Source organism: Sulfitobacter sp. EhC04 (assembly GCF_001650875.1).
Classification (GTDB): domain Bacteria; phylum Pseudomonadota; class Alphaproteobacteria; order Rhodobacterales; family Rhodobacteraceae; genus Sulfitobacter.
Genome location: NZ_LXYI01000042.1, coordinates 1 through 55,121 on the forward strand (window position 1 = coordinate 1; position 55,121 = coordinate 55,121).

General features: G+C 62.1%; 55 protein-coding genes, 1 tRNA gene and 1 other RNA gene (1 of these 57 running past the window's edge). 23 read left to right on the forward strand and 34 right to left on the reverse strand.

Annotated features, from left to right (window positions below; genetic code table 11):
• Positions 1–209 (forward strand): hypothetical protein (locus tag A8B82_RS24590; protein WP_235604720.1); only part of this gene is annotated, 209 nt, incomplete at its 5' end.
• 31 nt (positions 210–240) lie between these two features.
• Here the strand turns inward: A8B82_RS24590 and A8B82_RS16750 are convergent.
• On the reverse strand, positions 241–1,704 hold the full coding sequence (locus A8B82_RS16750) for an MORN repeat-containing protein (RefSeq protein ID WP_067295205.1): 1,464 nt from the start codon (positions 1,702–1,704) through the stop codon (positions 241–243).
• A 256-nt stretch (positions 1,705–1,960) separates the two neighbouring features.
• On the opposite strand from A8B82_RS16750, the gene A8B82_RS16755 reads away from it, so the two are divergent.
• A complete protein-coding gene (locus tag A8B82_RS16755) occupies positions 1,961–3,619 on the forward strand; it encodes an NAD+ synthase (RefSeq protein WP_067294923.1) in 1,659 nt (552 codons plus the stop codon).
• A 15-nt stretch (positions 3,620–3,634) separates the two neighbouring features.
• Here A8B82_RS16755 and A8B82_RS16760 read toward each other — a convergent pair whose 3' ends face one another.
• Complete coding sequence (locus tag A8B82_RS16760) at positions 3,635–4,030, reverse strand: metallopeptidase family protein (protein WP_067294926.1); 396 nt, start codon at positions 4,028–4,030, stop codon at positions 3,635–3,637.
• Positions 4,031–4,172: 142 nt separating this feature from the next.
• Here A8B82_RS16760 and A8B82_RS16765 point away from each other — a divergent pair, with 142 nt between their 5' ends.
• Together A8B82_RS16765 and A8B82_RS16770 are read left to right on the forward strand one after the other, a co-directional pair.
• Entirely contained in the window at positions 4,173–4,763 is a 591-nt protein-coding gene (locus tag A8B82_RS16765) for an NAD(P)H-dependent oxidoreductase (protein ID WP_067294927.1), read from the forward strand.
• 94 nt (positions 4,764–4,857) lie between these two features.
• Positions 4,858–5,661: an alpha/beta hydrolase family esterase gene (locus tag A8B82_RS16770; RefSeq protein WP_067294930.1), complete on the forward strand. Its 804-nt coding sequence runs from the start codon at positions 4,858–4,860 to the stop codon at positions 5,659–5,661.
• A 15-nt stretch (positions 5,662–5,676) separates the two neighbouring features.
• On the opposite strand, the gene A8B82_RS16775 is transcribed toward A8B82_RS16770, so the two are convergent.
• Positions 5,677–6,375, reverse strand: coding sequence for an ArsR/SmtB family transcription factor (locus A8B82_RS16775; protein WP_067294932.1), 699 nt, complete (start codon positions 6,373–6,375; stop codon positions 5,677–5,679).
• Between the two features lie 72 nt (positions 6,376–6,447).
• Here A8B82_RS16775 and A8B82_RS16780 point away from each other — a divergent pair, with 72 nt between their 5' ends.
• From A8B82_RS16780 to A8B82_RS16795, 4 genes are all read left to right on the forward strand, one after another.
• Positions 6,448–6,771 (forward strand): NIPSNAP family protein, encoded by a 324-nt coding sequence (locus tag A8B82_RS16780; protein ID WP_067294935.1) that lies wholly within the window; start codon positions 6,448–6,450, stop codon positions 6,769–6,771.
• Positions 6,768–7,112, forward strand: a complete 345-nt coding sequence (locus A8B82_RS16785; RefSeq protein WP_067294937.1) for an antibiotic biosynthesis monooxygenase family protein — start codon at positions 6,768–6,770, stop codon at positions 7,110–7,112. Before A8B82_RS16780 ends, A8B82_RS16785 begins: the two co-directional genes overlap by 4 nt.
• Positions 7,113–7,424: 312 nt before the next feature.
• The gene (locus tag A8B82_RS16790) at positions 7,425–8,990 is read left to right on the forward strand and encodes a 2-isopropylmalate synthase (protein ID WP_067294940.1); all 1,566 of its coding nucleotides are present in this window, start codon (positions 7,425–7,427) and stop codon (positions 8,988–8,990) included.
• Between the two features lie 39 nt (positions 8,991–9,029).
• Positions 9,030–10,157, forward strand: a complete 1,128-nt coding sequence (locus A8B82_RS16795) for a CaiB/BaiF CoA transferase family protein (RefSeq protein ID WP_067294942.1) — start codon at positions 9,030–9,032, stop codon at positions 10,155–10,157.
• 13 nt (positions 10,158–10,170) lie between these two features.
• Here A8B82_RS16795 and A8B82_RS16800 read toward each other — a convergent pair whose 3' ends face one another.
• From A8B82_RS16800 to A8B82_RS16865, 14 genes are all read right to left on the reverse strand, one after another.
• A complete protein-coding gene (locus tag A8B82_RS16800) occupies positions 10,171–10,683 on the reverse strand; it encodes a 3-hydroxyacyl-CoA dehydrogenase family protein (protein WP_067294944.1) in 513 nt (170 codons plus the stop codon).
• Positions 10,680–11,567, reverse strand: coding sequence for a helix-turn-helix transcriptional regulator (locus tag A8B82_RS16805; protein ID WP_082899350.1), 888 nt, complete (start codon positions 11,565–11,567; stop codon positions 10,680–10,682). Before A8B82_RS16805 ends, A8B82_RS16800 begins: the two co-directional genes overlap by 4 nt.
• Before the next feature lie 77 nt (positions 11,568–11,644).
• Positions 11,645–12,067, reverse strand: coding sequence for an acyl-CoA thioesterase (locus A8B82_RS16810; protein ID WP_067294947.1), 423 nt, complete (start codon positions 12,065–12,067; stop codon positions 11,645–11,647).
• Positions 12,067–13,245, reverse strand: a complete 1,179-nt coding sequence (gene boxA / locus A8B82_RS16815) for a benzoyl-CoA 2,3-epoxidase subunit BoxA (RefSeq protein WP_067294948.1) — start codon at positions 13,243–13,245, stop codon at positions 12,067–12,069. Before boxA ends, A8B82_RS16810 begins: the two co-directional genes overlap by 1 nt.
• A 118-nt stretch (positions 13,246–13,363) precedes the next feature.
• Positions 13,364–14,815, reverse strand: a complete 1,452-nt coding sequence (gene boxB, locus A8B82_RS16820; RefSeq protein WP_067294951.1) for a benzoyl-CoA 2,3-epoxidase subunit BoxB — start codon at positions 14,813–14,815, stop codon at positions 13,364–13,366.
• 69 nt (positions 14,816–14,884) lie between these two features.
• A complete protein-coding gene (gene boxC, locus A8B82_RS16825) occupies positions 14,885–16,543 on the reverse strand; it encodes a 2,3-epoxybenzoyl-CoA dihydrolase (RefSeq protein WP_067294954.1) in 1,659 nt (552 codons plus the stop codon).
• Positions 16,544–16,658: 115 nt separating this feature from the next.
• The gene (locus tag A8B82_RS16830; RefSeq protein ID WP_067294956.1) at positions 16,659–17,108 is read right to left on the reverse strand and encodes a DUF309 domain-containing protein; all 450 of its coding nucleotides are present in this window, start codon (positions 17,106–17,108) and stop codon (positions 16,659–16,661) included.
• Entirely contained in the window at positions 17,101–17,925 is an 825-nt protein-coding gene (locus tag A8B82_RS16835) for an alpha/beta fold hydrolase (RefSeq protein WP_067294958.1), read from the reverse strand. The genes A8B82_RS16830 and A8B82_RS16835 overlap by 8 nt, the downstream gene beginning before the upstream one ends.
• Positions 17,925–19,463 carry a benzoate-CoA ligase family protein gene (locus tag A8B82_RS16840; protein ID WP_067294961.1) on the reverse strand — a complete coding sequence of 513 codons (1,539 nt, stop codon included), beginning with the start codon at positions 19,461–19,463 and terminating at the stop codon, positions 17,925–17,927. Before A8B82_RS16840 ends, A8B82_RS16835 begins: the two co-directional genes overlap by 1 nt.
• Before the next feature lie 73 nt (positions 19,464–19,536).
• Entirely contained in the window at positions 19,537–21,354 is a 1,818-nt protein-coding gene (locus tag A8B82_RS16845) for a feruloyl-CoA synthase (RefSeq protein WP_067294963.1), read from the reverse strand.
• Positions 21,355–21,378: 24 nt separating this feature from the next.
• On the reverse strand, positions 21,379–22,695 hold the full coding sequence (locus A8B82_RS16850; protein WP_067294966.1) for a TRAP transporter large permease: 1,317 nt from the start codon (positions 22,693–22,695) through the stop codon (positions 21,379–21,381).
• Position 22,696: 1 nt separating this feature from the next.
• Positions 22,697–23,278 carry a TRAP transporter small permease gene (locus A8B82_RS16855; RefSeq protein WP_067294967.1) on the reverse strand — a complete coding sequence of 194 codons (582 nt, stop codon included), beginning with the start codon at positions 23,276–23,278 and terminating at the stop codon, positions 22,697–22,699.
• Positions 23,279–23,359: 81 nt separating this feature from the next.
• Positions 23,360–24,391 carry a TRAP transporter substrate-binding protein gene (locus tag A8B82_RS16860; protein WP_067294970.1) on the reverse strand — a complete coding sequence of 344 codons (1,032 nt, stop codon included), beginning with the start codon at positions 24,389–24,391 and terminating at the stop codon, positions 23,360–23,362.
• 272 nt (positions 24,392–24,663) lie between these two features.
• Positions 24,664–24,740, reverse strand: a tRNA-Met gene (locus A8B82_RS16865).
• Positions 24,741–24,909: 169 nt separating this feature from the next.
• Here A8B82_RS16865 and A8B82_RS16870 point away from each other — a divergent pair.
• From A8B82_RS16870 to A8B82_RS16880, 3 genes are all read left to right on the forward strand, one after another.
• The gene (locus A8B82_RS16870; RefSeq protein ID WP_067294973.1) at positions 24,910–25,467 is read left to right on the forward strand and encodes a fasciclin domain-containing protein; all 558 of its coding nucleotides are present in this window, start codon (positions 24,910–24,912) and stop codon (positions 25,465–25,467) included.
• Positions 25,468–25,591: 124 nt separating this feature from the next.
• Positions 25,592–26,527 (forward strand): fatty acid desaturase family protein, encoded by a 936-nt coding sequence (locus A8B82_RS16875; protein WP_067295211.1) that lies wholly within the window; start codon positions 25,592–25,594, stop codon positions 26,525–26,527.
• Between the two features lie 165 nt (positions 26,528–26,692).
• The gene (locus A8B82_RS16880; RefSeq protein ID WP_067294975.1) at positions 26,693–27,082 is read left to right on the forward strand and encodes a DUF1304 domain-containing protein; all 390 of its coding nucleotides are present in this window, start codon (positions 26,693–26,695) and stop codon (positions 27,080–27,082) included.
• Positions 27,083–27,095: 13 nt separating this feature from the next.
• Here A8B82_RS16880 and A8B82_RS16885 read toward each other — a convergent pair whose 3' ends face one another.
• The 3 genes from A8B82_RS16885 to clpS are packed head-to-tail and all read right to left on the reverse strand — an operon-like array spanning position 27,096 to position 29,253.
• On the reverse strand, positions 27,096–27,896 hold the full coding sequence (locus A8B82_RS16885; RefSeq protein WP_067294978.1) for an SDR family NAD(P)-dependent oxidoreductase: 801 nt from the start codon (positions 27,894–27,896) through the stop codon (positions 27,096–27,098).
• Positions 27,897–27,918: 22 nt separating this feature from the next.
• Positions 27,919–28,908 (reverse strand): class I SAM-dependent methyltransferase, encoded by a 990-nt coding sequence (locus A8B82_RS16890; protein ID WP_067294980.1) that lies wholly within the window; start codon positions 28,906–28,908, stop codon positions 27,919–27,921.
• 3 nt (positions 28,909–28,911) lie between these two features.
• Complete coding sequence (gene clpS / locus A8B82_RS16895) at positions 28,912–29,253, reverse strand: ATP-dependent Clp protease adapter ClpS (RefSeq protein WP_067294983.1); 342 nt, start codon at positions 29,251–29,253, stop codon at positions 28,912–28,914.
• Between the two features lie 88 nt (positions 29,254–29,341).
• Between clpS and A8B82_RS16900 the strand changes: the two genes are divergently transcribed.
• Together A8B82_RS16900 and A8B82_RS16905 are read left to right on the forward strand one after the other, a co-directional pair.
• Complete coding sequence (locus A8B82_RS16900) at positions 29,342–30,052, forward strand: HAD family hydrolase (protein WP_067295214.1); 711 nt, start codon at positions 29,342–29,344, stop codon at positions 30,050–30,052.
• A gap of 250 nt (positions 30,053–30,302) precedes the next feature.
• Positions 30,303–31,766, forward strand: coding sequence for a D-alanyl-D-alanine carboxypeptidase family protein (locus tag A8B82_RS16905; protein ID WP_067294986.1), 1,464 nt, complete (start codon positions 30,303–30,305; stop codon positions 31,764–31,766).
• On the opposite strand, the gene A8B82_RS16910 is transcribed toward A8B82_RS16905, so the two are convergent.
• Positions 31,747–32,649: a LysR family transcriptional regulator gene (locus A8B82_RS16910; RefSeq protein WP_067294989.1), complete on the reverse strand. Its 903-nt coding sequence runs from the start codon at positions 32,647–32,649 to the stop codon at positions 31,747–31,749. The genes A8B82_RS16905 and A8B82_RS16910 overlap by 20 nt on opposite strands.
• A gap of 100 nt (positions 32,650–32,749) precedes the next feature.
• Here A8B82_RS16910 and A8B82_RS24220 point away from each other — a divergent pair, with 100 nt between their 5' ends.
• On the forward strand, positions 32,750–32,896 hold the full coding sequence (locus A8B82_RS24220; RefSeq protein WP_161489467.1) for a hypothetical protein: 147 nt from the start codon (positions 32,750–32,752) through the stop codon (positions 32,894–32,896).
• Positions 32,897–32,998: 102 nt separating this feature from the next.
• Here the strand turns inward: A8B82_RS24220 and A8B82_RS16915 are convergent, their stop codons facing one another.
• The 5 genes from A8B82_RS16915 to A8B82_RS16935 all read right to left on the reverse strand — a co-directional run bounded on the left by A8B82_RS16915 (position 32,999) and on the right by A8B82_RS16935 (position 39,524).
• The gene (locus A8B82_RS16915) at positions 32,999–34,582 is read right to left on the reverse strand and encodes an ABC transporter ATP-binding protein (RefSeq protein WP_067294992.1); all 1,584 of its coding nucleotides are present in this window, start codon (positions 34,580–34,582) and stop codon (positions 32,999–33,001) included.
• Between the two features lie 67 nt (positions 34,583–34,649).
• The gene (locus A8B82_RS16920; RefSeq protein WP_235604721.1) at positions 34,650–35,831 is read right to left on the reverse strand and encodes an ABC transporter permease; all 1,182 of its coding nucleotides are present in this window, start codon (positions 35,829–35,831) and stop codon (positions 34,650–34,652) included.
• The gene (locus tag A8B82_RS16925) at positions 35,831–36,919 is read right to left on the reverse strand and encodes a microcin C ABC transporter permease YejB (RefSeq protein WP_067294995.1); all 1,089 of its coding nucleotides are present in this window, start codon (positions 36,917–36,919) and stop codon (positions 35,831–35,833) included. Before A8B82_RS16925 ends, A8B82_RS16920 begins: the two co-directional genes overlap by 1 nt.
• 6 nt (positions 36,920–36,925) lie before the next feature.
• Entirely contained in the window at positions 36,926–38,857 is a 1,932-nt protein-coding gene (locus A8B82_RS16930) for an extracellular solute-binding protein (RefSeq protein WP_067294998.1), read from the reverse strand.
• A gap of 166 nt (positions 38,858–39,023) precedes the next feature.
• Complete coding sequence (locus tag A8B82_RS16935; protein ID WP_067295000.1) at positions 39,024–39,524, reverse strand: c-type cytochrome; 501 nt, start codon at positions 39,522–39,524, stop codon at positions 39,024–39,026.
• Positions 39,525–39,652: 128 nt separating this feature from the next.
• On the opposite strand from A8B82_RS16935, the gene A8B82_RS16940 reads away from it, so the two are divergent.
• Positions 39,653–40,492, forward strand: a complete 840-nt coding sequence (locus tag A8B82_RS16940) for a prephenate dehydratase (protein ID WP_235604722.1) — start codon at positions 39,653–39,655, stop codon at positions 40,490–40,492.
• Here the strand turns inward: A8B82_RS16940 and A8B82_RS16945 are convergent.
• Entirely contained in the window at positions 40,465–41,364 is a 900-nt protein-coding gene (locus A8B82_RS16945) for an EamA family transporter (protein WP_067295006.1), read from the reverse strand. The two genes, A8B82_RS16940 and A8B82_RS16945, sit on opposite strands and share 28 nt — an antisense overlap.
• Before the next feature lie 79 nt (positions 41,365–41,443).
• Between A8B82_RS16945 and A8B82_RS16950 the strand changes: the two genes are divergently transcribed.
• Positions 41,444–42,007, forward strand: a complete 564-nt coding sequence (locus tag A8B82_RS16950; protein ID WP_067295010.1) for a MarR family winged helix-turn-helix transcriptional regulator — start codon at positions 41,444–41,446, stop codon at positions 42,005–42,007.
• A gap of 110 nt (positions 42,008–42,117) precedes the next feature.
• Here the strand turns inward: A8B82_RS16950 and A8B82_RS16955 are convergent, their stop codons facing one another.
• Both A8B82_RS16955 and nudC read right to left on the reverse strand, forming a co-directional pair.
• Positions 42,118–42,585 carry an SRPBCC family protein gene (locus tag A8B82_RS16955; RefSeq protein ID WP_067295014.1) on the reverse strand — a complete coding sequence of 156 codons (468 nt, stop codon included), beginning with the start codon at positions 42,583–42,585 and terminating at the stop codon, positions 42,118–42,120.
• Between the two features lie 77 nt (positions 42,586–42,662).
• Positions 42,663–43,631 (reverse strand): NAD(+) diphosphatase, encoded by a 969-nt coding sequence (nudC, locus tag A8B82_RS16960; RefSeq protein ID WP_067295220.1) that lies wholly within the window; start codon positions 43,629–43,631, stop codon positions 42,663–42,665.
• Between the two features lie 132 nt (positions 43,632–43,763).
• Between nudC and ffs the strand changes: the two genes are divergently transcribed.
• An RNA gene (ffs, locus tag A8B82_RS16965) (signal recognition particle sRNA small type) lies at positions 43,764–43,861 on the forward strand.
• Between the two features lie 119 nt (positions 43,862–43,980).
• Here the strand turns inward: ffs and ypfJ are convergent.
• Complete coding sequence (gene ypfJ, locus A8B82_RS16970) at positions 43,981–44,841, reverse strand: KPN_02809 family neutral zinc metallopeptidase (protein ID WP_067295017.1); 861 nt, start codon at positions 44,839–44,841, stop codon at positions 43,981–43,983.
• 64 nt (positions 44,842–44,905) lie between these two features.
• Between ypfJ and A8B82_RS16975 the strand changes: the two genes are divergently transcribed.
• The 4 genes from A8B82_RS16975 (at position 44,906) to recR (ending at position 48,121) form a co-directional block, all read left to right on the forward strand.
• On the forward strand, positions 44,906–45,268 hold the full coding sequence (locus A8B82_RS16975) for a YidH family protein (protein ID WP_067295020.1): 363 nt from the start codon (positions 44,906–44,908) through the stop codon (positions 45,266–45,268).
• 64 nt (positions 45,269–45,332) lie between these two features.
• Positions 45,333–47,072 (forward strand): DNA polymerase III subunit gamma/tau, encoded by a 1,740-nt coding sequence (locus A8B82_RS16980; protein ID WP_067295024.1) that lies wholly within the window; start codon positions 45,333–45,335, stop codon positions 47,070–47,072.
• 53 nt (positions 47,073–47,125) lie between these two features.
• The gene (locus A8B82_RS16985; protein WP_067295027.1) at positions 47,126–47,470 is read left to right on the forward strand and encodes a YbaB/EbfC family nucleoid-associated protein; all 345 of its coding nucleotides are present in this window, start codon (positions 47,126–47,128) and stop codon (positions 47,468–47,470) included.
• 57 nt (positions 47,471–47,527) lie between these two features.
• On the forward strand, positions 47,528–48,121 hold the full coding sequence (gene recR / locus A8B82_RS16990; RefSeq protein WP_067295030.1) for a recombination mediator RecR: 594 nt from the start codon (positions 47,528–47,530) through the stop codon (positions 48,119–48,121).
• Positions 48,122–48,323: 202 nt separating this feature from the next.
• Here recR and A8B82_RS16995 read toward each other — a convergent pair whose 3' ends face one another.
• The 3 genes from A8B82_RS16995 to A8B82_RS17005 form a co-directional block, all read right to left on the reverse strand.
• Entirely contained in the window at positions 48,324–49,502 is a 1,179-nt protein-coding gene (locus A8B82_RS16995; RefSeq protein ID WP_067295222.1) for a type III PLP-dependent enzyme, read from the reverse strand.
• 244 nt (positions 49,503–49,746) lie between these two features.
• Positions 49,747–50,859 carry an endonuclease/exonuclease/phosphatase family protein gene (locus tag A8B82_RS17000; RefSeq protein WP_067295031.1) on the reverse strand — a complete coding sequence of 371 codons (1,113 nt, stop codon included), beginning with the start codon at positions 50,857–50,859 and terminating at the stop codon, positions 49,747–49,749.
• 86 nt (positions 50,860–50,945) lie between these two features.
• Positions 50,946–51,716, reverse strand: coding sequence for a DUF1013 domain-containing protein (locus A8B82_RS17005; RefSeq protein ID WP_067295034.1), 771 nt, complete (start codon positions 51,714–51,716; stop codon positions 50,946–50,948).
• Positions 51,717–51,843: 127 nt separating this feature from the next.
• Between A8B82_RS17005 and A8B82_RS17010 the strand changes: the two genes are divergently transcribed.
• The gene (locus A8B82_RS17010; RefSeq protein ID WP_067295036.1) at positions 51,844–52,491 is read left to right on the forward strand and encodes a ribonuclease T2 family protein; all 648 of its coding nucleotides are present in this window, start codon (positions 51,844–51,846) and stop codon (positions 52,489–52,491) included.
• Between the two features lie 305 nt (positions 52,492–52,796).
• Here the strand turns inward: A8B82_RS17010 and A8B82_RS17015 are convergent, their stop codons facing one another.
• A complete protein-coding gene (locus A8B82_RS17015) occupies positions 52,797–53,783 on the reverse strand; it encodes an NAD(P)H-quinone oxidoreductase (RefSeq protein ID WP_067295039.1) in 987 nt (328 codons plus the stop codon).
• A 108-nt stretch (positions 53,784–53,891) separates the two neighbouring features.
• Here A8B82_RS17015 and A8B82_RS17020 point away from each other — a divergent pair, with 108 nt between their 5' ends.
• Positions 53,892–55,121: the 5' portion of an AMP-binding protein gene (locus A8B82_RS17020; protein ID WP_067295042.1), read on the forward strand. The gene runs 6 nt beyond the window's last position; only the first 1,230 of its 1,236 coding nucleotides appear in the window; the start codon lies at positions 53,892–53,894; its stop codon lies beyond the right edge, outside the window.

A 55,121-nucleotide genomic window follows, 5' to 3' on the forward strand; every position in this document is an offset into this window, starting at 1 on the left:
GTGGTCAGTTCGCAAAATCCATGCCGTTCACATCAGCACGCAACACCCACCACAAGCACCAATACCGCGAGAGCGGTTTCGTCCAAGTCCGCTCAGCGGACATTACCCCGTCCCGCGGCAAATGTCCGGTTTGGATCGGAAATGCTGGAGAGTTGGGCCCCGCAACCTGGGAGGTGACGTTCGACCAGGACAAGGCGGTGGGCCCGTAACACGGCAAGCGGGGTGCCCCCTGAGCGCGTCTTAGCCGCCGTTGGTCGATGCACCCTCGGTCGTCGCGCCCTCGGCCGGTGCATCCCCGGTTGCGGCATTGCCATCCTGCGCAGGATCGGTCAGCGCGCCGTTATCCCAGTCGCCAGAGGCCTCTTCGCCCGTGGCATAGCGCATGGTGCCGGTGCCCTGGCGCTTGCCTGCCTTGAAGGTGCCTTCGTAGATATCGCCATTGGCGTAGGTCGCCATGCCCTGGCCCTCGATCTCGCCCCGCGTCCATTCTCCGTCATAGACAAAGCCGTTGGCCATGCTGATCTTGCCGCGCCCGTGGCGCTTGCCGTCTTCGAAGTTGCCCTCATAGACCGTCCCGTCGGGATAGGTGGCCGTGCCCATGCCGTGGCGCTGGCCGTCTTTCCACATGCCCTCATAGCGATAGCCGTCGGCATAGGTCATCACGCCCTGCCCCTCGTTGCGGGCATTGGAAAAGCCCCCCTCGTAGACAACCCCGTTGGGATAGGTGGCGCGGCCCTCGCCCTCGATCACGCCCGCCTCCCATGATCCTTCGTAGGTCGACCCGTCGGGATAGGTGATCTTGCCCTGTCCATCGGCCAGATCGTCGCGGAACGACCCCACATAGACCGACCCGTCGGGATAGGTCACCTGGCCTTCGCCCTCGATCTGTCCGGCAACCCAGGACCCGGTGTAGATATATCCATCCGCGCCGGTAAAGGTGCCCTGCCCGTCGCGCCGGTCATCCTTGAACGACCCGACATAGGTGTCGCCATTGGCATAGGTCACCTTGCCCTCGCCTTCGCGGCGACCGGCAATGAGGTTGCCCTCGTAGACATCGCCATTGGGCTGGGTCAGCGTGCCGGTGCCCTCGATCTGGCCATCCTGCCAGAGCCCGACATAGACCAGACCGTCGGGCATGGTCAGCGTGCCCTCGCCGTTGCGCTTGCCCGCCTCGATCGCACCCTCGTAGACCGCACCGTCAGGATAGGTGATGGTGCCGGTGCCCTGTTTGACGCCCTCGATCCAGTCGCCCTTGTATTCATAGCCGCCGGGGCTTTGCATCACGCCCTTGCCGTGGTGCTTGGCATTGCGGAAACCGCCTTCGTAGCGCACGCCGTTGGCATAAAGCGCGACACCCTGGCCCATGATCGCCCCTGCCACCCAGTCGCCTTCATAGGTGCCGCCGTCGGCAAAGGTGATCTTGCCGAAACCGTCCGGTTTCCCTTTTGAGAAATTGCCCTCGTAAATTGACCCGTTGGGAAAGCGCGCAACGCCCTCGCCCTTGATCTCGCCATCTTCCCAGTTGCCGGAATATTCATAGCCGTTGGGCAGCTTGTAGGTGCCCTGTCCATGTTGCAGCCCACCACGGAACGCCCCTTCATAGACGCCGCCATCGTCATATTGCTTGGTCAATACCTGCCCCTCCTGCGCCAGGGCTGGCACAGCAAGCAGGGAAAGGCACAGGATCATCGAACGAAAGGACATCGGCATACCCGTATTGTTTGCACCACGCATCACGCGGGGTCGCCGATAAGCCTAAGCAATGGGGCATAGAGGGGCAATCGTCTTTTGCGCCACACCGGCTGATCCCGCGCCAAACCGCCACAATGGTGTTCTTCGCCCATGGGGCTGCCCGCTTTCTCCATTCATCCGACCGCGCCGGTGGTCCGGCACCCTTTGGGCTTTTCCCCCGTGCCTGATCTGCTACATCCGGGGCAGACCAAACCGCAAAGGCGTATTCATGGCAGACCGTTTCCGCATCACCCTTGGACAATTGAACCCAACCGTGGGCGATCTTGCGGGCAACGCCGCGCTGGCGGCCAAGGCCTGGGCGGAGGGCAAGGCGGCCGATGCGGATCTGGTCGCACTGCCGGAAATGTTCATCACCGGCTACAACGCTCAGGACCTGGTGATGAAGCGCGCGTTTCAGCTCGATGTCATGGCCCATATCGAACAACTGGCCAGGGACTGCGCCGACGGTCCCGCGCTGGCCATTGGCGCGCCCTGGGCCGAGGGGGCAGAGCTGTTCAATGCCTACCTGATCCTCAAGAACGGCAAGATCGCCAACCGCACGCTCAAGCACAACCTGCCCAATGAGACGGTATTCGACGAGGTGCGCATCTTTGATTCCGGCCCGCTGGGCGGCCCCTATGCTGTGGGCAATACCCGTGTCGGCAGCCCGATCTGCGAAGACGCCTGGCACCCGGAGGTGTCGGAGACACTGGCCGAAACCGGCGCTGAGTTCCTGCTGGTCCCTAACGGATCGCCCTATTACCGGGGCAAGCTGGACACCCGTCTGAACATGATGGTGGCCCGCGTGGTGGAAACCGGGCTGCCGCTGATCTACCTCAACATGGTGGGCGGACAGGACGACCAGGTCTTTGACGGTGCCTCCTTTGCGCTGAACCCCGGCGGCAAGCTGGCGATGCAGATGCCCGCCTTCGATGCGCAGGTGCATCACGTCGACTTGGAACGCGGTGAAAACGGCTGGCGGGTGGTGGACCAGCCGCTTGCCTCTCTGCCCGACGCCTGGGAACAGGATTACCGCGTGATGGTGCAGGCTCTGCGCGACTACATGGGCAAGACCGGCTTCAAAAAGGTCCTGCTGGGCCTGTCCGGCGGCATTGATTCGGCCATCGTGGCGACCATTGCGGTCGACGCATTGGGCGCGGAGAACGTGCGCTGCGTGATGCTGCCGTCGGAATATACCTCGCAATCTTCCCTCGATGATGCCGAGGCATTGGCAAAGGCGCTGGGCTGCCGCTACGACTATGTGCCCATCAAGGAAGGGCGTCAGGCGATCACCAACACGCTGGCCCCCCTGTTCGACGGGCATGCCCCCGACCTGACCGAGGAAAACATCCAGTCCCGCCTGCGGGGTCTGCTGCTGATGGCGATGTCCAACAAGTTCGGGGAGATGCTGCTGACCACCGGCAACAAGTCAGAGGTCGCGGTGGGCTATGCGACGATCTATGGCGACATGGCGGGCGGCTATAACCCGATCAAGGATCTCTACAAGACCCGCGTGTTCGAAACCTGCCGCTGGCGCAATGAAAACCATCGCGACTGGATGAAGGGGCCCGCAGGCGCGGTGATCCCCGACAACATCATCACCAAGCCACCCAGCGCCGAGCTGCGCGAGGATCAAAAGGACAGCGACAGCCTGCCCGATTATCCGGAACTGGACGCGATCCTGAATATTCTCGTGGATCAGGACGGGTCGGTCGCCGATTGCGTCGCCGCCGGGTTTGAACGCGATGTGGCGAAAAAGGTCGAGCACCTGATCTACATCAGCGAATACAAGCGCTTTCAGTCCGCGCCCGGCCCGCGCCTGACCAAAGGGGCGTTCTGGCTGGACCGGCGATATCCCATCGTGAACCGCTGGCGCGATCCGTCCTGAAATGCGCGCGGCGCCTCAGGTCTCCCACGGGGCGACGCGGGCGATTTCCGCGTCAGACCAGCCGAAATGATGCGCGAATTCGTGGATCGTGACATGGGCGATCAGTTCCTCGATCTCCACGTTCCCGCGCGCGCGCCACTCATGCAGGATGGGTTCGCGGAACAGCCAGACCGTGTCGGGCTGCGGTGCCATGTCGAGCACGGATTTACGGGTCATCGGGATGCCTTCGTAAAGCCCTGTGAGCCCGACAGGCTTGTTGATCCCCAGTGATGCCAGCATGTCATCGGTTGGCCAATCGGTGACGCGCAGCAGCACCTCGCGCGCGGCGTTACGGAAGGGCTGCGGAAAGCCATCGACCGTGCGCAGGGCGATATCTTCGAACATGTCGAGGTCAGGGGTAACCGGGATCATGCCCTCGATATGGTCAGACGCGGGGCAAAGTAAAAGAGCAGCGGGCCGTTTCGCATAATTTCACACCCCCTGTGCACCCCTGAGCGGAACGAAACCGCGCGCCCGAGAATTTCCTCCGTGAACGACAGCCAAGGAGGCACATATGAGCACCCCCAAGATCGCCATTATCTTCTATACCACTTACGGCACAAACCATCAGATTGCGCTTGCCGCACAAGAAGCAGCGGAAGCTGCCGGGGCCGAGGTGCGGTTGCGCCGCGCCGCCGAGACCGCGCCCCAATCCGTCATCGACGCCCAGGAACCCTGGAAGGCCCAGCTGGAAAAGATGCAGGACATTCCCGAAGTGTCCCATGATGACATGACATGGGCGGACGGTTATTTCTTTTCCGTGCCGACGCGCTACGGCAACCTGCCCAGCCAGATGGCGGCCTTTATCGACACGCTTGGCCCGCTTTGGCAGAAAGGCAAGCTGGTGAACAAGACCATCACCGCGACGACCTCGGCACAGACGGCCCATGGCGGGCGCGAAGGCACGATCCAGAACCTTTACAAATCGGCCATGCACTGGGGCAACATCATTGTCGCGCCGGGCTATGCGGACGAGATAAAGTTCGAGGACGGGAACCCCTATGGCTATTCCGGCACGGCGGCCAAGTTCGACGACCTTGGCAAGAAGGCGGTCAGTTTTCAGGCCAGGCGTCTGGTAGAGATAACGGCAAGGCTCAATAGCTGACGCAGTGGCATTCGGGTCGCGTCGTGTTTGGCGCGGCTCCATGCAAACGATCATGTGATTTGTACCGCCAACGCCGGTATGCCAAAGGATGCCCATGCGTATTTCAGCCCTGTTGCTCGCCCTGATCTCTGCCTCGCCCGCCTTTGCCTGTGGTGCCGACACGGATTGCGTGCTGGGCGACAGGACCTACCGCATCGCGATGCCCGACGGCCATGACGGCAAGACCCCGGTGGGGGCGCTGGTCTGGTCGCATGGCTATCGCGGCACCGCCGCCGGGGCGATGCGCAACGGCAGTCTGCGCCGCATGGTATCGGACGCAGGATTGGCCCTGATTGCCGCGCAGGGCGTGGACGGATCGTGGGATCTGCCCAAGGGGCCGGGCACTTTCGACAGCACTGGCGCAGCGGAGTTTGCCTATTTCGACGCTATGCTTGCCGACGCACAGGCGCGTTTCGACATCGACCCGACCCGCATCATCGCCGCCGGATTCTCGGCAGGCGGGATGATGGTCTGGAACCTTGCCTGCACCCATCCCGACCCCTTCGCGGGCTTCATCCCGATGTCCGGCACCTTCTGGATGGAGCCGCCCGAGACCTGCGCGCAGCCTGTATCCTCCATCGTCCATATTCACGGGGATGCGGACAGAACGGTGCCCCTGAAAGGCCGCGCCATCGGAGAGACCAAGCAGGGCAAGGTATCGGATGCACTTGCCCTTTACACCGACTTTGGCGGCTTCGGCCCCGCCCGGCCTGTCAGCGCAGGAGACCTCGCCTGCGAGGACCGGAGCAATAAGGCTGGCGACATTCTGGATTTTTGCCTGTTTTCCGGCGGCCATTCATTCCGTACCGAACATCTGCGTTACGGGATCGAACAGTTAAAGGATGCCGGGCAGCTTTGATTTGCGGCGGGCCAGTCAGGGGGCGGTTGCGCCCGACACCCCGAACTGGCGATCGAATGCCGCGCGCCCTTTGGCGCTGAAGTCGATCACGCGGGTGCCCTCGACCCTTTTGCACCAGCCCAGAACCTGCATCCGCGCCAGCATCGCACGCCCGACGGCCCCTGCCAGATGATTGCGCCGCGCGCTCCAGTCCAGGCAGGGCCGGCATAGCGGCGCACGGCCCTTTTCCAATGTCGCGACATCGACGCCGAAATCCGCCAGGAATGCATTGCCCTGATTGGTAAGGGCCACAGCCGACCCATGTTCGGCAATCGCGCCACGGGCCAGCAGCCCCTGATAGAGCGCAATGCCCCGTTCCCCCGCCAGATGGTTATAGCAGACGCGCGCCTCGCGCAGGGCCAGATCGCGCGGCCCGGTCCGGGTGCGCAGGTGTCCGGCCCCCGCCGCGAGGCCCATCAACGCCTCCAGCGCATGGCCGACCTCGGCACCGGCAAGGGTGAAATACTTGTGCCGCCCGGATTTGCGGTGGATGATCAACCCGCCACTCTCCAGCTTGGCCAGATGGGTGCTGGCGGTCTGCACCGTCACCCCCGCCTCTGCCGCCAGTTCGGTGGCGGTCAGGGCCTTGCCGCTCATCAGCGCGCTGAGGATATTGGCGCGTGCCGGATCGCCAATCAGGGCCGCAATGCGGGATATGTCAGGACCGTCTTTCATACTTCGATCCTAGTCGAAGCATTAGTTGCAATCAATGGGCTAGACAGGCATGGCAAACATGAAGGACAGCCCATGCTCACCTGCATCATCAAATACGAAATCGACCCGACCAAACACGACCAATTTCGCCAATACGCCCGCAATTGGGGTCAGGCGATCCCGCGTTGCGGTGCCGACCTGATCGGCTATTTCGCCCCGCATGAGGGGTCATCGACCCTTGCCTATGGCATCTACAACATTCCCAGCCTGGCCGCCTATGAGGAATACCGCGCCCGGCTGGCCGAGGACCCGCTGGGCCGGGAAAACTATGCTTTCGCCCAGTCCGGGAAATTTCTCTTGCGCGAGGAACGCACGTTTCTGAAACTGGCCTCCACCCCGCATGGAGCCGCCACATGATCGCTGTCATCTTCGAAGTCATGCCGCATCCGGATCGCCGCGACGATTATCTCGACATTGCCGCCGCGATGCGCCCGCTGGTGGATGAGGTCGAAGGGTTCATTTCTGTCGAGCGGTTCCAGAGCCTGACCAACCCGGACAAGCTGCTGTCGCTCTCGTTCTTCGAGGATGAGGCAGCCGTCGAACGCTGGCGCAAGCTGACGGCGCATCGCGGGGCACAGGCGAAGGGGCGCGGCGGCATCTTTGCCGATTATCACCTGCGCATCGCCCATGTGATCCGTGACTACGGCATGTTTGACCGCGCAGAAGCCCCGCAAGACAGCCGCGCGGCGCATGATTGAGACTTGATTGGTGGCACGGCCATGGACAGGCCATCGTGGGTCAATGCTTCTTTATGCCAAAAATACTCAAACCCGCCCACACCGCAGCCACAACGACAAAGGTGACAATGCCCCCTTTCCATTTGAAAAACGGGGCGTATAAATAGCGGCATGACACACGCCGCCCATATCACAACCCTGCCGCGCCCCTGCGCGGCGCTGCTGCGTGCCAACCTGCTGCTGCTAATCCGCCTCTGAGCGTGCCATCCGGCGCGTCCGCTCAGAGGGATGGTCACGCGCCACGGATTTACAGCAGAACAGAGAGAACCCAACATGAATACCCAACCCCAAGACCGCGTCTTGATCTTTGACACAACCTTGCGCGACGGCGAACAAAGCCCCGGTGCCACCATGACCCATGCCGAAAAGCTGGAGATCGCCAGCCTTCTGGATGAAATGGGTGTCGATATCATCGAGGCCGGATTCCCCATCGCCTCGGACGGCGACTTTGCCGCCGTCTCCGAAATCGCGCGTCAGTCGCAGAACGCGGTGATCTGCGGGCTTGCCCGCGCGCAACTGCCCGACATCGACCGCTGCTGGGAGGCCGTGAAACACGCACGTCAGCCGCGCATCCATACGTTCATCGGCACCTCGCCCCTGCACCGGGCGATCCCGAACCTGACAATGGACGAAATGGCCGACCGCATCCACGACACGGTCACCCATGCCCGCAACCTGTGCGACAACGTGCAATGGTCCCCGATGGACGCTACGCGGACAGAATTGGACTACCTGTACCGGGTCGTCGAGATCGCGATCAAGGCCGGGGCAACAACCATCAATATCCCCGATACCGTCGGCTATACCGCACCGCGCGAAAGCGCCGATCTGATCCGCAAACTGCTTGAGAATGTTCCCGGCGCGGACGAGATCGTCTTTGCCACCCATTGCCACAACGACCTTGGCATGGCGACGGCCAACAGCCTTGCCGCCGTCGAGGCGGGCGCGCGTCAGGTCGAGTGCACGATCAACGGATTGGGCGAACGGGCGGGCAATACCGCGCTGGAAGAAGTTGTGATGGCCCTGCGCGTGCGCAACGACATCATGCCCTATGAAACCCGGATCGACTCCACCAAGATCATGAACATCTCCCGCCGGGTGGCGACTGTCAGCGGCTTTGCCGTGCAGTTCAACAAGGCGATCGTGGGCAAGAACGCCTTTGCCCATGAATCCGGCATCCACCAGGACGGCATGCTCAAGAACGCCGAGACGTTCGAAATCATGCGCCCCGCCGACGTGGGCCTGGCCGAGACCAATATCGTCATGGGCAAACATTCGGGCCGGGCCGCGTTGCGTTCCAAGCTTGAGGATCTGGGGTTCGAACTGGGCGACAACCAGCTCAAGGATGTCTTTGTCCGGTTCAAGGAACTGGCCGACCGGAAAAAGGAAATCTATGAGGATGACCTTATCGCGCTGATGCGCACGGCAACCGACCCCGAGGAGGACCGCGTCACGCTGGTGTCGATGCATGTCGTCTGCGGGACCGAAGGGCCGAACCAGGCGCGGATGACGCTGAACGTGGACGGTGCCGAGCAGACCACCGAACAGACCGGTGACGGTCCGGTCGATGCGGCCTTCAACTGCGTCAAGGCATTGGTGCCGCATGAGGCGCGGTTGCAGCTCTACCAGGTGCATGCCGTCACCGAAGGGACCGATGCGCAGGCCACCGTCTCTGTCCGAATCGAAGAGGACGGGCGGATCGTGACCGGCCAATCGGCGGATACCGACACGGTTGTCGCCTCCACCCGCGCCTATATCCACGCGCTGAACCGACTGCTGGTGCGCCGCGAAAAGGGCGGCACCGACAAGCGCGAGGTCAGCTACAAGGACGTGTCCTGAGCGCGGACGGTACAGGTTTCCACAAGACCGGAGGACGGCATGAGCGGACCACTCAAAGGGCTGAAGGTCGTGGAAATGCAAGGGCTTGGCCCCGCCCCGCTGGCGGGCCAACTCCTGGCCGACCTCGGGGCGGAGGTCACGCTGATCACCCGCGCATCCGGCCCCGCCGATCCGACGGACATCAACAACCGCGGCAAACGATCAGTTGCGCTGAACCTCAAATCCGACGCGGGGCGCGCCGTGGCGATGGCCATGATCGCCCGCGCCGATGTGCTGATCGAGGGGTTCCGCCCCGGCGTGATGGAGCGGATGGGGCTGGGGCCGGCGGACTGCCACGCGCAGAATCCGGGCCTTGTCTTTGGCCGGATGACCGGCTGGGGCCAGGACGGGCCATTGGCGCAGACGGCGGGGCATGACATCAACTATCTGGGTCTGACCGGATTTCTGCAGGCCACCGGCGCGGCGGACAGCGTGCCAATGCCGCCGCTGAATATCGGGGCCGATTATGGCGGCGGCACGATGTTCCTGCTGTTTGGCATCATGGCCGCCCTGTTCGAGCGTCAGACATCCGGCAAGGGTCAGGTTATTGACGCCGCGATGGTCGATGGCGCATCCGCGATGATGGCGCTGGTGCACGCCTTTATCGCACGCGGTCAGTGGTCCGAAACCCGCGAGACCAACCTGCTGGATGGTGGCGCGCCCTTTTACCGGACCTATGAATGTGCGGACGGGAAATTCCTGGCGGTCGGCCCGCTGGAGCCGCAATTCTTTGCGGAACTGGTGCGCCTTGCCGACCTGCCGCAGGATCATATGGCCAGCCAGATGGACAGCGCCGCCTGGCCCGAAAGGCGCGCGGCCTATGCCGAGGTGTTCAAGCGCAAGACCCGCGACGCATGGGCTGCCATTTTCGACGGCAGCGACGCCTGTGCAACACCCGTCCTGGCCTGGTCCGAAGCGCCCGCCCATCCGCAGATGGCCGCGCGCGGCACCTTCACCGAAGTGGCCGGTATCGCACAAGCGGCCCCTGCACCCCGCTTCTCGCGCAGCACGCCGGGCGACCTGCAAAGCCCCCCGGCACCGGGCTCGGACACCGAAGCGGCCCTGCGCGACCTCGGTTATGACGATGCTGCCATTGCCCGGTTGCGCGACGGTGGTGTCCTGACCTGAAACAGTGCCGCCGTCAGGCAGGGTCCAGGATTTCAGACACGCGGCCCTCTGGCAGATGCAGCCCTTTTGTCAGCGCCATGGCAAGCGCAGCCCGCGTCACCCCCTGCGACAGCAACAACCGGCACTCCGCCAACAGCGCCGCATGCATGCGCTCAACCAGGTCCGCATCGCTCACTTCAGATCGTGTGACGCTGGCAAACCAGGCTTCCTCCAGGATCAGATCCTCGATCAGCGGGTCGATCACGGCACCGCCGCCACCGGGATAGCGGTAATAGCCCACGCCGCCCGGCTTGCCCATGCGCCCCTCCGCCACCATCCGGGGCAGGATCGGCACCTGACGCTCCGGCCCGCGCGCCAGCACCTTGTCCAGCCCCAGCAGATCCTGCGCTTCGCAGGGGCCCATGTCATACCCCCAGCCGGTCAGCGCCTCGTCCAGTTCCCAGGGGTTGGTATGATGAAACAGCAGCACCTCGCCCCGCCGCCAGAACACATCCTGAAGCCATGCGGTCAGCACCGCCTGCTTCATGTCACCGGATCGAGAAAGCTGTGTTTGGCAATGGTGGTCAGCAGATCGTTCAGCGACGAACTGATTGTCCGGTTCGATGTGTTCACCTGCGCCTCGGCCAGTTCGTAGAGCGGGCTGCGCGCATTCAGCAATTCCTTGAGATGCGCCATCGCCGCTGGGTTGCCCTGCATCGGGCGCACATCGCCCTGGGCGCGCACGCGCTGCATGTGTTCGGGGGGGCTGGTCCGTATCCAGACCGTGTGGAACCGCTCACGCAGCCGGTCATAGGTGTTTTTCTGCGCGACGATGCCGCCCGCAGCAGCCAATATGACGCGGTCATGCACAGTTGAAATGCGGTCCAGCGCCTCGGATTCCAATCGGCGGTATCCGTCCTCGCCGTAAAACGCCATCACCTCTGCCAATGGCATATCGACCGCGTTCTCGATGTCTTCGTTCAACTCAACAAAAGGTATCTTCAGCGCTTCGCTTGCCATCCGTCCAAGGGTGGATTTGCCCGCACCGCGCAGACCGATCAGGCTGATGCGCCCCGCGCGCAGCAAACCGGGGTCACGCGGGGCCAGCATCGCGCTGACCTTGTGCTGCATCTCTGCCGGAGCGCTCCGATAGAGGGTCGCAAAACGCTGCGCGTCATGGTCCATCGGGATTTCATCCGCCAAAAGCGCCTCAACCTTGAGGTCAAGCGCCGCCGCAACCCGCGACAGCAGAAGAATGGAAATATTGCCCTCGCCCGATTCAAGCTGCGCAAGGTATCGCGGCGATACGCCCGACAATTCGGACAGCACACGGCGCGGCAGGCCGCGCTTCTTGCGGGCGGCAGCGACCCGTTCGGCCATGCGCGCGATCAGCGCAGCACCGGGGTCCTGGGTATCCGGCATGTCAGCCATGAGGTGCTATCAGAGACATTAATGCACTATTCCGCAAAGCTGCTGCCCGATCAAGACCTCAACCACGCCAAACTGCATTATTTCGCACGAATGTGCGGCTCTACGATGGCGCGGAAGTCCGGCGGCACCGGTTGGCTCTTGAACTGGTCCGCGATGGTGAAAACACAGGTGAAACGGCCCTCGAAACACAGCACATCGTTTTGTGATCCGTTCACCGCAAAGCTGATGGATTTTTCGCCCAAGCGGGTCGGGAAAGTATCGCACATCAGGGTATGGCGCGGGGTGACCGGGCTGCGGAACTCCATCCCCAGGCTGACGAAAGGCGTGCCGACATTGCGGTCGATCGCCATCTGGAACCAACCGTCGCCGCCCAGATGGGCCTCCCACCAGGCATTGATCGCATCCAGCGCGAAATAGGGCAGACGCGCCGTATAGGCGATCCGTGCGGGATCGCAGTCCGCCCATGTGACGTTGACAGGATGGATAAAGGGATCAGACATCAATAGGTCTCCACGTGATACCGCCCGTCCTCGCGCATGGCATCGCGCAACGCGGTCCACTGCTGGCCCAGGCTTTCCGCGATGGAGGTCATGGCGCGCTCGACCCCTTCTTCCATCCCGCGCAAGCCGCAGATGTAGATATGCGTGCGGTCATCCTCAAGCAGTTCCGCCACGCTGTCCTGTTCGGCCAGAATACGATCCTGCACGTACTCCTTGTCCTGTTCGGGCTGGCGCGAGAACACCAGATGCTGTTTCAACAGGGTTTCCGGCACCTTCTTGAGCGGGCCGAAATAGGGCAGGCTGTCGGGCGTGCGCGCGCCAAAGAACATGGTCATGCCGCCTGTCGCACCGCTGCGCTGGCGCTGCATGGTAAAGGCGCGCATCGGCGCGGAGCCGGTGCCGGTACAGATCAGCAGCAGATGCGCCTCGGGGGTGGAGGGCATCAGGAAGGTGGCCCCGAACGGGCCGGTCACCTCGACCTCCGCCCCCTGTTCCAGATCGCACAGGTAATTGGAGGCAAGCCCCCCTTCCTCCCGTTTCACCGTCAGGGAGATGTTGTGATACCCCGCCCGCTCGCCATCGCGGGGCGAGGAGATGGAGTAAAGCCGCGGCAGATGCGCGTTGCCTTCCGCATCCGTGCCGGGCGGGATGATGCCGACCGATTGCCCTTCGAGCACCGGAAACGGCAGCGCGCCGGGGTCCAGGATGATGTGGCGCACGTCATGGTCGGGGTCCTTGGTCAGTGGGTAATTGCCCTGCACCTTCATCCTGGCCGGTTTGCCGAGATTATACATGTTCACGGTTGGCTTGCCCGCGCTGACTGGCGCCTTGGCCTTGCCGCCCGCACCCTTGTGCGCCTCTGCCAGCAGAGCCGCAATCGGGTCGACCGCTTCCTCGTCATCGCTCGCAGGGGCGGCCTCGATGTCTTCCTGCTCGGGCAGTTCGTCCATCTCGTACTGCTGTTCCAGCGTGTATGGCGTGTTCACAACCCGCCATTCGTCGATGGAGCCTGTGGGGCAGACGGGGATGCAATCCATACAGAAATTGCAGATGTCGGCGTTGACCACGACGTTGTTGTCGTCATGCTCGATTGCGTTGATCGGGCAAGTCATCTCGCAGGTATAGCAGCGGATGCAGATCTCGGGGTCGATCAGATGCTGTTTGACGGGTTTGTTCATGGTCGCTCTCCCCTCCGTGCCCGCTGGACGGGCGGCATGTCCTTTGTATGCGAAAGGTGCGTGACAGGCACGCACCTCTCAAGATTGCCGTAAGGTGGGTTCGAAACCCACCCCACTTTCATGCCATATGCAGCTTCACATATTCGAAATCGCCCGGCTTGTTGTCGATCCCGACCTTGGGCGCGGCGATCCAGGAGGCGTATTTGCCCGGCTCATAGCAGGGCACCATCAGCGACTGGATGAAATCACCATCGGCCTTGGTCGGCAGCCATTCATCGCGGCGCTTGTGCCATTCGTCAGCCGAAATGATCTTGCCATCCGGGTCCACGGCCACGGTGCTGAAGACACCGATCTGGCGGTGAAAGCCCTCATGCGGCAGCTTCAGCTCAAAATCCACACCCGCCTTGGCGATCTGCTTGTTCCAGCGGCCCACGCCCCCGGCAGCATCGCGCACATAATCGTCGCGCAGGCGCATGTTGATGGCGGTCAGGGCGGGGGCGTCCTCTGTCACGATTTTGCCGTCCTTGATGGAGGTCACCGGATAGGTGTCATCGGTCAGCTTGTGATCGTCGTCGATCCGCTGCTCCATGTACCGCCCCTTGATGCCGGAATTGAAGGCATTTGCGGCATTGGTCGACACCTCCTGCCCGAACAGGTCCAGCGACAGCGTGTAGTGCAGGTTCAGCTTTTTCTGCATCGTGGGCAGGTCGATCACACCCAGATCGCGGATCTTGTTGATGTCATAGGGGTCGGTGATGCCATGTTTTGCCATCGCCTCAAGCGTTGCCTGAATGGTGCGGCCCACGCCGGTTTCGCCCACAAACATGTGGTGCGCTTCCTCGGTCAGCATGAAGCGGCAAGTGCGTGACAGAGGGTCAAAGCCGGATTGCGCCAGACTCTCCAGCTGCATCTTGCCGTCACGGTCGGTGAAATAGGTGAACATGAAGAAAGACAGCCAATCCGGCGTTTCCTCGTTGAAGGCGCCCAGCATCCGCGGGCTGTCGTCGGAACCGGAGGACCGCACCAGCAGGTCATCCGCCTCTTCCCGGCCATCGCGGCCGAAGTACTTTTGCAGCAGATAGACCATCGCCCAGAGGTGGCGGCCTTCCTCCACATTGACCTGGAACAGGTTGCGCATGTCGTAAAGCGATGGTGCCGTGAGGCCAAGGAAACGCTGCTGCTCGACTGACCCCGGCTCTGTGTCGCCCTGGATCACGATCAGGCGCTTGAGCATGTTGCGGTATTCGCCGGGCACTTCCTGCCACGCCGGTTCGCCGTAATGTTCACCCATGGGGATCTTGCGGTCCTCGACGGCAGGGGCCAGCAACACGCCCCAGCGGTATTCCGGCATCTTCACATAGTCGAACTTGGCCCAGCCTTTGGGGTCCACCGAAACGGCGGTGCGCAGATAGACCATGCTTTCCTGAAAGTTCTGCGGGATCAGGTCGTTCCACCAGTTGATGTAACCGGGGTGCCATTTTTCCAGCGCCTTGAGAACCTTTTTGTCCTCACTCAGGCCGACGTTGTTCGGGATTTGCGTATCATAACTTACGTTGATCAGATCGAGCATTGGTTTCCTCCTTCGGGGGCCAAAATCTTTGAAGATTTTGGGCCGGATTTTTCGAAAAATCCGAGCCCGTTACACACGTTCCATGTCATATTCGCCGCGCTGTCCGCTGCCATAGCGTTGCAGCGCACCCTCCTTGCCCACCGCGTTGGGGCGCTGGAAAATCCAGTTCTGCCAGGCGGTCAGACGGCCAAAGATGCGGGTTTCCATCGTCTCCGGCCCGGCAAAGCGCAGGTTCGCCTCCATCCCCGTCATCGCATCGGGGCTGAAGCTGGCGCGTTCTTCCATGAACAGGCGCACCTCGTCTTCCCAGTCGATGTCGTCATAGGCATAGGTGACCAGCCCCAGTTCCTCTGCACCATCCGCTTCCAGTGCCTCGCCGATGCACCCTTTCAGGCTTTCCACCTGCTCCGGCGTGCCCAGGAACCGCGTTTCCAGCCGCGTCAGGTCATTGCCCATCGGATAGGTGCCAAAGTTGCCATCCGACAGCGTGACAGTCGCCATGTGCCGGTTATCGCCGTCGAATTCCTCAAGCATCATATAGCTGCGGTCCACCGCCCAAAGCAGTTCGGCCAGCGGCCCGGCAAAGCACGATCCGTGCTCCACGATCGCCACCAGCGACCGCGAGGTCATGTCGATCCGCTTCAGCACGCGTTTCCAGTATTGCAGGGTTTCATTGGCCAGCCAGTGGTCCTTGTTGCCCAGCAGCAGCGCCTCATGCGCGATGACCTTTTCGGGGTCGCCCTGGGTCTGGAATTCGATCAGGCCCAGTTCCTTTTCGTTGTTGCGCAGATGCAGGATCGCGTCGTCCAACTCGCGCGCGCAGCGCAGGATCCAGGCTTCGGCTCCCTCGGCGACCAAAGCCTCCATATCGGCGGGCGCGTCCGCATCCGGCCCCTTGATGGTCACCGTGGCGCGTGCGCCCTTGCGGTTCAGAGCAACCTCGACGGTGGAATAAGTGACGCCATCATCGGCGAACGTACGGCTGATCGGGGTCAGTTCGATGCCCTGCGCCACATCCGCCTTGTCAGAGGAGGCCGCCATCTCGTGCGCGCGTTCCAGCACCGCCTCGTCGAACTTGGAATTCGGGAACACTTCGTCCACCAGCCGCCATTCGACTGCGCGCTTGCCCTTTACCCCTTCCTCGATGGAGCAGAAGACATCCGCAAGATCCCGGCGCACCTTGCGCTTGTCGGTCACGCGGGTCAGCCCCCCGGTGCCCGGCAGCACGGCCAGCAGCGGCACTTCGGGCAGGGCAACCGAGGATGTGCTGTCATCGGTCAGCATGATGTGATTGCACGCCAGCGCCAGTTCGTAGCCGCCACCCGCGCAGGCCCCTTTCACCGCGCAGATGTAGTTCTGCCCGCTGTCGGCCAGCGCCGCCTCGTAGGTATTGCGGGTCTCATTGGTGAACTTGCAGAAGTTGACCTTGTGACTGTGCGCCGCGCCGCCCAGCATCCGGATGTTGGCACCGGCGCAGAACACCTTGTCCTTGGCCGATTGCATCATCACGACCTTGACCTCGGGATGTTCGAACCGCATCCGCTGCACCACATCGGCCAGTTCGATGTCCACGCCCAGATCGTAGCTGTTCAGCTTCAGCTCATAGCCGTCGAAAAGCCCGCCCTTTTCATCCACATCCATGAACAGATGCGCCACGGGACCGTCATAGGTCACTTTCCAGTGCCGATATTTCGACGGGTCGGTCTGAAAGTCGATGATCTTGGTCATGGGTAATCCTTTCACAGCCTGCCTGAACCTTTAGGTGTATTATAATTCCATCTCCCTGCGGGTAAACCAGTGATCTTGCCTGAATTCATCGCTATTTTTGCAGTATCATGCACATCTATCCTTTTTCCAGCGCCTTCCGGGTCTGCGCCACCCATTGCCGGACCTCGGAAACCTCCAACCCCAGAATCCTGCGGGTTGCATCGCAGCGGGCCAGGTGCCCCGACACCATATTGCACAAACGCCATGCCGCGCGGGGCCGCTGCATCGTGATCTTCAGCCGCGCGTTGGCCAGCTGGATCAGCGCCTGTGTCATGTCGCGTTCCTGCGACCCTTCGGGCGTGCGCATCCAGACCGCTTCCAGCACCTCGTGACACTCCCAATAGTAACCCGCATCGAAATAGGCCCGCCCCGCCTGCCATGCCGCTGTCTTGTGCAGGTCCGGGACCGCCATATCGTCGGTCACACTGGCCTTTACCCTGTCGAACCAACCTTCCGGGTGGCGTGGTGTCACGCCGGGGACATAGGCGTGCGGTGGTAGTTCAAAACCTTCCGGCGCGTCAGGCAATACGGACCTCTTCCCGCTCAAGCCGGTCCAGCCTTGCGCAGAATTCCACAATGGCTATCTCTGTCTGCTCGGGATGCTCAAGATGGGGCGCATGGCCGCAGCCTTCCAGAATCAGCGTCTCCAGCGGGGAATAGATGCGCTCTTCGATCTCGCTGATCTGGGCGAGGGTGCCATAAGGGTCCTCACGGCCCTGAATCGCCAATACCGGAATACGCAGATGGTCGATGCAATCCGCCACGTTCCAGCTTGCAAACGCAGGGTCCGTCCAGGCATCGTGCCACCCGTTGAAAGCAACATCCACATTGCGGTGATACTTTGACAGACGCGCCCGCAGGTCGCCGTCACGGAACGCCTTGCCGGCCGCATGGATTGCCAACAACCCATCAGCTTCGACAAAGAAATGCGGCGCGATCAGCACCAGACCCCGCACCCGCATGTCGGACACGGAACCGCCATAGATGGCGGCGATCGTGGCACCGTCCGAATGGCCCAGCAGCACCGCCTGAGAAATCCCGGCAGCATCCAGCAGCGGCCCCAAGGTATCCTCCGCCTCTCGCGTCATGTAGTTCAGCGGACGTGGCAACGTCACCGGGTCTGACCCGCCATAGCCCGCCCGCGCAAAGGCCAGCACACCAAACCCCGTGGTCGCCGCCAGACGCGCGGGCAGGTCACGCCACTGCGCGATGGACCCCAGACCTTCATGGAGCATGACCAGCGTCGGGGCCTGATCGGGTGCGGGGCCCCAACAGGCGTATTCCAGCGCGTGTCCCGCCAGTTTGATCCGGTCACCCGGCTTCTCGCGCCATTCGAATGCCATCAACAGTCCTCTCTCAGCTTGAAACGCTGGATCTTGCCCGTTGCCGTTTTAGGTAGTTCTTCGACCACCTCGATCCAGCGCGGATATTTCCACTTTCCGATCTTCTCTTTCACGTAGTCTTTCAGCGCATCCCGTATCGCTTCCGGGTCTTCTCCTGATTGCAACACGACAAAGGCCAGCGGTTTTTCCAGCCCATCCTCATCACGCCTGGCCACCACTGCCGCCTCCAGCACAGCCGGGTGGCTGACCAGCGCGCCCTCGACCTCGAACGGGGACAGCCAGATGCCCGACACCTTGAACATGTCATCGGTCCGCCCGCAGTAGACCAGCCGCCCGTCGGCGCGTTTTTCGTATTTGTCGCCGGTCCGCGTCCAGACACCCTCGAAGGTGCTGCGCGACTTGTCGCGCTGGTTCCAATAGCAATTGGCCGCCGACGCGCCATTGACCAGCAATTCACCGATGCCGCCTGCCGCAACCTCCTCGCCATTCTCGTCGACCAGCCGCAGGGCATAGCCCGGCACGGCACGGCCAGAGGTGCCATAAACAATGTCCCCCGGCGCATTGGACAGGAAAATATGCAGCATTTCGGTAGAGCCTACGCCATCAAGAATGCCCACCCCGGTGTGCTTTTCCCAGCGGGTGCCGACGTCCTCCGGCAGCGCCTCTCCTGCCGAGATGCAAACCCGCAGCGGGGCGTCCGGCGCGCCGTCACGGTTCATCTGGGCAACCATCGCGGCATATAGGGTCGGCACGCCGCAAAAGACCGTGGGTCTATGGGTGTTGATCGTCTCGATCATGCCCGGTGGCGTGGGCCTGCCCGTGAACAGGATCGTGCTGGCCCCTACCGACAGCGGAAAGGTCATCGCATTGCCCAGCCCATAGGCGAAAAAGAACTTTGCCGCCGACAGCACCACGTCATCCTCGCGGATGCCCAGCACCTCGGCACCATAGGTGTCAGCGGTGGCGCGCAGGGCGGAATGGACATGGGCCACACCCTTTGGCTGACCGGTTGAGCCTGATGAATAAAGCCAGAATGCAACCTCGTCGCTGCTGACCGGCAGAGTGTCCTGCCTTGGCGCATCCGCCGTGAAAGCCGCATAATCCTGCGTACCTTCCGGCGCATCGCCAATCACCACCACCTGGCGCAGATAGGGGTTATCGGCGACGGCGGGGGCCACCACCTCCCACAGGGGGGCCGACACAAAAAGGATCGCGGCGCGGGAATCGCGCAGGATCACGTCATAGACAGAAGTCGCCAGCAGGGTGTTAAGCGGGACAGGCACGACACCCGCCTTGATCGCGCCCCAGAAAATCTGCGGGAATTCGATCTGGTCCAGCACCAGAATTGCCGCCCGTTCCTCGGGACGGATGCCCGCCTGGGTCAGCGCCCCGGCAACCGTGCCTGCCCCGGCTGCCATCTGCGCATAGCTCAGGGTGCGTCCGGTTTCAGCCTCGGTATAGGCAATCTTCTCCCCCCGCCCCTCGTTGATATGGCGGTCCACAAAATAGGTGACGGCATTCGCTTGTGTTGACTGCATCTCTTCCTCCCACGGTAGAGGCAGTGTGCACTTGAGTGCCGCAGCCGCAAGCGATGCGGACATGAATTGCACTTTAGTGCAAGATGTGGATCACATCGGGGCTTTCCGGGGCGAACAGCCGTGCCACCAGCGCGGCCCGGCGGGACAGAAAGCGGGGAAAATTCAGGTTGCCTTTCGCCGTTGCCTCGCCTTCAGCTATCGACGCAGGCTCCGCCAGGACAATGGCCGCACAGACCCGCCCGGCGCTGCCCGCGGCAGAGCCGGCAAGCGTGGTCAGGCGTTGTGCCAGTTCGGCCTCCAGCCCGGCGCACCTGAGGATGCCTGCGGTCTCGGAGATCTCCCAGCCCTGTGCGGCGATGGCGGCACGGTTCGGCAGGATCATCGCGCGCACGTCGTCACGCCCTTCGCCGGCAATCACGACGTCCTGTGCAAAGGGCGCCAGGGCCGACAGCACATCAAGCCGCAGGTTCGCCGCGCGCACCCATGTGCCGGAGGTCAATTTGAAATCTTCCGACAGGCGTCCGTCGAACCGCAAACCCCGGTTCGCATCATTCGGGTCCACCAGCCGCATCGCATCACCGGTGATAAAGAACCCTTCTTCGTCAAAGGCATCGGCGGTCTTTTCGGGGTTGTCGAGATAGCCGCCTGTAATGCTGGCACCGCGCACGCGCACGTCGCAGCGCATGTCGGCATCCGGCACCAGCTTGACCTCGATGCCGGGCATGGGGACACCGACGATACCGGCCCCCTTGGCGGGCTGATGGCTGATCAGGCAACCGGGCGCGGTTTCGGTCAGGCCCCATGACGTGGTGATCAGCGGCAGCTTTCCGCCCGCCTCCATCGCCAGACGCTCAAGCGCCGCCCATGTGTCCTGCGGCAGGGACGCACCGGCATAAAAGATCATGTCGAGATCGGCAAAATAGGTATCGCGTAGGGCGGTGTCTTTCTCCAGGGCGCGTACCAACTGGGCAAAGCCCACCGGCACGTTGAAGCTGATCGTGCCCGACATCAGCCCCAGATTCTCGACCGTGCGGTCGAACAGCCCCGGCGCGGGTTTGCCATCGTCGACATAAAGACTGCCGCCATTGGCCAGCATGAGGTTGAAATTGTAGGAGCCGCCAAAGGTATGGTTCCACGGCAGCCAGTCCACGATGCGCGGCGCGCGGCTCGACAGGAACGGCAGGCAGGCCGCGATCTGCGCCTGATTGGTGGTCAGCATCCCATGGGTTGTCAGCACCCCCTTCGGCTCTGAAGTCGAGCCTGAGGTCAGCAATATCTTGGCCAGCGTTTCCGGCCCCACCGCTGCGGCGGCGGCGGTGATGTCTGCCCCTGAGGGCACCAGCAGATCGGCCAGGTCCGTGGCCCCGCTGTCACCGGGCGCGGCTGACAGCGTTTCGATCCCGGCAAAATCGTCCAGCGCGAGGGCCGCCGCGTATGGCGTGGCGTCGGCGGCAAAGACCAGACCGGGCCGCGCCAGCGCCGCCGCATGGGACAGGCGCGGATGGGCTGCCGGGATCAGGCTGTATTGTTCGGCCACCGGGATCGTGGGGATGCCGACGTATTGGGCCGCCAGTGTCAGCAACCCGTGATCCACGCCATTGCCGGACAGGATCATGATGGGACAGGACGGGCCCAGGTCACGTTCCAGCAGATGGCTGGCAATCGCGCGGACATGGGTAAGCGCCTGCGCATAGGTCACCTCGCGCCAGCCCTGCCCCTGACGTTCTGCCAGAAAAACCGCGTCTGGCGTTTCCGCCGCCCAATGATCCAGCCAGTCACCGGTACGGCGCGCCACCGACCCCAGCGGCAGGTTCGACCGCATCAGGACAGTGCCATCCGCCCGTTCCTGCAAGGTCACGTCATGCGGTTTCAGGTTCAGATGGGCCGTCATGGCGCTGGCTCCTTTCGGAAGTCCCTAAGACAACAGGAACAGGGTGATGCCGGGGAAAGCGACCAGCAGGATCACCCGGACAATGTCGGAACCCACAAAATAAATCACCGCCTTGTAGGTTTCCGTCATCGGGGTTTCGCGGTCCATCGTGTTGATGATGAACAGGTTCATGCCCACCGGCGGCGTGATCAGGCCCACTTCGACCACGATCAGCACAAGGATGCCGAACCAGATCGCGACATGTTCCGCGCTCATTCCGAAATCCATGGCAGAGATTACCGGGAAAAAGATCGGCACCGTGAGCAGGATCATCGACAGGCTGTCCATCAGGCAACCAAAGATCAGGTAGAACAACAGGATGATGCTGAGCACCAGAAGCGGGCTGAAGCCCTGCGTCACCACCCAGTCAGCCATGAACTGCGGCACGCCCGACAGGGCCAGGAACCCGTTGTAGAACCCTGCTCCCAGCACGATGAAAAAGATCATCGCGGTGGTCTTTGCCGTCCCCAGCAGGCTGTCGCGCAGCACCGCCCAGTTCAGGCTGCCCGACACAAGGGCGACAAGCCCGGTCCCGGCGGCACCGATGGCCGAGCCTTCGGTCGGGGTGAACCACCCCAGATAAATACCACCGACCACGACAAAGAAGATCACCAGCACCGGCCAGGTATCTGCCAGCGCGCGGAACCGTTCGGCCATGGGCACAGCGGGGCGCGTGCCTGCCGCCTTGGGGTTCAGGCGCACATAGATCGAAATGGTGATGATATAGCCAAGGGCGGCAAGGATGCCGGGGATAAAGGCGGCCAGAAACAGCTTGGCAATGTTCTGTTCGGTCAGGATCGCATAGATCACCAGGATCACCGAGGGTGGGATCAGGATGCCCAGTGTCCCGCCCGCTGCCAGCGTGGCCGTCGAAAAGCCGCCCGAATATCCATAGCGCCGCAGCTCCGGCAGGGCGACCTTGGACATGGTTGCCGCCGTGGCCAGCGACGAACCGCAGATGGCACCAAAGCCCGCGCAGGCCCCGACCGCCGCCATGGCGACCCCGCCCCGGCGGTGACCCAGAAAGGATTCCGCCGCCTTGAACAGTGCGCTCGACATCCCCGACAGGGTGGCGAACTGGCCCATCAGCAGAAACATCGGGATGATGCTCAGCGAATAGCTGGAAAAGGTTGTGTAGGTTTCGGATTTCAGCTTCGCCAGAAGCGGCGTCGGGTTGCCGCCCATGAAGAAATACCAGCCGCCAAAACCGCAGAGCATCATCGCAAGCCCGATGGGCGCGCGCAGGAAGACCATGATCAGCAGAACGGGAAAGGACCAAAAGCCCAGCTCAAGACCGCTCATGTCAGTGCCCTTCCGATTGATTTGGCAGTGTGTCGCGCCCGGTCAGCGCCCCCGACAGGCGCGCGATGGCGCAATAGACCGCCACGATACAGGCCACCACCCCGGCGGCAAAACTACAGGCATAGGCCCACCAAACCGGAAATTGCAGGAACAGCGTTGTCTCGCCATTGCCATAATAGCGCTCCAATCCGCCGAAAAGCCGCCAGATCAGCAGGATCACCACGGCGGTCAGAACGACCTCCCAGAACGCCGCAAGCCAGCGATTGAACCCGCCCGGCAGGGCAGCGGTGAAGATATCGACAGTCGCATGCGACCCGTGAAGCTGGCAGATCGGCAGAAAGGAAAAGATCGCAAAGGCGACCCCGGCCTCCAACAGTTCGTAGCTGCCGTTGATCTCGCCCACCCCGAGATCGAGCAGGAATTGCGAAAACCCGGTCAGCGCCGTGTCAAAGAAATCCGCATGCAGGACCTTGTTCACGGAGCGCCCGATGATCGACAGCGTGGTCAGCAGAATCAGCGCCAACAGAACAAAGCCCCCCAAAAGCGCCGTAACGCGTGCAAGGGCGTGGACAATACTGCGCATCCGCGACAACCTTTCGGTAAAATAGTGCTAAAAAACCGACCCGCAGCATGATGGCTGCGGGTCGGTCAAACGCCGGGCGTTTTATTTCTGGTAGGCGTCCATCAACGACTTCGCCTCGTCGATCAGGGCCTGACCGTCGATGCCCTTGCCCTGCATGTCCGCGATCCATTCTTCATAGATCGGCTGGGCCGCATCGCGCCACACCTGAGTCTCTTCGTCGTTCAATGTGACGATGTTGTTACCCAGATCAACGGCAAGCTGACGGGCGGGGCCATCGGCATCCGCCTGCGCGCCGCCCGCGAAGATCGAGAATTCCAGACCAGAGTTATCGTCGATCACCTTTTTCAGGTCATCGGGCAGGCTGTCATAGCGATCCTTGTTCATCGCCAGCACGAAGGTCAGCGTATAAAGCGCACCATCGAATTCGGTGTGGTTCTTGACCAGTTCCGCAACCTTGAGCGCCGAGGTGACCTCCCACGGGATGGTGGTGCCGTCGATAACACCCTTGGACAGGCCTTCCGGGATCGCGGGGACCGGCATGCCGACCGGTGTCGCACCGGTGAGTTCCAGCAGACGGTTGACCAGACGAGAGCCGCCGCGGATCTTCAGCCCCTCCATGTCGTCGGGCGTGCGGACTTCCTTGTTGGCATGGATCAGGCCGGGGCCGTGGACCCATGTACCCAGAATGTGCAGGTCCTTGAATTCGCCGTCCTTCATGTGCTTTTCGAACATCTGCCAATAGGCGGAAGACGCCGCGCGCGCATCGTCCACCATGAAGGGCAGTTCGAATACTTCGGTCGACGGATAGCGACCCGGCGTATAGCCGACCACGGTCCAGACAATATCTGCAACCCCGTCAATGGCCTGGTCCATCAGCTCGGGCGGGGTGCCGCCCAGTTGCATGGACGGATAGCGCTCTACCTTGATGCGGCCTGCGCTGTCCTCTTCGACCTTGTCGGCCCAGACATCCAGAACCAGCCTGGGTACGTTGGCCTGCGGCGGCAGGAACTGGTGCATGCGCAGGGTGACATCCTGCGCCATGGCGGTGGTTGCTGTGAGCGCGGTTGCCAGTGCGGCACCCGCTGCCCCCAGAAGCGTTCTGCGAAACATCATGTGGTCTTCTCCCTTTAAGATTCCCGACCTCGCCCTTATCACCGGACAATGGCCTTTTGTGAATGCATCCGGATCAGACAATACCAGCGTATCGGCGTCAACAAAGGCTTGGCCCCAATCCGGGCAATTCAACGAAATCGCCAATTGCGCGCCGATTTCGGCACTATAGTTCCTGACTGCCTGCAGCTTATACGGGAAAATTCGGGCACCGCAACACGGCAGCCTGCGGACCGCTGATGCGGGGCAGGTCACCTGGCGGGTAAAATGGGATATGGTGGCGTTAGGTGGACTCGAACCACCGACCTAACGATTATGAGTCGTTCGCTCTAACCAACTGAGCTATAACGCCATGAGCGCGTGGACTATGCCAGCCCACCGCGCCCGTCAAGCATAAAACCGCGTTGTTTTTTCCTGAACGCAGCCGCAGCGGGACGTTTCGACGAAAGGTCCTGAAACTAATTCCCCACAGCCGTCGTTGTTAACCCATACGTACCGTTATTTTATGTTGGGAGACAGAAATGAACACGATCAAGATGACTATTGCCGCCTCTGCCATCGCTCTGGGGACAACCGCCGCTTTCGCTGCAGAGAACCCGATGGTTGGCGGCGCGGAAATGTTCGCTGACAAGACCATCGTCGAAAATGCCGTGAATTCGGCGGATCACACAACCCTGATTGCCGCGGTAAAGGCAGCAGGTCTGGTTGAAACCCTGTCGGGTGAAGGCCCCTTCACCGTCTTTGCGCCAACCAATGAAGGTTTCGAACGCCTTGAAGACGGCGCCGTCACCACTTTGCTGGAACCAGCCAACCGCGATCTGCTGACCAAGACCCTGACCTGCCACGTCGTTGCCGGCAAGGTCACAGCCGAAGCGCTGACAGGCATGATCGCGGCGGACGGCGGCACGCATATGATCCCCACGGTCGGTGGCTGCATGCTGTCCGCGTCGATTGCAGATGATGGCCGCGTGCTGATCACCGATGAAAACGACAATGGTGCCTTTGTGTCCATCGCAGATGTGAACCAGTCGAACGGCGTGATTCACGTTATCGACGGCGTGATGCTGCCCAAGCAGTAAGCTCCACATCTGACATGATAAAATGCCTGACCCCCAAGGTGCAAACCTTGGGGGTTTTGTGTTGGTTGATGCCGCTGGCCCCGGTGCGCTTGACCTGTCGATGCCTTTGGAACAACATGGGAACATGACACCAGGCAAAGCATATCTGGATGCTGAAACCATCCATCGGCTGGCAGGCCGATCCAACGCCATGGGCGCTTGGCTGGTGATCCATTGCTGGAGCGTGATTTTTGGCGCTGTCGCAGTCTTTGCCATCTGGCCCAACCCGCTGACCTTCCTGCTGGCGGTTGTGCTGATCGGGTCGCGTCAACTGGGCCTTGCCATCCTGATGCACGACGCCGCGCATAACGCGCTGTTCAAGTCCCGCCGGATCAACGAATTCGCGGGCGAATGGCTCTGCGGTCGCCCGATCCTGGCGGAGCTCTCCAGCTATCGCCATTACCACCTGACCCACCACCGCTATACCCAGACCGACAAGGACCCCGATCTGATCCTGTCCGCCAAGTTTCCGACAAGCCACGCCAGCCTGCGGCGCAAGTTCCTGCGCGACCTGACGGGGCAGACTGGCCTGCGGCAATTGATCGGGCAGATCGTCATGTCGTTTCGCCTGGCCGGTGATGACGACGCGATCGAGGCGGCCAACCAGGACGCCGCGCAGGCGTTCAAGGCGCGGGACCTGTGGAAATCGCTGCCGGTCTTTCTGGGGGTTGCCCTGCTGATGAGCGTCGTTGGAGAATGGTGGTACGGTCTGGCCTTTTGGCTGCTGCCGTACCTGACGTGGTTCCAGCTGGTCCTGCGCATCCGCAACATCGCGGAACACGGCGCGACGGAGCAGTCAGAGGACCCGCTGCAGAACGTCCGGACCACCCGCGCAGGCCCCATCGCCCGCGCGCTGGTCGCGCCCTATTGGGTCAACTACCACCTTGAACATCACATGGTCATGCATGTCCCCTGCTGGCGTCTGCCCGACATGCACCGCGCGCTATGCGATGCGGGCATCGGGGACCGCATGCGCGTCTCGCCCAACTATGGTCACGCGCTGGCGGAGGCCGGTTGGTAGAGCAGTCGCTGGTCCAAACTGTTTCCTGAGTGTCGGCTACCACCTCAAGGCATGCTCAACTCAGAGAAAGAAGCCTTTCGACGTATAGTTGTGGTAAATGGTCTCATTCAACCAACTTGCTTTCCCGTCCCGGGTCATAAGCGCTGCAACAGCAGGGAAACGACTATGAAAAACATTGCATTGGTTCTTGTGGCCCTTATCGCCGCGCTCCACTTCTATATCGCCTGGTTTGAAATCTTCGCCTGGACCACACGTGGTCCGGAAGTGTTTACCTCGATGCCGCGCGAGCTTTTTGAACCGACCATCCAGATGGCCGCCAACCAGGGCTTCTATAACGCTTTTCTCGCGGCCGGGCTGGTCTGGTCTCTGCTGATCAAAGAGGAGAGATGGCAGTTCAGAATTGCCGCCTGTTTCCTGACCTTCGTTGCCCTTGCAGGGGTCGGGGCCGCGGTGACTGTTGCGGTGAAATCCGGCCTTCCGCAATTCGTGCCCGCGAGCATTGCCCTGGCGTTGCTCGTGCTCTCAAGGAAGCAAGTCCCGTCTTCCCGGTCGTGACCTGACGGCCGGATCAATGCGCCGGGGCGGAGACCGCATCCAGCAGGGTGCGCCCGCCGTCGATCACCATGATCTCTCCGGTCATGAAGCCGGAACTGTCCGCAGCCAGGAACTGCACCGCCTCGCACAGCTCGTTCGGTGACGCGATGCGCCCCAGCGGCGTGTTGTTGCGGATGTCGTCGCGCCATTCGCGGTTTTCAGCGACGGCGGCGCGCAGCGACGCGCTCATCACGCTGCCAAAGGAGATCGCATTGACCCTGATCCGGTGCTGGGCCAGCGACAGCGCCATCGACCGGGTCATCTGCTGCACCGCCGAGGCCGCGATGGCATAGCCCATCAGCTCCGGCCGGGTCTGTTTGCAGGCGGTGGAGCTTAGGTTGATGATTGAACCGACCTGCGCCTTGGATTCCGGATCCGCCTGTTTGATCATCCGCCGCGACACGGCCCGTGTCAGATGCAGGGCTGTCATCAGGTTGTGATCCAGCAAGGTCTCGACAGAGGTGTCCTCCACATCAAGCGCATCGGTGGTCATCACCTGGCGCGAGGCGTTGACCAGAATATCCACCTGATCGAAGGCATCTATGGTAGCTGAAATCAGGTTTGCGATGGTCAGGCGCTGGCGCAGGTCGCCCGCAAAGGTGCGGATGTTGCCGTCGTCCGGCTCATCGCCCAGTTCCTCCATCAGCATCTTTTCGTCCGCATCGGCACACATGACATTGGCACCCGCATTCGCTAGGTGCCGCGCAATCGACAGGCCGATGCCATTGGCCGCGCCGGTGACAATCGCGGTCTTGCCGGAAATCGAAAAAGACATCGCTATCCCTTCTCAGATGTGGTCAGCGCCGCTGGCGCGTCGGTTTGGCTGCATGGAACAGCTTGAACCTTGCATCGCCACCCAGTTCATCGACATGGGCAAAGTTCTTCTTCAACTCGGCCTCATAAGGCAGGTGACGGTTGGCTACCATCCACAGATTGCCATTCGGCTGCAACAGTCTTGAGGCGGCGGCGACAAAGGCCTGGCCGATCTGCGGCTCGGCGGCGCGCCCCTGATGGAACGGCGGGTTCATCACGATTGTGTCCATCCGGTGCGGCGGAGCCCATTTGGTCGCGTCCTCCCAATGGAACTTGGCGCGGTCGTCGGTCACGTTATGCCGCGCGCATTCCAGCGCGCTGTGCCCGGCCTCGACCAGATGTACTGTCTGAACGCTCTCGCGTGTCAGCACATGGGCCGCCAGAAAACCCCAGCCCGCGCCCAGATCAGCCACTTCCGCACCCAACTTGTCGGGCAGCGCATCGACCAGAAGCGCAGATGCCAGATCGACCGCATCGGCGGAGAACACGCCCGGCGCGGTCCAGAAACCATCCTCCGTCTGCGCGGGCATTTGCATCCAGTCGGCAAAGAAATCCTTGGCGGCGGGGTCGATCCAGAACAGCTTGCCATGCGCCTTGGAAATCGGGCCATTCACGGTAACGCGCTGTTTCATCTCGCGGAAAATGGAATCGATGCCATCGGTCTTCTGACCGTCGATCACCACGATCCCGTCGCAGGTCTCGCAGGCCTGGGCGATCAGCGCACGCGCCTCTGCCTTGGCGCGGGGCAGGCAGACGATCGCGGCGGCATAGCGGTCGCTGATCATATGGACCGCGTTGTAACCGCGCGCCTCCCAGCTGTCGTAAAGCGGTTTGAAGTCCTGAATGATATGACAGCGCTCGGTGTCCAGCCCCGGCAGTTGCGCTTCGGCCTTGGGGCGGAATACAGCGATCAGGCCTTTCTCAGGCAGGTCGAGCCCGCCTTGAAGCGCCAGATCCAAGCGTGCGTCAATCACACGCTATTCTTCTTTTTCCATGGTGCATTGCAGCGGATGCTGATGCCGGCGTGCAAAATCCATTACCTGCGCGACCTTGGTCTCTGCAATCTCGTGACTGAACACACCGACCACGGCCAGACCCTTCTTGTGAACGGTCAGCATGATCTCGAACGCCTGCGCATGGTTTAGACCGAAAAACCGCTCCAACACATGTACGACAAACTCCATCGGGGTAAAGTCATCGTTCAGCAGCAACACCTTGTACAACGGGGGCCGCTTTGTCTTGGGCTTGGTCTTGGTCAGCAGATCGGTCTGACCGTCATCGTCAGACTTGTCCGCCATCATGTGTTCTTCAAGGCGCATTGCTGCTCCGACAGGTTGCTGTGCGTTGGTGAGTCGTATGTGCGTCTATATAACCTGTTCCTGTATTGAGAAAAGAGGCAGCATGGAAATGTCAGTAGCATTAACCACAATCGGCTTTGATGCCGACGATACGCTTTGGCAAAACGAACAGTTTTTTGCCCTGACCCAGGACCGTTTTGCCGATCTGCTGGCCGATCACGTGGAAAAACCCGACCTGATGGCGCGGCTGATGCAGGCGGAACGCCGCAACATTTCCCACTACGGTTTCGGGATCAAGGGTTTCACCCTGTCGATGATCGAAACTGCGATCGAGATCACGGATGGCAAAGTCCCTGCGGCCGTGATTGCCGAAATCCTGGATGCAGGGCGCGATATGTTGTCCCACCCGATCGAGCTGTTGCCGGGGGTGCAGGACACGCTGGCCGCACTCCGGCCCGATCACAAGCTGCTGCTGATTACCAAGGGCGACCTGCTGGACCAGATGCGCAAGGTGGAACAATCCGGGCTGCGCGACCATTTCGACGCCATCGAGGTCGTGTCACACAAGACACCCGTTGAATACACCGAGATCTTCAGGCGTCATGGCACAGGTGTCGATGAGGGCCTGATGGCGGGCAACTCCATGTCCTCGGACGTTCTGCCGATGCTGGACGCGGGCGGATGGGGTGTTTTGATACCGCACGGCCTGACCTGGGCGCTGGAACACGCCAAGGCACCAGACGACCATCCCAGGTTTGCAGAGATCACCGATCTGACCCAACTGCCGGAGCTGGCCGCGCGGTGCAAATCAGCCGACTGAACGGCCAAGCGCGCCAAGGATTCAAAAGAGGCAACTCCGCCCAAGTACTGCCATAATCTCGCCTTAATCGCCCCTATTGTGGCATCAAATTTCCCGCCCCCTAGATGTGGACGGCGCTCACCCCCGATTTCGCTGATTTACCAGTACGTTATGCCTTTCCCGAAATTGGTTCCTGTGTTACCTTAACTGTAATCAAATCGTGGCCAGTCGAAAAATCGGCGGTCCAGAGGCAGTAAAAGGCAGGTTTCCAATGAAGGCGCGGCGCATTCAGCCGGCCCGTTTCGGGCTATTTTTCCTCGCGGCAATATGGCTTCTGGTCATTCTGCCCCTCAGTGCCATTGCCGCCCCCTATGCTGCTTATGTGATCGACGCCAGGACCGGAAAGGTTCTGCATGCGCAGAACGCCGATACCCGGCTGCACCCTGCTTCCCTGACCAAGATGATGACCCTCTATATCGCTTTCGAGGCGATCCAGCGCGGTGAAATTTCGCTCGACACCAAAGTCACGGTTTCCAAGAATGCCGCCGCCGAACCGCCCAGCAAGCTGGGCCTGCGTCCGGGCCAGAAGATTGCGCTGCGCTACCTGATCCGCGCTGCTGCCGTGAAATCCGCCAACGATGCCGCCACCGCCATCGGCGAGGCAATCGAAGGGTCCGAAGCCAAGTTCGCCCGCCGGATGAACCGCACCGCCAAATCCCTGGGCATGACGCGAACGACCTTCAAGAACATGCACGGGCTGACCGAGGCAGGCCACCTGTCCACAGCCCATGACATGACCCTGATGGGGCGGCATCTGCTGTATGATTTCCCGCAGTATTACAACCTGTTCTCCCGCATCGAGGCGGATGCCGGGGTCAAGAGGGTCAGCCACACCAACCGGCGCTTTCTGAGCTCCTACAAAGGCGCTGACGGGATCAAGACCGGCTATACAAGGGCTGCGGGCTTCAACCTCACGGCCTCTGCCGAGCGTGGAAACGAGCGCATCATCGTGACCGTCTTCGGTGGCCAGTCCACCGCATCACGCAACGCCAAGGTGGCCGAGTTGATGGACCTTGGGTTCCGCCGCGCACCCTCGAACGCACCGCTGCGCAAGCCCCAGCGCGAAACCGTCTATGCCGATGTCGAAGACGATAACGCAGGCTCGGTCGCGGGCGGCGCGGGCAAGACCATCCGCCTGGTCGGCGCAGTCAAAAGCTCCAAGCGCCCGCAATTGCGCCCCGGCAGCGAAGCCCCCGTCATGGTGGCCTCTGCCGAGCCTGTCGTGACGAATGCAGACATCACCGCAGCCCTGAAGGAAGCGGTTCAGACCCCTACCCCGTCGCCGCAGGCAAAACCCGCCGAAACCGACGCTGTGGTCACCCTCGCCTCCGCCGCACAGGCCTCCGTGCGTCCGACACTACGACCCAGGGCGGCGCAGGCACCCGCAGCAGCGGCCCCCGTCGAACAGGAAGTTGTCAGCCGGATTTCGACATCGGGCGGGCGGCAATGGGGCGTCAACGTCGGCCGCTATCCCAGCCGGTATGCGGCGGAAAAGATCCTGCTCAAGACCGCGCTGGCGGAAATGGCGACCCTGGATGGCAGCCTGCGCAAGGTGGTGCAGCGCCCGCAGGGGTTTGATGCCAATTTCCTCGGCATGACCCGCGACAGCGCCGACCTGGCCTGCCGCAGGCTGGCGGCGCGCAACGTCAGTTGCTTTATGATCGGGCCGGGCTGATCATCTGATCCTGCGCTGCCTCACGGCGAATCCAACGCACGAAATTCTTCAGCGCGGGCCGCATCACGCCGGGCCGCGTAACCATGTTGTAACCCGATCCGGGCCTTTCCGTCCGGTGCAATTCCCGCAGGCGTCCGGCAGCGATGTCGCGTGCCACGAACAACAGCACCGTGACTGCCACCCCCTGCCCGTTCCGCGCCCCGTCCAGCAGCAGATTGCCGGGGACCTGCATCAGCGCCTTCGGCGCCAGCGCGCCATTCCCAAAGCGTCGCAGCCAATCCGTGCTTTCCGACGTGCTCGCCTCTTCCAGCCAGGGATAGTCTGACAGGACGTCAATGGGCGGCAAGGGCCCCTCCCCCACCAGTGAAGGCGCGGCAATCACCACCATGGGAGACGCGATCAGCAGCTCCGTCTCCAACCCCGGCCAGGGGCCGACACCATAGCGGATCGCGATGTCGATCCCGTCTGGCGAAAGCGGCGCAAGCGCGGGCGTGGGATCAAGGCGCAGGTTCGCTTCGGGGTGCTGGGCCCGGAAAGACGGCAGGCGCGGCATCAACCACGAGGCGGCAAAGGTCGGCGTGCAGGAGATATGCAAGGGCCGCTCGTCCCGTGTCCCGGTGATGTCCTGCGCCGCCTCGATCATCGCGGCGAACCCCGCGTGCAGCGCCTTGGCCAGCACTTCGCCCGCCGGGGTCAGGCGCATCGACCGGCCCGACCGATCCAGCAGCGCCACGTCCAGATGCGTCTCAAGCACACGCAACTGCTGGCTGATCGCCGCATGGCTGACCCCCAGCGCATCGCCCGCCGCCTGCACGTTGCCGCATTGCGCAAAGGCCGAGAAAGCGCGCAGCGCGGCCATCGGGGGAAGGTACTTCCAATCCATCCTTAAGCCTGCCTTACATGCCTGAACAATCCATGAGTCGCATTTTGCCGCCTTATGCACAGTATTGGAAGGGTGAAATACAATTCCAGGAGGACCTGACATGTTAAGTATTTACGCATCCGCCATGCACACAGCGACCCGGACCGGCTGCATCAGCGTCCGCAGCCTGCCGCCAAAGGCAAAGGAAAAGCGCCGGCGCTGGTGGCAGCGCGGCGAAACCATGTGCATCGACCCGAACCGGTTGTAACGGGGCACACTTGGATGAAAATACGCGTCGGGGCCGCGGGGGCCTGCGCCGTTTTATTCGAATAAAACGGTCCGGAATTTTCGAAAATTCCGGGCCCGCTGCTCAGGTCGTGGCCTGCAGCAGAGTCCGGGTATAGTCGGTCTGCGGATTGTCATAAAGATCATCCACCGGCCCGTATTCGATCACATCACCCCGCTTCATCACCATCACCTTGTGCGACATCGCGCGCACCACCCGCAGGTCGTGACTGATGAAAAGATAGGCCAGACCGTATTTCTCTTGCAGGCCGCGCAGCAGCTCCACGATCTGAACCTGTACGGTCATGTCCAGTGCCGATGTCGGCTCGTCCAGCACCAATAGACGCGGGCGCAGCACCATGGCGCGGGCAATCGCGATGCGCTGCCGCTGACCGCCGGAAAACTCGTGTGGATAGCGATCCATCGTGGCGGGGTCGAGACCGACCTCCACCATCACCTCATGCACCAGAACGCGCTGGTCCTCGCCCCTGCCGATGCCGTGAATTGCAAGGCCCTCGGCGATGATCTGGAAACAGGTCATGCGCGGGCTGAGCGATCCGAACGGGTCCTGGAACACAATCTGCATGTCCGCACGCAGGCGCCGCAACTGCCGGGTGGACCATTTACGCAGGTCTTGCCCCATGAAGGTGATCTGCCCGTCCGACTGGATCAGCCGCATGATGGCAAGCGCCATTGTCGTCTTGCCCGACCCGCTTTCTCCCACGATGCCCAGGGTTTCCCCCGCGCGCACCGTCAGAGTGGTATCGTTGACCGCCTTGACATGGCCCACGGTGCGCCGCAGCAGCCCGCGCTGGATCGGGAACCAGACCTTGAGGTTCTCGGTCGATACGATTTCCGCCGCGTCCTGCGGCACCGGCTCGGGGCTGCCCGTGGGTTCGGCGCTGAGCAGTTTCAGCGTGTAGGGGTGCTGCGGGTTCTCGAAAATCTCCCGCGTGGGGCCTTGTTCGACGATCTCGCCATGCTGCATCACGCAGACGCGATCAGCGATGCGGCGCACGATGCCAAGGTCATGGGTGATGAACAGCAAGCCCATGCCTTCGCTGTCTTTCAGGTCCTTCAGCAAGTCGAGGATCTGCGCCTGGATCGTGACATCCAGCGCCGTGGTCGGCTCGTCAGCAATCAGCACATCGGGCTTGTTGGCAAGCGCCATTGCAATCATCACACGCTGGCGCTGACCGCCGGACAATTGGTGTGGGTAGGCCCCCAGACGGCTTTGCGCATCGGTGATGCCGACCTTTTCCAGCAGTTCCAGTATGCGCGCCCGCGCCTGCGCCCCCGTCAGGCCCTGATGCAGCGCGATGCTTTCGGCCAGCTGCTTTTCGATGGTGTGCAGTGGGTTCAGCGATGTCATCGGCTCCTGGAAGATAAAGCTGATGTCGTTGCCGCGCACCTTGCGCAGCAGTGCCGCATCCGCGCCGATCATCTGCTGGCCGTCATAGGTGACAGAGCCCGACACCTCGGCGCTGTCGCCCAGAAGGGAGACGGTCGACAGGGCCGAGACGGATTTGCCCGATCCGCTTTCGCCCACCAGCGCCACGGTCTCCCCCCGCTCTACGGAAAAGGACACGCCGCGCACCGCATGGGTCAGCGCGCCGTCCTGCCGGAACGAGACGTTCAGGTCGCGGACATCCAGAAGCGCTGTACTCATCCGCGCGCCCCCTGCCCGATTTCTTCGAAGAAATCGGTCCGGAATTTTCGAAAATTCCGATCCTGCGTCATGTGAAGGTCTTTCTTGGGTCAAAGGCGTCGCGGATGCCTTCAAAGATGAACACCAGCAGCGACAGCATGATCGCAAAGGTGAAAAAGGCGGTGAAGGTCAGCCAGGGCGCCTGAAGGTTCTGCTTCGCCTGCAAGGTCAGTTCACCCAGCGAGGGGGCAGAGGACGGCAGGCCGAAGCCCAGGAAATCGAGGATCGCCAGCGTGCTGATCGTGCCGGTGATGATGAAGGGCAGCATGGTCAGCGTCGCCACCATCGCATTGGGCAGCATGTGGCGGAACATGATCTTGGCGTTGCCGACACCCAGCGCGCGGGCGGCGCGGACATATTCAAGGTTCCGGGCGCGCAGGAACTCGGCGCGCACCACGCCCACCAGCGCGGTCCAGGAAAACAGCGTCAGCAGGATCACCAGCAACCAGAAACTTCGCCCCAGGATCGCGAACATGATGATGATGACATACAAGGAAGGGGTCGATGACCAGATCTCGATGATCCGCTGAAAGATCAGGTCGAGCCAGCCGCCGAAAAACCCCTGCACCGCACCGGCAAAGATGCCGATAAGCGACGCAAGCCCCGTGACAATCAGGGTAAAGACAATCGACAGGCGGAAGCCATAGATCACCCGCGCCAGCACGTCGCGCTTGGTGCCATCGGTGCCCAGCAGGTTCTGACTGTTGGGTGGCAGCGGCGCGGCACCGGGCCGGTCCACGGCTGTGTTGAAGGAATAGGGGATCGGCGGCCAGATGCTCCAGCCCTTCTCGATCGCCGCGCCCGCCACCATGCCGTCCTGCGCATCGGCAATCAGCGCCTCGGGGTCGTCGAAACACTGCTCCAGCCCGCCGGTCGCGATCAGGCATTTCACCTCCGGGTCGCGGTAAACCGCTTCGGTCTGGAAATCGCCGCCAAAGGCTGTTTCGGGATAGAAGCTGAAGATCGGCATGAAATATTCGCCGCGGTAGTTCACCAGGATCGGCCTGTCGTTGGCGACAAATTCGGCAAACAGCGAGATGCCGAACAGGATGGCGAATATCCACAGGCTCCAATAGGCCCGGCGGTTGCGGGTGAAATTGCGCCAGCGCCGCTTGTTCAGCGGCGACAGCCAGCCACGCGGGGCCTTTGGCACCGGCGGCGGCGCATCCTGGCCGGGGGCGCGTTCGGGGATCAGATCGACCTGTGACATCAGCCTTCCCGCCGTTCGAAATCAATGCGCGGATCCACCAGCACATACATCAGGTCCGACAGGATGCCGACAACCAGCCCGATCAGGCCAAAGATGAACAGCGTGCCGAAGACGATGGGATAATCCCGCGCCACCGCCGCCTCAAATCCGAGCCGTCCGAGGCCATCCAGCGAAAAGATCGTCTCGATGATCAGCGAGCCGCCAAAGAAGACGCCGATGAACACGGCCGGAAAGCCCGCGATTACGATCAGCATGGCGTTGCGGAACACATGGCCATACAGCACGCGCCGCTCTGACAGGCCCTTGGCCCGCGCGGTCATGACATAGTGTTTCTTGATCTCGTCGAGAAAGCTGTTCTTGGTCAGCAGGGTCAGTGTGGCAAAGGCGCTGATGGTCGAGGCCAGCACGGGCAGCGCGATGTGCCAGAAGTAATCGCCCACCTTCGCCAGCGGGCTCAGCTGGTCGAAATTGTCGCTGGTCAGCCCCCGCAGCGGAAAGACCTGCCAATAGGACCCGCCCGCGAACAGCACCAGCAGCAGGATCGCGAACAGGAACCCCGGTATCGCATAGGCCGCGATAATCGCACCCGATGTCCAGGTATCGAAGCGGCTGCCGTCCTTGATCGCCTTGCGGATGCCCAGCGGGATCGACACGATATAGGCAATCAGCGTCGACCAAAGCCCCAGCGTGATCGACACGGGCAGCTTTTCCTTGATCAGGTCGATCACCGAGATCGAGCGGAAATAGCTGTCGCCGAAATCGAACCGGGCGTAATTCCAGAGCATGTTGAAGAACCGTTCGACCGGCGGTTTGTCAAAGCCGAATTCGCGCTCCAGTTCCGCGATGAATTCCGGCGGCAGGCCGCGGGAGCCTACATAGGCGCTGTCATTGGCCGTGAGCCCGCCCGACCCGGCATCTTCGTTGGCCCCGGCAAAACCGGCAAAGACATCACCGCCGCCCTGAATTCGGGCGATGGCCTGTTCGACCGGGCCACCGGGAACAAACTGGACCAGGGCAAAGTTGATCAGCATGATCCCCAACAGGGTCGGGATGATCAGCAGCAACCTGCGAAGGATATAGGCACCCACGCCGCGTTACCTCAATGCGCCAGAGGCCTTGAGGGCGTCCGCCTTCTCCTGATTGTACCACCAGAAATCGAGATAGCCCAAAGAGAACGGCGGGATCTCCTCCGGGTGTTCATACTGATTGTAATAGGCCACCCAGAATGTCGGTTTGTACCAGGTCGGGATCATGATGAATTCATACCTCAGCGCCCGATCCAGCGCGCGCAGGGCGACATCGGTATCCTCCAGCGTTTCCGCCCGCAGCGACTTTTCAAGGATCGCATCGACCAGCGGGCTGGCCAGACCGGCGGGGTTGAACAGCGAATATGCCGCATCTTCCGACCCGAAACGCTGGGTCAGGCCACCGCCGGTGCTCAGATAGGACGAATAGGCGTCATAGACGAGGTCATAGTCGCGATCGCGTTCGCGCAGGGTATATTGCGACGGATCAACAGTCTGCAATTCCGCATCTATGCCAAGGTTGTTCACGTTGGAGATGAAGTTTTCCATCACCGCCCGCAAAGTGGCCGAGCTTGACGCGTTGAACAGGTATGTCAGCTTCAGCGGCTCCCCCTCTGCATTGCGGCGTTTGCCGTCCGACCCTACCGGCCAGCCAGCCTCGTCCAGCAGCCCCATGGCGCGCCGCAGGTTCCGTCGATCCAGCAGACGGGACGGGTCAGAGGTATGCGGCATGCGCACCTCTTCGGTCAGCATTTCAGGCGGCACCAGATCACCAAGGGATTTCAGCAACTCCAGCTCTGCCCCTTCCGGCGCGCCCGTCGCCATCAGTTTGGTATCCTGCGAAAAGGACGCCCGCTGCTTGAACAGCCCGTATTGCAGTGACTCGTTGGTCCATTCGAAGTTGAACGCCAGCGCCACCGCTTCCCGCACACGCTTGTCCTGCAGCACTTCACGGCCCAGGTTGAACACGATCCCCGAGGCATCGGGCGGCGCGCCGTCGGGAAGCTCCTCCTTGATGACATCGCCGCTCCTGACCTTGGGAAAGTCATAGCCTGTCGCCCATTTCTTTGAATCGCCTTCGGATTCAAAGGTGAACTCACCCGCCTTGAAAGCCTCGAAAGCAGAGGTATCGTCGCCGAAATACTCGATCCGAATGGTGTCAAAATTGTTGCGGCCCACGTTGAAGGGCAGGTCCTTGCCCCAGTAGTCGGGGTTGCGCTTGTAAACGATGCGGCGGTTCACGTCGATGCTGTCGACCATGTAGGGGCCGGAACCAGGCGATATTTCCAACCGGGATTCATCCAGCCGCGCACCGGTTTCCTCGTACCATTTCTTTGACCAGATCGACATGTTGCCGACCGTTTCAACCAGGCTGCGGCGCGAGACATCGGGGGCAAAGTGATACTTGATCGTATGTTCATCAAGCACTTCGATCTTGGGGATCAACTTGCGCACCGCATCGGCATAGGACTTCAGCCCCTGCTCAAGGATCAGGTTCTGGCTGAACTCGACATCATAGGCCGTCAGGGGCGTGCCATCGGAAAACCGCGCCTCCGGGCGAAGATGGAAGATCACCCAATCCTTGTCTTCGGGATATTCCAGGCTTTCGCAGACCAGGCAATAGGCTTCGCCATAGACATCCGCAGGCACGGCAGAGTTCACGCCTTCGCCCAACATGCTTTCGTACATGACCGTCGACAATGCCCCGCCACGGCCCTTGCGGGTATAGGGGTTCATGGAATCGAAGGTGCCGACGACACCAAGAGAAATCTCGCCACCCTTGGGCGCATCGGGGTTCACATAGTCGAAATGGGGGTAATCCGGCGGATATTTCAGATCGCCGTAAAAGGAGTATCCGTGGCTCTTGATGATCTTTTCGTCCTGGGCGGTTGCAACAGTGGCAACACCAAGCGCCAGACCGATCACCAACAGCGCGCTCCAGGCTGTCCAAAGCCGGTTTGCAGGGGGCAGATCGGCGGCGCGGGACTGGGATCGGATCATCAGGCTCTCCTTTGAGGGTCTCAAATCGTCTGTTCAAACCACATGTAAGCTAAAGGCCCCTGCTGCCAAGATACAAGTTGCGAATATGTAATCTTGGGAATGGGCCGCCACAGATATGCAAAAGGCCGCCCAAACTGGACGGCCCTTGCCATAATCGCGTTATTTTTCAGCCACCGAGGCCCTGAAGATAGGAAATCACATTGGCGCGATCTTCGGGCTTTTTCAGCCCGGCAAAGCCCATTGTCGTGCCTGGTGCCCAGCCTTTGGGGTTGGTCAGGAACGCGCTCAGCGTCTCGGGTTCCCATGCGCCTTCCTTGCCGGACAGGCCACCGGAATAGCTGAACCCGCCAACCGAAGCGATGTCACGCCCGACCACACCGTTCAGGTGCGGGCCAACCGCGTCGTTGCCGTCAACCTTGTGGCAGGCTGAACACTTGCGGAAAACGCTTTCGCCCTTGCCGGGATCGGCCGCTTCCATCAGCGCCGCGAAATCAATCTGCTCCTCGGGCTCACCGGAATCGGCGCTGGCCACTTCAATGACATACGATTGGTCGCCATGCGCTTCGGCATGATAGATCTCTTCGCCGGCCCATTTGCCCAGCAACAGGATCAGCCATGCACCAAACAGGCCGCCGGCAATTTTTGTTATTGTCATCGTATCGAACATGGGCATGGTCCATTACTTCTGTGGCTATCTTGGGCGGGTATCTATTGCTTTCCCTCTCGCGGGGCAAGGTGTAGTTACCGCGACCAAACGCCCCTGCCGGCGCAATTTGTCGAAGGATGTTCAGAAAGATGGCACAAACCCCGCCGCGCATCGCCTTTCAGGGCGCTTTGGGCGCCTATTCCCACGAGGCCTGCATCCAGGCCGTCCCGGAAATGATTCCCGTGCCCTGCACCACCTTCGAAGGGGTCATCCGCGCTGTCCGCGAGGGGCGCGCCGATCTGGCCATGCTGCCGGTCGAGAACACCACCTATGGCCGGGTTGCCGACATTCACCGCCTGCTGCCGGAAAGCGGGCTCAAGATCGTGGCCGAGGCTTTTGTGCGGGTGCGCATCGCGCTGATGGCCCGCCCCGGCGTGACGCTGGAGGAGGTCAAGCATGTGCGCGCCCATCTGGTGCTTTTGCCCCAGGCGCGCAGCTTTCTGGATGCGCATGGCATCACCTCGGAAGCCGCCGCCGACAGCGCCGGTGCCGCCGCCGATCTGGCCGAGACAGCAGGCAGCCATGACGGCGTGCTGGCCAGCGAGGTCGCCGCCGACATTCATGGCCTTGAGGTGCTGGCCCGCGACATCGAGGACATGGACCACAACACCACCCGTTTCCTGCTGATGTCGCCGCAGATCGACACGGCGCGGCGCGGGGACAAGATGCTGACCACCTTCGTCTTCGAGGTCCGCAACATCCCCGCAGCGCTTTACAAGGCGATGGGCGGTTTTGCGACCAACGGCGTCAACATGACCAAGCTGGAAAGCTACATGGTCGGCGGCTCCTTCACCGCGACACAGTTCTATGCGGATATCGAGGGGCACCCGGAAGATCCGGCGGTCAAGCGGGCGCTGGATGAGCTGGGGTATTTCACCAATATGCTGAATGTTCTGGGGGTCTACCCCGCCCATCCCGATCGGGGCTGAGGGTCGCCCGTCACGCCCCCCCGACCCGGTCTCAGCGCATATTGGCCCAGGAAAACGCTGCCCAACACCAGGGCCATGCCGAAAGCCTGCGGCAAGGTCAGGGTTTCGTTCAGGACCAACCAGCCGAGAAGGGCCGCACTCATCGGGCTGAGAAAGCCAAGGACGGATACCGCTGAGGGTTGAAGAAGCCTGATCCCGCGCAGCCAGATGACATAGGTCAGGCCAGCGCCGATCAGACCCAGATACAACAGCCCCAGGATGTTCGTCCCGGACATCGTTGCCCATTGCGTCGGGGCCACAAGCGCAAACGGCAAGAGCAACACTCCGCCTGCCGTCAGTTGCCATGCCGTGAAGGTCAGGGCAGAGACCGGCGGCTGCCATTTCCGGCTCAGCACCGTGCCCAGCGCCATGCTGGCGGACCCGGCGATCCCGGCGATGACACCAAGGGCGTCAAGCCCGGCTGCCGGTGTGAGAACCAGCAGCGCAACCCCGACACCCCCCGCCGCAATGGCCACCAGCGACAGCTTTCTGATCGGAGAGCCCAGCAAGGCGCGGGCGGCGAAAATGACGACCAAAGGCTGCAGCGCCCCCATGATCGCCGCCACCCCGCCGGGCAGCCGATAGGCCGCGAAGAACAGCAACGACCAGAAGATCGAAAAGTTTAGCGCGCCCAGGGCGAACATCCTGGGTATCCATCGCCCGCGCGGCAGTTGCCGGACCAGACACAGCAAAAGCAACCCGGCAGGCAGGGCACGCAGAAACGAAATCGTCAGCGGATCAAGGTTCGGGAGCAATTGTGTCGTGACGATGTAGCTGCTGCCCCAGATGACCGGAGCGACCGCCGTCAATGCGAGGTCGAAGGTGCGTGACATGATGGAATCCTGTTTATCTTGAGGTCAAGATAGTTGCGAATACCTTGACGTCAAGATAAAAATGCGCTGTGGTCCCTTCATGTACGATATCGACCAGATCAAAGCGCAATGGGCCAAGCAGCGGCCTGACCTTGATACCGAGCCGATGGCCCTCATCGGACGGCTGATGCGGCTCTCTGCCCTTCTGTCCGAAGAAATGGGCAGGACCTTTGCCCGCCACGGGCTGAACGGCGCGAGCTTTGACATGCTTGCGACGCTGTTGCGGTCCGGTCCGCCGCATGCGCTGTCGCCCAACCAGTTGCTTGAGACCATGATGGTCACCTCAGGGACCATGACGAACCGCATTGACCAGCTTGAAAAGGATGCTCTGGTCACCCGCGTGAAGAACCCGGACGACAAGCGCAGCGTGCTGGTCCAGCTGACCGAAAAGGGGCGAAAGATTGTTGATGCGGCGGTGACGGATCATGTCGAAACGCAGAAAAAGCTTGTAGCGGACCTTTCCGAGGGTGAGCGCGGCAAGTTGAACGCGCTGCTCCAGACCTACCTGGCTGTTTTCGAAGAAGATCAGCAGCGGGACCGGGAAGGCCAGAGTCTGCTGCCATCGGCGCAGTCGCAGCAACGGTCAGGAGAAACCCCGGCGTGACATGAGGCTCAGGCCGGGTGTTTGGGTGGCACCAACCCAAGAGATTTTCGTCCGCCCAAGAGATATTGGCGCGGGTTACGGTGATGGCTTAACGCGCCCTCCGGCCCCGTTCAGACCGACCGGGAATAGCGTTCTTCCATCGCCTTGGCATGTTCGGCCACTCGCAGTTTGTATTTTCGGGTGATCGAATTCTTGGCCAGCTTGAGCGATTGCACCAGCAGACGTGCGCTCAGGTTCAGCGGCTTGACCTCAAGCTCGACAAGAATCCGCGTGCGGCTGCGCGACAGCGGCATCAGTTCGAAACTCATCTGCCCCAGCAAACCCGGCGAGGTGCTTTCCAGCACCATTTCGTTGGGCTTGTCAAAGGTCACCATCTCCAGTTCCATCTCGCGCCGCTTGCCGCGCAAATCGAAAGCCACGCGCCAGGTCATGCCCGTGCCCGGTACTTTCATCTGGTCCACGCGCTGGACTTCGGCACCGCGCCGCATGGCCGAGCGTTCAAAACTCTCGAAATCGCAGAGCATTGCAAAAACGGCGTCAATCGGCGCTTCAACATCTTCCTTGGTCGAAAACTTCATAAACCCGCCTCGAACTCCACAACCTCAAACATTCCGGTCACCATTAGCCTGCTGACCTTTTGTTCTTCACTTTTGCCTCAATCGAGCCTGTCCGCAAGCCAGTTCTCAAGCAGAAAATGCGCGATGGCCCCTTTGCGGGCTGGAAGTATCCTAGCATGGTTGCCTGCGAAAATCTCCATCATATCCTCCCGCGAGACCCAGAGCGCGTCCTCGATCTCGACCGGGTCAATGGTGATGTCACGGCTCAGCGCCTCGCCCGCGCAGCCGAACATCAGAGAGGCCGGAAAGGGCCATGGCTGGCTGGACAGGTAATCGACTTGCCCGACCCTGACGCCCGCCTCTTCAAAGACCTCGCGGCGCACAGCGGCTTCCAGCGTCTCGCCCGGTTCGACGAATCCGGCCAGCAGGGAATACATGCCCTCCGGCCAGCCCGGCGACCTGCCCATCAGGACCGAATTGCCATGCGTGATCAGCATGATCACAACCGGATCGGTGCGCGGGAAATGCCCGGCCTTGCAGGCTGGACAGACCCGCTGCCAACCCGCCTGTGCCATATCGGACCTGTGGCCGCAGGCCGCGCAGAAACCGTGGCTGCGGTGCCAGCTGAACATCGCCCGACCCGTTGCCGCCAATTCGGCGTCGCGCGGGTTGAGCCAGGTCATCACCCGGCGCAGTTCCGCGAATGCCATATCGTCGCCCAGCGCCGGGTGGCGTTGTTCGCTGGGATCCAGAAAACCGCCAAGCGCCGCTTCGTCCAAATTGTCGGGCTGCCAGGAGGACAGGTCATAGGCGAAACGCGGCGCGCCGTCCTCGCGCCCCAGCAGGATGATGTCTTCGCCCGCGTCGGCAAGCGCGGGATGGTCCATCGGCAACCGAGCAAGATGGGCAGGACGGGCCGTCGCAATCAGCGGTTTGCCCCGCCAGAACAGGATCGCCCGCGCTTCGGGATCCGCCAGCGCCGCGCGGACGGCTTCGGGATTGCTGCGTATTTCCCCGGCCCTGTCCAGCGCCGATCCCCCGAAAGTCACCGTTTCCGCATGTCGCATCCTGCCGTCCTTATCCTTGCCAGCCTCGTCCTGGGGTGTGCACCAAGCCAGCGGGGAGGGCAATGGCATCAGCGTCCGGGCCTGGCCTTCGCAACCCTTGCGTTCCGAAAACCGCGCCCTTATATCCGGGATTGAGAGGTTGGTGCGGGCAGGCGCCTCGCCAACCCGGTCAGATCCGGAAGGAAGCAGCCGTAACGAGTCCCGCTTGGGTCGTTATCAATCTCTCACCACAGCTTGGTTTGCGCAGCAAGACGAGCGTAGGCCCGGCAGGGGCATCCACAGGATGCTCCCGAGACGGCAGCGACCCATTTCAGATCATCATAACTTACCCGTGGGTGACTTCATCCGCTTACAACCGCTCTGCCGCGAAGGTATCGCAATCGCCCACCTGCCCGCTGTCGTAGCCCCGGTCGAACCAGCGCGCGCGTTGTTCGGACGTGCCATGGGTAAAGGTATGCGGTTGCGGCACCCGGCCCGCCTGTTTTTGCAGATGATCATCACCGATCTTGCGCGCGGCGTTCAACGCCTCGTCCAGATCGCCACGTTCCATCAACCCCTGCACGTTCATCGCCCAGACGCCTGACAGGCAATCGGCCATCAGTTCCAGCCGCACAGTGAGCGCATTCGCCTCCGTCTGCGAGGACTGCTGCCGCGCGGCGTTGACCTTGGGCAGGATGCCAAGCTGGTTCTGCACATGGTGCGCGACCTCATGCGCGATCACATAGGCGGCGGCAAAATCCCCCTCCGCGCCCATGCGCTGGCTGAGCATGGTAAAGAAACTGGTGTCGAGATAGGCCTTTTCATCCGCCGGGCAGTAGAACGGGCCGGTGGCCCCGGAGGCACCGCCACAGGGGCTTTGCGTTACGCCGGAAAACACCACGAGGCGCGGGGGTTCGTAGGCGCGGCCAAGTTGTTCCCGAAACACCTTGTCCCAGACGTCCTCGGTGGTGGCCAGCACCTGCGCTGTGAATTGCGTAGCTGCGTCATCCTCGGCCGAGACCGGCGCGCTTTGCTGGGTGGGGGCACTGCCGCCGCTACCGTTCAGAAGCGGGGTCACGTCGATGCCGGTGAAATAACCGATGCCCAGAACAAAAAGGACGCCCACGAGGCCAAGACCGCCTGCCCTCGCACCGCCGCCGCCTCTGCCGCCTCTGCCGCCTCCGCGCCGGACTTCGACATTCTTGCTGCGCCGGATGCCACGTAGCCGCATGATTATTTTCCTTGCTGTGTCACGGGATATTGTCAGGCAAACGCAGCCGCCGCACAATGGTTCAATGAGCACTGATAATGAATTGGCCGAGGATCGCACGGACTGGGCCGAAGACCGCACGATCCTGGCCAATGAACGCACCTTTGCGGGATGGATGCGCACGGGCATGGCGTCGCTTGCCGTGGCGATCGGTCTGCGGGCGGTTTTTGGTGATTTCGAACCGACATGGGCAGCCAAAGCAGTGGCGACAGTGTTCATCGTCGCGGCGATCTATATCTTCTGGGCCGCGCATGACCAGGCCACCAAGACCCTCAAGCGGCTGAGCGATCACCATGCAGAAGCGCAACCCAACAGCCGCATGCGCACGTTGGCGATCATCCTGAGCATCGCGTCGGTGGCGGTCGGTGCGGTACTTTGGGCGCTGTGACGGCGGTGGACGCGCCCCGCCCGAAGGCCTAACTTGGCCCCTGGACCGAATCCGAAGGACGCCCATGACCGACAGCACTGCCTACCGCGTTCTTGCGCGCAAGTACCGCCCCGAGACCTTTGCCGATCTGGTCGGCCAGGACGCAATGGTGCGGACGTTGAAAAACGCCTTCGAGGCCGACCGCATCGCGCAGGCCTTTATCATGACTGGCATCCGCGGCACCGGGAAGACGACGACGGCGCGCATCATCGCCAAGGGGATGAACTGCATCGGGCCGGACGGCAATGGCGGGCCGACGACGGAACCCTGCGGGGTCTGCGAACATTGCGTGGCGATCATGGAAGGGCGGCATGTCGATGTGATGGAGATGGACGCCGCCTCCAACACCGGGGTCGCGAACATTCGCGAGATCATCGACTCTGTGCATTACCGGGCGGCTTCGGCGCGCTACAAGGTCTATATCATCGATGAGGTGCACATGCTGTCGACGGGCGCGTTCAACGCGCTGCTCAAGACGCTGGAAGAACCACCCGAGCATGTGAAGTTCATCTTTGCCACCACCGAAATCCGCAAGGTGCCGGTGACGGTGCTGTCGCGCTGTCAGCGCTTTGATCTGCGGCGGATCGAGCCGGAGGTGATGATCACGCTTCTGCGCAAAATCGCAGGGGCCGAAGCGGCCGAGATTGCCGATGACGCGCTGGCGCTGATCACCCGCGCGGCGGAAGGGTCGGCACGCGATGCGACCTCGCTGCTAGACCAGGCGATCAGCCATGGCGCGGGAGAGACGACAGCGGTGCAGGTGCGCGCGATGCTGGGGCTGGCGGACCGGGGCCGGGTGCTGGACCTCTTCGACATGATCCTGCGCGGCGATGCGGCGGGGGCGCTGACCGAGCTTTCCGGTCAATATGCCGACGGCGCCGACCCGATGGCGGTGCTGCGGGACCTGGCCGAGATCACCCATTGGGTCTCGGTGGTCAAGATCACGCCGGAAGCGGCCGAAGACCCCACCGTGTCGCCCGAAGAACGCAACCGCGGCACGCAGATGGCGGAAACCCTGCCGATGCGGGTGCTGACGCGCCTGTGGCAGATGCTGCTCAAGGCGCTGGACGAGGTGGCAAGCGCGCCCAATGCGATGATGGCCGCGGAGATGGCGATCATAAGGCTGACCCATGTGGCCGATCTGCCCAGCCCCGAGGAACTGGTGCGCAAGTTGCAGAATGCCACGCCGCCGCCCCCGGCACCCACTGGGGGCAACATGCCGCAGGGTGTCGGTGCCTCTGGCGGCGCGCCCCGGCAGGCGCACATTACCCCGACGGCACAATCCTCCGGCGCGGTGACGGCGCTGGCCCCGCAGGCAGATGCGGCGCTGGCGCGCTTTCCCAGCTTTGAACATGTGGTCGAACTGATCCGCGCGAACCGCGATGTCAAACTGCTGGTGGAGGTGGAAACCACCCTGCGCCTTGCGGCCTACCAGCCGGGCCGTATCGAGTTCACCCCGACCGACAGCGCCCCACGCGACCTTGCCCAGCGCATCGGGGCCAAGTTGCAGCAGTGGACCGGCAATCGCTGGGCGGTCAGCGTGGTGAACGGGGCGGAAGCCAGAACGATTGCCGAGGTACGTGACGCCAAGGAAAACGCCCTGCGTGCCGATGCCCAGGCGCATCCTCTGATGCAGGCCGTATTGGCGACCTTTCCCAAGGCCCGGATCACCGCCATCCGCACCCCCGAACAGGTCGCAGCCCTGGCCGAAACCGAGGCGCTGCCCGAAGTCGAAGACGAATGGGACCCCTTCGAGGACAGTTGATCCCGACCGCTGCGGCCCTCATATAACAGATAACCAGATACAGGAGAGAACAGATGTTCAAAGGACTAGGCGGGCTTGGCGACATGGCCGGGATGATGAAGAAAGCCCAGGAAATGCAGGGCAAGATGGCTCAATTGCAAGACGAGATGCACAACATCATGGTCACCGGCGAAAGCGGCGCGGGGCTGGTCAAGGCAAGCTGCACCGCCAAGGGTGAGCTGAAGACGCTGGACATCGACCCGTCGATCTTCAACGGCGACGACAAGGAAGTGGTCGAGGACCTGATCCTTGCCGCGATCAAGGACGCACAGGCCAAGGCCAGCGAGCGCGCGCAAGAGGAAATGTCGAAACTCACCGAAGGGCTGGGCCTGCCTGCGGGCATGAACCTGCCGTTCTAAGTCCGGTCTTCTGGTTCTTAATGCCCCAACACAACAGCCGCCGCCGGGAGCACGTGCGTGAGTTCAACCCGCGACATTGACGCCCTGATCGAGATGATGGCGAAACTGCCCGGACTTGGCCCCCGGTCGGCCCGGCGCGCGGTGCTGCATCTGATCCGCAAACGCGCGCTGCAACTGACCCCGCTGGCCGACCTGATGCAGACCGTTGCGGCGACGGCGCGCGAATGCCTGAACTGCGGCAATGTCGGCACGGCGGATGTCTGCGACATCTGCACATCGGAAAAACGCGCCAATGGCGAGATTTGCGTGGTCGAAGACGTGGCAGACCTCTGGGCGATGGAACGCTCGGGCGTCTTCAAGGGGCGTTATCATGTGCTGGGCGGCACGCTTTCGGCGCTTGATGCAATCGGCCCGCAGGAGTTGCGCATCCCCAGGCTGATCGACAGGGTCACCAATGAGGGGATATCAGAGGTGATCCTGGCGCTGAATGCCACCATCGACGGGCAGACCACGGCCCATTACATCGCCGACCGGCTGGAAGGGCAAGTGCGCCTGACATCGTTGGCACAGGGGGTGCCGATTGGCGGCGAGCTGGATTATCTCGATGACGGGACGATCACGGCGGCGATGCGTGCGCGTAAGGCGCTGTAGACGTTTTCTTTGAAGAAAACGGTTCGGAGTTTTTGAAAACTCCGGTGGCACGTTTACAAAACCTGTCGCCCCCAAGTCGTTTTCTTTGAAGAAAACGAAGCGGAATTTTTGAAAATTCCGGCCCCGGTCCCGGCCCGAAAACAACGCAGGCCGCCCGCTCCTCCCAAAGCAGGCGGCCCGTCCGTCGCGATCTTCCGTCCTCTCAGAGGACGATCACATCAAGCGGCGGAAACCCGTTGAACCCGACAGAGCTGTAAGAGCTGGTATAGGCCCCACAGCAGCGGATCATCACCTTATCGCCCGACTTGAGGGCAACTGGCAAGTGAATCGGGCGTTTCTCATACAGGATATCCGCAGAGTCGCAGGAAGGTCCAGCCAGGACACAGGGGCCGGTTTCACCACCGTCATGCGGCGTCGTAATCTGATAGCGGATCGCCTCGCCTTCGGTTTCCGCCAGGCCGGAAAACCGGCCGATGTCCAGATAGACCCAGCGGTGCAGATCATCGGCAGACTTGCGCGACACCAGCATGACTTCCGCCGCGATATGCCCGGCTTCGGCCACCAGACCGCGGCCCGGCTCTGCCATCACCTGCGGGACCGCGCCAAAGCGTGCCTCGACCGCGCTCATCACGGCAGCGGCATAGGCGCGGGGCGCTTCGATGCTTTCGCCGTAGAATGCCGGGAAGCCACCGCCGAGGTTGAGCAGTTGCAGGTCGTGGCCGTCAGCCTGCGCTGCGTGCCACAGGGTCGATACCTGGTCCAGGACCGGGTTCCAGTATTCCGCCTTGCGGGTTTGCGAGCCGACGTGGAAGGACAGACCGTAGGGGACCAGCCCCAGGGCCTTGGCGTAATCCAGCAGACCCGGCAGCGACGCGGGCGCACAGCCGAACTTGCGGCTCAGCGGCCAGTCGGCCATGGAGTTTTCCACGATCAGGCGGATGTAGACCCGTGCACCCGGCGCATGGGCCGCAATCTTTTCCAGTTCCGCGTCCGAATCGGCTGCGAAGAGGGTCACACCGGCGGAATGGGCAAATGCGATGTCGGATGCGCGTTTGATGGTGTTGCCAAAGGAGATGTTCTGAGGCTTTGCGCCCTGGGCCAGGCACAGTTCGATTTCCTGACGCGATGCGGCGTCAAAGCCCGAGCCCTTCTCGACCAGCAGGCGAATGATCTGCGCTGCCGGGTTCGCCTTGACCGCGTAGTGGATATGCGCATGGCCCAGGCCCGCGTGCAGCGCATCGTACTGCGCAGAGACACGGTCGCGGCTGACCACCAGCGTGGGGCGGTCAAAGTCGTTTGCGGCAATGTAGGCAGCAGCAGGATCGGCGTAGACGGAGGTGGCGGCGCGCAGGGCGCCGGGTACTGTAGCGTTCATGGTCATCTCCAAAGAGCAGGTGAGGGACATTCCCCCAGAAGTCGTTTCAAGAGACGTTACCGTCGCTACATAAACGCGGGTCAGTCAGTTCTGATCTGACCGGCCAGAGGCGCGTGCGTTGGCGTCTGTATCTCGCCATTTAGGCCCTTTTGAGATTCGTACAAGTGAAAAATCAGTCGATTTGAAAAAGCTGCCGCTGCCGCCGCCCCTGTCGCCAAACCGCACCACTTTCGGGGGATCTGGCAGGGCCCTATTCGTCTTCCCAATCACTGCCGATTGCCTCGCGGTCGCGCGCCTTTTCTTCCTCGATCATGTCCTCGGCTTCTTCGACCTCATCTTCTTCACAGTCGCCCGGATCGCTTTCGCAGGCGTCTTGCCCGGTCAGGGCCAGGACAAACCACATTGGAAAGTGGTCCGAGCCGATCTTGCCCAGGCGCGCCATGTCGACCAGCCGGAACCTGGGATCGTGAAACAGGTGGTCCAGCGGCCAGCGCATCCAGGGCATGGTGGCGCTGAAGGTATTGTAGAACCCGCGCCCGACGCGCGGATCCAGCAGACCCGAGAGCCGCTGAAACCGCCGCGTGGTGGTGGACCAGGCCACATCGTTCAGATCACCGGTGACGATCACGGGCAATTTGTCCTGTTCCGCCTCCAGCCCGACCAGCGCGATTTCGCTGTCGCGCCCCTTGGTGTCATGGTCGATGACCGGCGGTTCGGGATGCACGACATAGAGGCGGCAGGGCAAACCGTTGCGCAGCGTGACGATGGTGCGGATGGAGGGCACATCATCCACGATCAGATCGCGCACTTCGGATTCGCGCAGCGGTAGTTTCGACACCAGACACATGCCATAACCGTTGTCGCGGGGGGCCTCAATCCAATGGGCGTATTGCGCGCCGAGCCCCTGTTTGAGTGCGGCGACCCAGTCGTCGTCGACCTCGATCGCCATCATGACGTCGGGCGCACGCTGCAGGGTCAGGTCGATCAGCCGCCCGTAATCGCGGTTCGATTTCTTGATATTGGCGGTCAGCAGGCTGATCTGCCTGTCCTTGTCCTGTTGCAATTCCGGATCCGCCGCAACGGACTGGCGCGGCCAGATCGGTGTGAATTTCAGGATGAACGCCAACTGGACAATCGCGACCATCACCAGGATCGCCGCCGCCACGCTGCCCAGATGATACCTCTGGGTGGTGGCCATGACGGCCGCCATGGCCACCGCCAGAACAAAAATCTGTTCGCGGGGAAACTCGCCCCCGCGCACGATGCCATGCGGCAGTTTGCTGAGCGGCAGCAGCGTCGCGATCAACAGCAGTGTGGCGATGACCCAGATCGCGCCATCAATTGCCCATTCAACCCAGCCCATCCGACGCTCCCGACCAATCGCGGGGACGCGCCCCAGTGGTGATCAACTCGAAAGCCCCGTTTGGGGTTCCCCCGCCGGGCAAAGGATCAGGACTTTGACGTGTCTTCCTCGTCCTCGTCTTCCTCGCTTTCGGGCAGAGAGAAGAAACTGTCGGCGTCGGAATAATCGCCCTTGCTGTCTGCTTCATCCTCTTCGTCGTCGCCACCCGCCAACGTAAAGGTCTCAAGCCCTTCGATCGCCGTCGGGATCTTCGGCTCCGCTTCCATCCCGAGGCTCTGCTCGGTGCTGACCAGCTTGCGACGCTCGTCATCGCTCATCACTTCGCCAGCCGCGGCCTTCTTGGCTGCCGCCTTCTGAACCGCCATGTCCAGTTCGGACTGTTTGCACAGGCCCAGCGCCACGGGATCAATCGGCTGGATATTGGAGATGTTCCAATGGGTCCGCTCGCGGATCGCCTGGATCGTGGGCTTGGTGGTGCCCACCAGCTTGCTGATCTGGCCATCGGTCAGCTCGGGATGGAATTTCACCAGCCACAGGATCGACGCGGGACGGTCTTGGCGTTTGCTGAGCGGCGTATACCGCGGACCACGGCGCTTTTCCTCACCCTGGGCTGCGGCGTTGAACTTTAGCTGGATCTTGTGCAGCGGATTGTCCTGCGCCGCGTCGATCTCTTCCTGGGTCAGCTGGTTGTTCGCAATCGGGTCGAACCCCTTGACGCCCTGCGCCACGTCACCATCAGCGATGCCCTGGACCTCCAGTTCATGCAGGCCGACGAAATCGGCAATCTGCTTGAAGCTGATCGTCGTATTGTCCACCAGCCAGACGGCGGTGGCCTTGGCCATAATCGGTTTTGCCATTTTATCTCTCCTGAACGTCGCAACTTTCCCGTCGCCTGAAAGGGCTTTCCCGGCGGGCCGGGACGGTTTCCATTGTCGGGGAACTCGCGCGCCTTATAGTGGTCCCGCACATCAAAGGAAAGACCCAATGCGCGCGCTTGCCCTGATCCTCGCCCTGCTTGGCACCGCAACCGCCCCCCGCGCCGAAGGCGAAGCCGCCGGTGAATTCGACTATTATGTCATGGCGCTCAGCTGGTCGCCGAACTGGTGCGCGCTGGAGGGAGACGCGCAGCGCTCGCCACAATGCGCGCAGGGCATCGGTCACGGGTGGATTCTGCATGGCCTCTGGCCGCAGTTTCACCGTGGATACCCCGCTTTCTGCCCGACCGCGCAGCGCCCGCCCTCGCGGGCGATGACGGCGGATATGGCCGATATCATGGGGACAGCCGGGCTGGCCTGGCACCAGTGGAAAAAACACGGAAGCTGCAGCGGCCTTTCTGCCGCCGCCTATTTTGCGCTGTCCCGACAAGCCTATGGCACGGTCGTCCGGCCCAGCGTTTTTCGCAAACTGCCCAAGGACATCCGCCTGCCCGCGTCGGTGGTCGAGGCAGCATTCCTCAAGGACAATCCCGCGCTGGAGCCGGACGGTATCACCATCACCTGCCGCGACGGCCACATCCAGGAAGCGCGCATCTGCCTCAGCCGGTCATTGGACCCCGTTCCCTGCGGCCAGGACGTTGTGAAAGACTGCCGTATGAAGGATGCCCTGTTCACGCGAATCCGCAACACCCCCTGACCCAGCGCCCTTCGTCGGCGTCGGCGTCGGCGTCGGATGGATATTTAAAGCCAAAAAGAGAAGGGGGGACATCATGCCCCCTCCTCCTTCCGGAAAGCATCGCTCTCTTTCTGGCGCGGTCATCGGCGTCCCCGCCTGTACCGCAGAACCAACCTGCCCAAAGAAGGTTAAGTTTTCCTTACCCTCTCTTTTTGGCAGGCAAATATCCCTGCGCCACGGTGGCACCGCAAAAGACCTCACCGGCGGTGGGCTCAGGCAAGCCACCGGCACCCGGAATCGTGTCGCGCGTCAGCGCGGCCTTTGGGTCAGGGGGCAACCTCCAGCACGATCTTGCCGATGTGCCCACTGCCTTCCATCCGCGCATGGGCGGCGGCGGCCTCGGCCAGGGGATAGCTGCTGTCCATCACCGGGGCCACACGCCCCGCCGACAACAGCGGCCAGACCGCCTCTCGCAGTTCCTGCGCAATCCGGGCCTTGGCAAGGTCGCTCTGCGGGCGGAGTGTCGATCCGGTCATGGTCAGCCGTTTGGTCATCAGCATGGCAAAATTCACCTCGACCTTCGGCCCTTGCAGAAAGGCGATCTGCACAAGGCGGCCGTCCGGGGCCAGCGCCTTGAGGTTGCGCGGGATATACTCCCCGCCCACCATGTCGAGAATCAGGTCGGCACCGCCCTCGGCCTCCAGCACATCCACGAAATCCATGTCGCGGTAGTTGATCGCCGCCTCCGCGCCAAGCTCCATGCAGGCGGCACATTTCTTGTCCGTACCCGCCGTGACAAAAACCCGCGCGCCAAAGGCATGGGCAAGCTGGATCGCCGTTGTGCCGATCCCGGAAGAACCGCCGTGTACCAGAAAGCGTTCCCCGGCCGTCAACCCGCCCCGCATGAAGACGTTGGACCAGACGGTAAAGAAGGTTTCGGGCAAGCATGCAGCCTCTTTCAGCCCCATGCCATCGGGCACCGGCAGGCAATGCGCCGCAGGTGTGGCCACGTATTCGGCATAGCCGCCGCCGGGCAGCAGCGCGCAGACCTGATCGCCCAGGGCAATGTCGCTGACGCCTTCGCCCAGCGCCACAACCTCGCCCGAGGCCTCCAGCCCCGGCAGGTCACTGGCCGTGGGCGGTGGTGCATACATGCCCGCACGCTGCAAGGCATCGGGGCGGTTCACACCGGCATAGGCCACCTTGATCACCACCTGCCCATGGGCAGGCACCGGCACCGGGCGGGTTGTCGGTTGCAGGACCTCAGGCCCACCCGGCTTGGTGATCTCGATCGCGGTCATTGTTTCGCTCATCGGAATTCCTTTCACATCACTTGCATTTCAGCATAGGTCTTGCGCGCGCCGCGTCGACCCCGATAACTCTGCGCGAGGGTCAGGAACACCGGAGCAAGAGACAACCGCATGACAGATCAGGACAGGTTCAACTGGCATGCCGATGCCCGCCTCTTTGCCGGAGCCGCGCAAGTTCCGCGGCCCGGTGCGGCGGATGTGCCCGCATTCCTGCAGATCGCCGCAAGCCCGACGGGGGCCTGCCTGACCCGGTTGACAGCCCAGATCGCAGCGCGGGGCAGCTTTTGCGTGAGCGACGGCACGCCGCTGACAGACGCAAATGTCCCGCCAACCCATTTCGTCACGCTGACCGGCGGCACCACAGGCCAGCCCAAAGCCATCTTGCGCAGTCAGAGGTCATGGGCTGCCAGCTTCGCGCAAAATGCGGTGACCTTCGGCATTGGCCCTGAGGACAGCATCGCGGTGCTGGGCAGGCTCAGCCATTCGCTGGCCCTATACGGTGTCCTCGAAGGGCTGCAACTGGGTGCGGATGTGCATGTGCTCGACGCTCTTTCGCCCCGCGCGCAGATTGCCCATTGCCTGCGCCATGGGGTGCGGATTCTGTACGCGACGCCAACGCAACTGCTGCGCCTCGCCCGCGCTGCAAAAGGCCAGCGCCTGCCGGACCTGCGGCTGATCCTCTGCGGCGGGGGGCCGTTGCAGGCAACGGGCCGCGACGCCGTCATGCCGTTTGCTCCGAATGCGGCGCTGCATGTCTTTTACGGGGCCGCCGAGACCAGCTTTGTCACCCTCGACGGCGCGAACACCCCCGATGGATCGGTCGGGCGTGCCTATCCGGGAGTGACGCTGAAGATACTGGACGAGGCCGGGCAGACCACCGACGGGGTCGGCGAGGTCTGGGTGCACAGCCCCTATCTGTTTGACGGCTACCTCGGTGCGCCGGGTTCTGAGGCCGGGAGACGGGACGGTTTCGTATCTGTGGGCGAGATGGGCCATCTGGATGGGAACGGGCAGCTTTGGCTCAGGGGGCGCAAAACGCGGATGGTCACGATTGCGGACCAGAATGTGCATCCCGAAGAGGTCGAAAATTTCATCACCGACCTGCCCGGCGTGACCGCCTGTGCGGTTCTGCCCCGGCCTGACGCCCTGCGGGGTCATCGGCTTGTTGCCTGTCTCGAAGGCCCTGCCGACCCGGCTCTGACTGCCGAGGTCACGGAGGCCTGCCGACAGAGCTTTGGCCCCCTTGTCGCGCCCCGGACCATTCACTTTTTCAACGATTTTCCCAGGCTGTCATCGGGCAAGACCGATCATACCGAGTTGACCCGCTGGCTGGAGGGCAGG

Bases quoted from the DNA above. Each gene is read 5' to 3' on its own strand.
- A8B82_RS16750 (WP_067295205.1), bottom strand. From the start codon at position 1,704: ATGTCCTTTCGTTCGATGATCCTGTGCCTTTCCCTGCTTGCTGTGCCA.
- A8B82_RS16755 (WP_067294923.1), top strand. From the start codon at position 1,961: ATGGCAGACCGTTTCCGCATCACCCTTGGACAATTGAACCCAACCGTG.
- A8B82_RS16760 (WP_067294926.1), bottom strand. From the start codon at position 4,030: ATGATCCCGGTTACCCCTGACCTCGACATGTTCGAAGATATCGCCCTG.
- A8B82_RS16765 (WP_067294927.1), top strand. From the start codon at position 4,173: ATGAGCACCCCCAAGATCGCCATTATCTTCTATACCACTTACGGCACA.
- A8B82_RS16770 (WP_067294930.1), top strand. From the start codon at position 4,858: ATGCGTATTTCAGCCCTGTTGCTCGCCCTGATCTCTGCCTCGCCCGCC.
- A8B82_RS16775 (WP_067294932.1), bottom strand. From the start codon at position 6,375: ATGAAAGACGGTCCTGACATATCCCGCATTGCGGCCCTGATTGGCGAT.
- A8B82_RS16780 (WP_067294935.1), top strand. From the start codon at position 6,448: ATGCTCACCTGCATCATCAAATACGAAATCGACCCGACCAAACACGAC.
- A8B82_RS16785 (WP_067294937.1), top strand. From the start codon at position 6,768: ATGATCGCTGTCATCTTCGAAGTCATGCCGCATCCGGATCGCCGCGAC.
- A8B82_RS16790 (WP_067294940.1), top strand. From the start codon at position 7,425: ATGAATACCCAACCCCAAGACCGCGTCTTGATCTTTGACACAACCTTG.
- A8B82_RS16795 (WP_067294942.1), top strand. From the start codon at position 9,030: ATGAGCGGACCACTCAAAGGGCTGAAGGTCGTGGAAATGCAAGGGCTT.
- A8B82_RS16800 (WP_067294944.1), bottom strand. From the start codon at position 10,683: ATGAAGCAGGCGGTGCTGACCGCATGGCTTCAGGATGTGTTCTGGCGG.
- A8B82_RS16805 (WP_082899350.1), bottom strand. From the start codon at position 11,567: ATGGCTGACATGCCGGATACCCAGGACCCCGGTGCTGCGCTGATCGCG.
- A8B82_RS16810 (WP_067294947.1), bottom strand. From the start codon at position 12,067: ATGTCTGATCCCTTTATCCATCCTGTCAACGTCACATGGGCGGACTGC.
- boxA (WP_067294948.1), bottom strand. From the start codon at position 13,245: ATGAACAAACCCGTCAAACAGCATCTGATCGACCCCGAGATCTGCATC.
- boxB (WP_067294951.1), bottom strand. From the start codon at position 14,815: ATGCTCGATCTGATCAACGTAAGTTATGATACGCAAATCCCGAACAAC.
- boxC (WP_067294954.1), bottom strand. From the start codon at position 16,543: ATGACCAAGATCATCGACTTTCAGACCGACCCGTCGAAATATCGGCAC.
- A8B82_RS16835 (WP_067294958.1), bottom strand. From the start codon at position 17,925: ATGGCATTCGAATGGCGCGAGAAGCCGGGTGACCGGATCAAACTGGCG.
- A8B82_RS16840 (WP_067294961.1), bottom strand. From the start codon at position 19,463: ATGCAGTCAACACAAGCGAATGCCGTCACCTATTTTGTGGACCGCCAT.
- A8B82_RS16845 (WP_067294963.1), bottom strand. From the start codon at position 21,354: ATGACGGCCCATCTGAACCTGAAACCGCATGACGTGACCTTGCAGGAA.
- A8B82_RS16850 (WP_067294966.1), bottom strand. From the start codon at position 22,695: ATGAGCGGTCTTGAGCTGGGCTTTTGGTCCTTTCCCGTTCTGCTGATC.
- A8B82_RS16855 (WP_067294967.1), bottom strand. From the start codon at position 23,278: ATGCGCAGTATTGTCCACGCCCTTGCACGCGTTACGGCGCTTTTGGGG.
- A8B82_RS16860 (WP_067294970.1), bottom strand. From the start codon at position 24,391: ATGATGTTTCGCAGAACGCTTCTGGGGGCAGCGGGTGCCGCACTGGCA.
- A8B82_RS16870 (WP_067294973.1), top strand. From the start codon at position 24,910: ATGAACACGATCAAGATGACTATTGCCGCCTCTGCCATCGCTCTGGGG.
- A8B82_RS16875 (WP_067295211.1), top strand. From the start codon at position 25,592: ATGACACCAGGCAAAGCATATCTGGATGCTGAAACCATCCATCGGCTG.
- A8B82_RS16880 (WP_067294975.1), top strand. From the start codon at position 26,693: ATGAAAAACATTGCATTGGTTCTTGTGGCCCTTATCGCCGCGCTCCAC.
- A8B82_RS16885 (WP_067294978.1), bottom strand. From the start codon at position 27,896: ATGTCTTTTTCGATTTCCGGCAAGACCGCGATTGTCACCGGCGCGGCC.
- clpS (WP_067294983.1), bottom strand. From the start codon at position 29,253: ATGCGCCTTGAAGAACACATGATGGCGGACAAGTCTGACGATGACGGT.
- A8B82_RS16900 (WP_067295214.1), top strand. From the start codon at position 29,342: ATGTCAGTAGCATTAACCACAATCGGCTTTGATGCCGACGATACGCTT.
- A8B82_RS16905 (WP_067294986.1), top strand. From the start codon at position 30,303: ATGAAGGCGCGGCGCATTCAGCCGGCCCGTTTCGGGCTATTTTTCCTC.
- A8B82_RS16910 (WP_067294989.1), bottom strand. From the start codon at position 32,649: ATGGATTGGAAGTACCTTCCCCCGATGGCCGCGCTGCGCGCTTTCTCG.
- A8B82_RS24220 (WP_161489467.1), top strand. From the start codon at position 32,750: ATGTTAAGTATTTACGCATCCGCCATGCACACAGCGACCCGGACCGGC.
- A8B82_RS16915 (WP_067294992.1), bottom strand. From the start codon at position 34,582: ATGAGTACAGCGCTTCTGGATGTCCGCGACCTGAACGTCTCGTTCCGG.
- A8B82_RS16920 (WP_235604721.1), bottom strand. From the start codon at position 35,831: ATGTCACAGGTCGATCTGATCCCCGAACGCGCCCCCGGCCAGGATGCG.
- A8B82_RS16930 (WP_067294998.1), bottom strand. From the start codon at position 38,857: ATGATCCGATCCCAGTCCCGCGCCGCCGATCTGCCCCCTGCAAACCGG.
- A8B82_RS16935 (WP_067295000.1), bottom strand. From the start codon at position 39,524: ATGTTCGATACGATGACAATAACAAAAATTGCCGGCGGCCTGTTTGGT.
- A8B82_RS16940 (WP_235604722.1), top strand. From the start codon at position 39,653: ATGGCACAAACCCCGCCGCGCATCGCCTTTCAGGGCGCTTTGGGCGCC.
- A8B82_RS16945 (WP_067295006.1), bottom strand. From the start codon at position 41,364: ATGTCACGCACCTTCGACCTCGCATTGACGGCGGTCGCTCCGGTCATC.
- A8B82_RS16950 (WP_067295010.1), top strand. From the start codon at position 41,444: ATGTACGATATCGACCAGATCAAAGCGCAATGGGCCAAGCAGCGGCCT.
- A8B82_RS16955 (WP_067295014.1), bottom strand. From the start codon at position 42,585: ATGAAGTTTTCGACCAAGGAAGATGTTGAAGCGCCGATTGACGCCGTT.
- nudC (WP_067295220.1), bottom strand. From the start codon at position 43,631: ATGCGACATGCGGAAACGGTGACTTTCGGGGGATCGGCGCTGGACAGG.
- ypfJ (WP_067295017.1), bottom strand. From the start codon at position 44,841: ATGCGGCTACGTGGCATCCGGCGCAGCAAGAATGTCGAAGTCCGGCGC.
- A8B82_RS16975 (WP_067295020.1), top strand. From the start codon at position 44,906: ATGAGCACTGATAATGAATTGGCCGAGGATCGCACGGACTGGGCCGAA.
- A8B82_RS16980 (WP_067295024.1), top strand. From the start codon at position 45,333: ATGACCGACAGCACTGCCTACCGCGTTCTTGCGCGCAAGTACCGCCCC.
- A8B82_RS16985 (WP_067295027.1), top strand. From the start codon at position 47,126: ATGTTCAAAGGACTAGGCGGGCTTGGCGACATGGCCGGGATGATGAAG.
- A8B82_RS16995 (WP_067295222.1), bottom strand. From the start codon at position 49,502: ATGACCATGAACGCTACAGTACCCGGCGCCCTGCGCGCCGCCACCTCC.
- A8B82_RS17000 (WP_067295031.1), bottom strand. From the start codon at position 50,859: ATGGGCTGGGTTGAATGGGCAATTGATGGCGCGATCTGGGTCATCGCC.
- A8B82_RS17005 (WP_067295034.1), bottom strand. From the start codon at position 51,716: ATGGCAAAACCGATTATGGCCAAGGCCACCGCCGTCTGGCTGGTGGAC.
- A8B82_RS17010 (WP_067295036.1), top strand. From the start codon at position 51,844: ATGCGCGCGCTTGCCCTGATCCTCGCCCTGCTTGGCACCGCAACCGCC.
- A8B82_RS17015 (WP_067295039.1), bottom strand. From the start codon at position 53,783: ATGAGCGAAACAATGACCGCGATCGAGATCACCAAGCCGGGTGGGCCT.